The 49,340-nt window shown below is 67.3% G+C and carries 43 protein-coding genes and 4 pseudogenes (1 of these 47 only partly in view); 26 read left to right on the top strand and 21 right to left on the bottom strand.

The genetic code is table 11. The features are described from left to right. From BIV25_RS22920 to BIV25_RS22965, 10 genes are all read right to left on the bottom strand, one after another. Positions 1–947, bottom strand: the 5' portion of a protein-coding gene (locus tag BIV25_RS22920; protein ID WP_071374256.1) for an ATP-grasp domain-containing protein. The gene continues 331 nt to the left of window position 1, outside the view; only the first 947 of its 1,278 coding nucleotides appear in the window; its start codon is at positions 945–947; its stop codon lies beyond the left edge, outside the window. Positions 948–1,007: 60 nt separating this feature from the next. Continuing rightward, a complete protein-coding gene (locus BIV25_RS22925) occupies positions 1,008–2,219 on the bottom strand; it encodes an MFS transporter (RefSeq protein WP_079176831.1) in 1,212 nt (403 codons plus the stop codon). A gap of 250 nt (positions 2,220–2,469) precedes the next feature. Next, positions 2,470–3,780 (bottom strand): acetyl-CoA carboxylase biotin carboxylase subunit family protein, encoded by a 1,311-nt coding sequence (locus BIV25_RS22930; protein ID WP_071374257.1) that lies wholly within the window; start codon positions 3,778–3,780, stop codon positions 2,470–2,472. Positions 3,781–3,838: 58 nt separating this feature from the next. After that, complete coding sequence (locus tag BIV25_RS22935) at positions 3,839–4,804, bottom strand: aspartyl/asparaginyl beta-hydroxylase domain-containing protein (protein WP_218158478.1); 966 nt, start codon at positions 4,802–4,804, stop codon at positions 3,839–3,841. An 83-nt stretch (positions 4,805–4,887) separates the two neighbouring features. Beyond that, positions 4,888–6,690: an asparagine synthase (glutamine-hydrolyzing) gene (gene asnB / locus BIV25_RS22940; RefSeq protein ID WP_079176832.1), complete on the bottom strand. Its 1,803-nt coding sequence runs from the start codon at positions 6,688–6,690 to the stop codon at positions 4,888–4,890. A gap of 3 nt (positions 6,691–6,693) precedes the next feature. Then, positions 6,694–7,797 (bottom strand): CoF synthetase, encoded by a 1,104-nt coding sequence (locus tag BIV25_RS22945; protein ID WP_143076694.1) that lies wholly within the window; start codon positions 7,795–7,797, stop codon positions 6,694–6,696. 205 nt (positions 7,798–8,002) lie between these two features. After that, positions 8,003–9,010, bottom strand: a complete 1,008-nt coding sequence (gene sbnB, locus BIV25_RS52060; RefSeq protein ID WP_071374260.1) for a 2,3-diaminopropionate biosynthesis protein SbnB — start codon at positions 9,008–9,010, stop codon at positions 8,003–8,005. A 75-nt stretch (positions 9,011–9,085) separates the two neighbouring features. Further along, positions 9,086–10,066: a 2,3-diaminopropionate biosynthesis protein SbnA gene (sbnA, locus tag BIV25_RS52065; protein ID WP_071374261.1), complete on the bottom strand. Its 981-nt coding sequence runs from the start codon at positions 10,064–10,066 to the stop codon at positions 9,086–9,088. Then, positions 10,063–11,472, bottom strand: coding sequence for a M20/M25/M40 family metallo-hydrolase (locus BIV25_RS22960; protein WP_071374262.1), 1,410 nt, complete (start codon positions 11,470–11,472; stop codon positions 10,063–10,065). Before BIV25_RS22960 ends, sbnA begins: the two co-directional genes overlap by 4 nt. Positions 11,473–11,532: 60 nt before the next feature. Next, the gene (locus tag BIV25_RS22965; RefSeq protein WP_143076695.1) at positions 11,533–11,814 is read right to left on the bottom strand and encodes a hypothetical protein; all 282 of its coding nucleotides are present in this window, start codon (positions 11,812–11,814) and stop codon (positions 11,533–11,535) included. 864 nt (positions 11,815–12,678) lie between these two features. Between BIV25_RS22965 and BIV25_RS22970 the strand changes: the two genes are divergently transcribed. After that, a complete protein-coding gene (locus tag BIV25_RS22970) occupies positions 12,679–13,242 on the top strand; it encodes a TetR/AcrR family transcriptional regulator (protein WP_071374264.1) in 564 nt (187 codons plus the stop codon). 175 nt (positions 13,243–13,417) lie between these two features. Here BIV25_RS22970 and BIV25_RS22975 read toward each other — a convergent pair whose 3' ends face one another. Next, positions 13,418–14,053, bottom strand: coding sequence for a ScbR family autoregulator-binding transcription factor (locus BIV25_RS22975; RefSeq protein ID WP_071374265.1), 636 nt, complete (start codon positions 14,051–14,053; stop codon positions 13,418–13,420). 446 nt (positions 14,054–14,499) lie between these two features. Here BIV25_RS22975 and BIV25_RS22980 point away from each other — a divergent pair, with 446 nt between their 5' ends. The 3 genes from BIV25_RS22980 (at position 14,500) to BIV25_RS54505 (ending at position 17,063) form a co-directional block, all read left to right on the top strand. Further along, complete coding sequence (locus tag BIV25_RS22980; RefSeq protein ID WP_071374266.1) at positions 14,500–15,423, top strand: ScbA/BarX family gamma-butyrolactone biosynthesis protein; 924 nt, start codon at positions 14,500–14,502, stop codon at positions 15,421–15,423. Positions 15,424–15,447: 24 nt separating this feature from the next. Further along, positions 15,448–16,377 carry an NAD(P)-dependent oxidoreductase gene (locus tag BIV25_RS22985; RefSeq protein WP_071374267.1) on the top strand — a complete coding sequence of 310 codons (930 nt, stop codon included), beginning with the start codon at positions 15,448–15,450 and terminating at the stop codon, positions 16,375–16,377. 398 nt (positions 16,378–16,775) lie between these two features. After that, positions 16,776–17,063, top strand: coding sequence for a transposase (locus tag BIV25_RS54505; RefSeq protein WP_371273056.1), 288 nt, complete (start codon positions 16,776–16,778; stop codon positions 17,061–17,063). Between the two features lie 336 nt (positions 17,064–17,399). On the opposite strand, the pseudogene BIV25_RS53100 reads toward BIV25_RS54505, so the two are convergent. Further along, positions 17,400–17,915, bottom strand: a pseudogene (locus tag BIV25_RS53100) (transposase); the annotation flags it as partial. Positions 17,916–17,976: 61 nt separating this feature from the next. Here BIV25_RS53100 and BIV25_RS22990 point away from each other — a divergent pair. From BIV25_RS22990 to BIV25_RS23010, 6 genes are all read left to right on the top strand, one after another. Further along, positions 17,977–18,321 (top strand): transposase, encoded by a 345-nt coding sequence (locus tag BIV25_RS22990; protein ID WP_256256011.1) that lies wholly within the window; start codon positions 17,977–17,979, stop codon positions 18,319–18,321. A gap of 510 nt (positions 18,322–18,831) precedes the next feature. Further along, complete coding sequence (locus tag BIV25_RS22995) at positions 18,832–19,830, top strand: hypothetical protein (protein WP_079176835.1); 999 nt, start codon at positions 18,832–18,834, stop codon at positions 19,828–19,830. 38 nt (positions 19,831–19,868) lie between these two features. After that, positions 19,869–20,102 (top strand): hypothetical protein, encoded by a 234-nt coding sequence (locus BIV25_RS47505; RefSeq protein WP_256256012.1) that lies wholly within the window; start codon positions 19,869–19,871, stop codon positions 20,100–20,102. Between the two features lie 175 nt (positions 20,103–20,277). Then, positions 20,278–22,326, top strand: coding sequence for an AAA family ATPase (locus BIV25_RS23000; protein WP_256256013.1), 2,049 nt, complete (start codon positions 20,278–20,280; stop codon positions 22,324–22,326). Then, on the top strand, positions 22,319–23,575 hold the full coding sequence (locus tag BIV25_RS23005; RefSeq protein ID WP_071374268.1) for an McrC family protein: 1,257 nt from the start codon (positions 22,319–22,321) through the stop codon (positions 23,573–23,575). Before BIV25_RS23000 ends, BIV25_RS23005 begins: the two co-directional genes overlap by 8 nt. 202 nt (positions 23,576–23,777) lie before the next feature. Continuing rightward, positions 23,778–24,086 (top strand): hypothetical protein, encoded by a 309-nt coding sequence (locus BIV25_RS23010; protein WP_071374269.1) that lies wholly within the window; start codon positions 23,778–23,780, stop codon positions 24,084–24,086. Here the strand turns inward: BIV25_RS23010 and BIV25_RS47510 are convergent. Further along, a pseudogene (locus BIV25_RS47510) lies at positions 24,027–24,239 on the bottom strand (transposase); the annotation flags it as partial. The gene BIV25_RS23010 and the pseudogene BIV25_RS47510 overlap by 60 nt on opposite strands. A gap of 269 nt (positions 24,240–24,508) precedes the next feature. Between BIV25_RS47510 and BIV25_RS23015 the strand changes: the two are divergent. From BIV25_RS23015 to BIV25_RS23025, 3 genes are all read left to right on the top strand, one after another. After that, complete coding sequence (locus tag BIV25_RS23015; RefSeq protein WP_071374270.1) at positions 24,509–25,183, top strand: SMI1/KNR4 family protein; 675 nt, start codon at positions 24,509–24,511, stop codon at positions 25,181–25,183. Between the two features lie 369 nt (positions 25,184–25,552). After that, entirely contained in the window at positions 25,553–27,574 is a 2,022-nt protein-coding gene (locus BIV25_RS49495) for an ATP-dependent endonuclease (RefSeq protein ID WP_071374271.1), read from the top strand. Then, on the top strand, positions 27,567–29,039 hold the full coding sequence (locus BIV25_RS23025; protein WP_071374272.1) for a UvrD-helicase domain-containing protein: 1,473 nt from the start codon (positions 27,567–27,569) through the stop codon (positions 29,037–29,039). Before BIV25_RS49495 ends, BIV25_RS23025 begins: the two co-directional genes overlap by 8 nt. 445 nt (positions 29,040–29,484) lie before the next feature. Here BIV25_RS23025 and BIV25_RS23030 read toward each other — a convergent pair whose 3' ends face one another. Then, positions 29,485–29,865, bottom strand: coding sequence for a hypothetical protein (locus tag BIV25_RS23030; protein WP_143076696.1), 381 nt, complete (start codon positions 29,863–29,865; stop codon positions 29,485–29,487). Between the two features lie 1,133 nt (positions 29,866–30,998). On the opposite strand from BIV25_RS23030, the gene BIV25_RS23040 reads away from it, so the two are divergent. The 6 genes from BIV25_RS23040 (at position 30,999) to BIV25_RS23065 (ending at position 39,247) form a co-directional block, all read left to right on the top strand. Beyond that, positions 30,999–31,925 carry a tyrosine-type recombinase/integrase gene (locus BIV25_RS23040; RefSeq protein ID WP_256256014.1) on the top strand — a complete coding sequence of 309 codons (927 nt, stop codon included), beginning with the start codon at positions 30,999–31,001 and terminating at the stop codon, positions 31,923–31,925. Beyond that, the gene (locus BIV25_RS23045) at positions 31,925–33,325 is read left to right on the top strand and encodes a tyrosine-type recombinase/integrase (RefSeq protein WP_256256015.1); all 1,401 of its coding nucleotides are present in this window, start codon (positions 31,925–31,927) and stop codon (positions 33,323–33,325) included. The genes BIV25_RS23040 and BIV25_RS23045 overlap by 1 nt, the downstream gene beginning before the upstream one ends. 90 nt (positions 33,326–33,415) lie before the next feature. Then, positions 33,416–34,882, top strand: coding sequence for a site-specific integrase (locus BIV25_RS23050; RefSeq protein ID WP_071374276.1), 1,467 nt, complete (start codon positions 33,416–33,418; stop codon positions 34,880–34,882). Then, entirely contained in the window at positions 34,882–36,600 is a 1,719-nt protein-coding gene (locus BIV25_RS23055; RefSeq protein WP_071374277.1) for a hypothetical protein, read from the top strand. The genes BIV25_RS23050 and BIV25_RS23055 overlap by 1 nt, the downstream gene beginning before the upstream one ends. Next, on the top strand, positions 36,597–38,789 hold the full coding sequence (locus tag BIV25_RS23060) for a hypothetical protein (protein ID WP_071374278.1): 2,193 nt from the start codon (positions 36,597–36,599) through the stop codon (positions 38,787–38,789). The genes BIV25_RS23055 and BIV25_RS23060 overlap by 4 nt, the downstream gene beginning before the upstream one ends. Then, entirely contained in the window at positions 38,786–39,247 is a 462-nt protein-coding gene (locus BIV25_RS23065; protein ID WP_071374279.1) for a hypothetical protein, read from the top strand. Before BIV25_RS23060 ends, BIV25_RS23065 begins: the two co-directional genes overlap by 4 nt. 38 nt (positions 39,248–39,285) lie before the next feature. Here BIV25_RS23065 and BIV25_RS23070 read toward each other — a convergent pair whose 3' ends face one another. Next, positions 39,286–39,918: a bifunctional 2-polyprenyl-6-hydroxyphenol methylase/3-demethylubiquinol 3-O-methyltransferase UbiG gene (locus BIV25_RS23070; RefSeq protein ID WP_071374310.1), complete on the bottom strand. Its 633-nt coding sequence runs from the start codon at positions 39,916–39,918 to the stop codon at positions 39,286–39,288. A gap of 90 nt (positions 39,919–40,008) precedes the next feature. Here BIV25_RS23070 and BIV25_RS49500 point away from each other — a divergent pair, with 90 nt between their 5' ends. The 4 genes from BIV25_RS49500 to istB all read left to right on the top strand — a co-directional run bounded on the left by BIV25_RS49500 (position 40,009) and on the right by istB (position 43,053). After that, positions 40,009–40,557: a tyrosine-type recombinase/integrase gene (locus BIV25_RS49500; RefSeq protein WP_256256016.1), complete on the top strand. Its 549-nt coding sequence runs from the start codon at positions 40,009–40,011 to the stop codon at positions 40,555–40,557. A gap of 78 nt (positions 40,558–40,635) precedes the next feature. Beyond that, complete coding sequence (locus tag BIV25_RS23080; RefSeq protein WP_256256017.1) at positions 40,636–41,178, top strand: SMI1/KNR4 family protein; 543 nt, start codon at positions 40,636–40,638, stop codon at positions 41,176–41,178. A 118-nt stretch (positions 41,179–41,296) separates the two neighbouring features. Beyond that, entirely contained in the window at positions 41,297–42,307 is a 1,011-nt protein-coding gene (locus BIV25_RS23085) for a hypothetical protein (RefSeq protein WP_256256018.1), read from the top strand. Then, positions 42,304–43,053, top strand: a complete 750-nt coding sequence (istB, locus tag BIV25_RS23090) for an IS21-like element helper ATPase IstB (RefSeq protein WP_305729329.1) — start codon at positions 42,304–42,306, stop codon at positions 43,051–43,053. Before BIV25_RS23085 ends, istB begins: the two co-directional genes overlap by 4 nt. On the opposite strand, the gene BIV25_RS50440 is transcribed toward istB, so the two are convergent. From BIV25_RS50440 to BIV25_RS23110, 4 genes are read right to left on the bottom strand one after another with little or no spacing between them, the layout of a single operon-like run. Beyond that, positions 42,998–43,369, bottom strand: a complete 372-nt coding sequence (locus tag BIV25_RS50440; RefSeq protein WP_143076698.1) for a hypothetical protein — start codon at positions 43,367–43,369, stop codon at positions 42,998–43,000. The two genes, istB and BIV25_RS50440, sit on opposite strands and share 56 nt — an antisense overlap. A 10-nt stretch (positions 43,370–43,379) precedes the next feature. After that, positions 43,380–45,008, bottom strand: a complete 1,629-nt coding sequence (locus BIV25_RS23100) for a site-specific integrase (protein WP_071374283.1) — start codon at positions 45,006–45,008, stop codon at positions 43,380–43,382. A 15-nt stretch (positions 45,009–45,023) separates the two neighbouring features. Next, positions 45,024–45,341 (bottom strand): helix-turn-helix transcriptional regulator, encoded by a 318-nt coding sequence (locus tag BIV25_RS23105; RefSeq protein ID WP_071374284.1) that lies wholly within the window; start codon positions 45,339–45,341, stop codon positions 45,024–45,026. Continuing rightward, positions 45,338–46,402, bottom strand: a complete 1,065-nt coding sequence (locus BIV25_RS23110; protein WP_071374285.1) for a site-specific integrase — start codon at positions 46,400–46,402, stop codon at positions 45,338–45,340. Before BIV25_RS23110 ends, BIV25_RS23105 begins: the two co-directional genes overlap by 4 nt. A gap of 145 nt (positions 46,403–46,547) precedes the next feature. On the opposite strand from BIV25_RS23110, the pseudogene BIV25_RS47525 reads away from it, so the two are divergent. Further along, positions 46,548–46,697: pseudogene (locus tag BIV25_RS47525) on the top strand (ATP-binding protein); the annotation flags it as partial. 56 nt (positions 46,698–46,753) lie between these two features. Here BIV25_RS47525 and BIV25_RS23115 read toward each other — a convergent pair. Together BIV25_RS23115 and BIV25_RS50445 are read right to left on the bottom strand one after the other, a co-directional pair. Continuing rightward, positions 46,754–47,119 carry a DUF4440 domain-containing protein gene (locus BIV25_RS23115; protein ID WP_071374286.1) on the bottom strand — a complete coding sequence of 122 codons (366 nt, stop codon included), beginning with the start codon at positions 47,117–47,119 and terminating at the stop codon, positions 46,754–46,756. Between the two features lie 405 nt (positions 47,120–47,524). After that, complete coding sequence (locus BIV25_RS50445; protein WP_143076699.1) at positions 47,525–48,004, bottom strand: hypothetical protein; 480 nt, start codon at positions 48,002–48,004, stop codon at positions 47,525–47,527. 495 nt (positions 48,005–48,499) lie between these two features. Between BIV25_RS50445 and BIV25_RS47530 the strand changes: the two are divergent. Then, positions 48,500–48,937 (top strand): annotated as a pseudogene (locus BIV25_RS47530) (LacI family DNA-binding transcriptional regulator); the annotation flags it as partial. Between the two features lie 155 nt (positions 48,938–49,092). Next, a partial coding sequence (locus tag BIV25_RS23125; protein ID WP_143076700.1) for an alpha/beta hydrolase occupies positions 49,093–49,340 on the top strand: 248 nt, incomplete at its 3' end.

Here is a 49,340-nt window from a genome sequence, read left to right on the forward strand (position 1 = left end):
GAAGCCTGTACCACCCAACTGATCTGCGAGTGGCCCAGGCAGCTCTCGACAACATACGGATCGGCGCCACCCGAGATACGCGCTCCGACCTCGATCAACACGGGCCCCCTGTCCGTGAGCATGACTTCCGCATGGAAGGGACCGTTCACAAGCCCGAGTGCGCTGCATGCGTCGCCGACGTACTTGATTATCTCTGCAAAGCCCGGATCTTCTTCGCAGAAGAGGTACTGCGTGTCGTAGACATGAAATCCGTGGTTGTCGACCTTGTCGGACTGCCATGCCTCCGTAATGGAGTGACGTCCTTGGCAGGCGATACCGTTGATCACATACTCGACACCGACCAGAAACTCCTGGCACACCGCCGCATCGTTCCGGTTCCCGAACAGGTCCGTACTCCCGATGATTTCATCGAGGGCCTTATGGGCTTCCGCACGCGAGTGGCACACGAACACGCATTCCGTCGCGGCGCTGAGCAGCGGCTTGACCACGACGGGATATGCGTCATGTGAGGTCAGCCAGGTGTCAAGCCCCTCGGCATCGGTGACGCGAGCCTGCTTGATGCTCGCCACGCCCGCCTGTCGGAGCTGCTCCTGCATGTCGAACTTGTCGCGTCGCGCCATGGACAGTGCTGCGTGATTGCGAAATGGCAGGTCCAAGCTGTCTGCCAGTTGATCGGCAAGGAGTACTCCACCCTCACTCCCCGCCAGCACAATCCGTGCTGATGCCGCACGCAGAGTCTCAACCAGTGCGCTAACGTCACCGTCGTTGACCAGATGGATTTCGGCGCGGGCCGCCGCCACTTCGTTGTCGCGGGTGAAGGGGCCGATCGACCCGGACTGAACGTGAATGACCGGGTATCCAAGAGCCTGGAAGGCTGGGATCAGGTATCGGCCGCCCGAGTAGGCGTCAACAATTACTACGTGGTCTTTTTGGGTCAGCGTCGGCATGGTAACTCTCTCGTGAGGAGCGTCGGATGCACAGATGGAGCAGGGAAGGGACAGGATGTGTTACTCGGGGCGCCCGACGCGGTACCGGGTCATCAGCAGGGCGGCGACCACACCGAATCCGGCGCCGAGGAACATCACCGCGGACGGGCCGGAAGCGTCCACAACCCGCCCTCCAGCCAGCGCGCCCAGCGCGATGGAGACATTGAAGGCGCAGATGTACAGGGACGTCGCCGCCTCGGGAGCCTGGGGAGCGCTCGCGAAGACGAGGGTCTGCAGGCAGACCGGCAGCGCGGCATAGGCGATGCCCCAGACCAGCAGCAGGGCGATTGTTCCGGGGAGCCACCGGCCGTTGACCACGATGAGTACGACGGCGGTGGTGAGCAGCAGGATGCAGGTAAGTGTGGCGGTGCGCAGTGCGCGCGCCGCCGCGCCGCCCGCGAAGTTGCCGACCACGCCGGCCACCCCGTACAGAAGGAGCAGCGCACTGACCCAGCCGGACGGGGTACCCGCGTCCTGCTCCAGGAAAGGCGCGACGTACGTGTACGCGGCGAAGTGGCCGATCACCACCGCCGCTGTGACGAGGGTGGCGATACGGAGATTGCCATCCCGCAGCAGCTCGGGCAGTTCGGCCAGGCGCACCACGGCACGAGGTTCGAGGGGCGGCACGAGGAAGATCACAGCAGCGAGGATCACGACGCCGATCCCGGCGATCGCCCAGAACGCGATACGCCAGTTGGACTGACCGATGAAGGTGCCGAACGGCACGCCGACGACGGATGCGATGGAGATACCACTGAAGACGACCGCCGTGGCACGGACCGTTTGGTCCGAGGAGACGAGGCGGATGGCGATACTCGCTGCAATCGACCACATCACGCCGTGGGCGAATCCCGTCAGCAGCCGCGAGACCATCAGGACCGCGTACGACGACGACAGCGCGGTGAAGACGTTCCCGACGACAAAGACGCAGAGCACCAGAAGGAGCAGTCTGCGGCGATCAAGCCCGCGCGTCGCCACCGTGAGCACGGGTGCGAACAGGCCCGCGATAGCTCCGTACAGGGTCACCGAAAGGCCGACAGCGCCCTCGGAGGCGCCCAGGTCACGGCTCATGGCGGGGAGCAGTCCGATCGGGACCATCTCGGTGGTGGTGAAGGCGAAAACGCTCATACCTACGGCGATGACCGCGAGCCAGTTGCGCAGGGAGCCGGACGACGAGGGGAACACGGCCGGGAGGTCGGCGCCATCCGGGACGACGGCCGACTCTGCCGCCATGTCCGAACGGGAGGGGGGCGAGGGTGTCACGGGGGTTCTCCCAGATCATGTGGGGCTGGCTGAAGTGCCGCATGGCACACCGCGGTGAGCGAGCGCAGGAATCCGGTACTCGTGATCCTGCAAGGGCACGGCCGCGGCGGCCATGCCGCCGCGGCCGATCGTCTCCATGATCAGACTCCCGCCGCCGACGTCCGCCAGGTCGTCGGTCCGTCGGCCGTCACAGAGGTGTCGGCAGTGCCGGTGTCGCCGGTCAACGGAAGGCCTCTTCCGGAGCCTCGACGGGCACGGTGTGGATCGTGACGGACCGGGTCGCCCCGAGCACGGCAGCGTCCATGTCGTCGTCGAGCGGAGCGTCCAGAACGACGGAGACCGACCGGCCTTTGGAGTCGGACTGGTCACCCAGCACGTCGCCGTGGTGCCGACTCACCAGGACCGCGTGGCCCTGTGGCGGTGCCTCCTTCGGGACCGGCGGCAGGTCCGGCCACTGGCCCTGCTCACTGACCCAGTGCACGGGTACGCCGTCTGCGGTCACGTCCGCGAGGAGGCCCCGGGGGTGGTCGAGATAGACCTGCCGGGCCCGACGCTGCGGTGACGCGGTGACCGGTTCGACACCGAGCACGAGGTCCAGCAGGGCCGCATCGAGATCCATACCAGTGGCCAGCCGCCACAGGCGCGTGATGGCGTCACCAGGCGGGCGAGCGGCGGCCTCCATCAGGACCACCCGGTCATCGGCGGTCAGCCGGAACTCGGCGTGGCTCATGCCCGTGCCGAACCGGACGGACCGCAGGAACTCCTCGTTGGCCCCGAGCAACAGTCGCTCCTGGTCCGGGGTGAGGTGGGGCGCGGGCGACGTGTGGCCGGTCTCGGTGAAGAACGAGGTGCCGGATTCGTTGGTGTCCTTCGCCGTGATGCCCGCCCACAGCACACGGCCGTCACGTACCAGTGTCTCGACGGAGAACTCACGGCCTTCGATCCGCTCCTCGAGCAACAGCAGCTCATCCGTGCCGTAGTCGGGCAGGAGCGGGCGGACGGCGGACGGCTCCGTGACTGCTCTGACACCCGAACTCGACATCCGCGAGGCCGGTTTGAGCACAGCGGGGAACACCGCCCAGCCGTCCGCGGCATTGCTGCGCGTCGTGTCCAACAGGGTCCATCGCGGCGCCAGGGCAGGCGCTGCAAGACGCTGGAGCACCTTGTTGCGGCAGACCTGCGCGGCATGCGTCCCGGGGCCGGGCAGACCGAGGCTCTGGGCAAGAGCCCCGGCGGCTTCTACGAATACCTCACCGACGTTCAGCACCGCACGCACCGTGTGTTCGTGCAGCCATGGTGTGACCGCACGCAGCACCGTCTCGAGCGATGTGTCCGTTACGTGGCGAAGGTTCTCGTCCGGGATGCGGGAGAGTGGGTGTGCCGGGTCACTGCGGTGCCGGGCGAGTTCCTCGGCGGGTGTCTCGGGCCCGAACACGAACAGCGGTGTCACGCCGCGCTGTTCGGTCAGGTCCAGAAGACGCAGATGCTTGGCCAGCACGACCAGGTCGGTGATGACGACAACAGCTGTCATGGCTTCCCTCAGTCGGGGTTGCGGGACGCGAGCGCGTCGCGTCCCGCACGGTGGTGGATCAGGCGGAGAGGCGTTCGGCGGACAGGATCAGCTCGTGGACCTGGCTGCCCTCACGGGTGCGCAGGACGACCCGGGGGTCCGGCCCATCAGGAAAGACCTGGAGGGTGCGCTCCTCACTCCAGCCGGCGAAGCGGTACTCATGGTCACCGAGGTGCACCAGCGCAAAGACCCGGTCACCCGGCAGGCGCAGGACCATGCGTTCGCCGTCCTCCACAAGGGTCACCGTCTCCTGGGGCAGGTCGGCGGAGAGCGCGGTGTCGTCCTCCCACAGGTGGAACGTGGCGGGCAGGGAGAAGCGGGTGGTTCCGAGCCGTCGGCGTTCTTCGACGGTCTGCGGGCACTCCTGACGGTTGAAGAGGATCTCGCCGTCGCGGAAGTACTCCTGCCAGGTCTCGGGGAAGAGGGCCACCAGCCCCGGAGTGACCAGGACATCGATGACCAGGTGCACCCGGGCGTCGCTGCCGGTGTTCTGTACGCGGTGGGTGCGGCTGAAGTCGCCGAACCAGAACTCGCCCGGCTGCCAACGGTGCTCGACACCGTCGAGGACGAGCACGGCTTCGGGGTTGGTCACGACCGGCACGTGCAGTCGGCCGACACCCCAGCGCGGCCCGTACTTGGGGTCGCTGTGGTCGATTCCGACTGTGTCCGGGCCGAGCGCCATGAACCGGACCGCGTGCAGCGGGGCTGGGATGGAGTCCAGGATGTCGCGGACGTACGGGATGCGGTCGAGCCAGACGGTGTCGGTGAAGTCCTGCGGACCGGGACCGCCCGGGTCGGTGCGGTCGCCGTCGCCGCCGGGGCTGCGCAAGGCGAGGCAGCGCCAGTCGACGTCGGTCGCGGCACCGACGCCGTCCTCGGTGTAGACGCGCTGCTGGTCCCAGGTGTGCCCGCGCACCGAGGTGAGTTCGCGCAGCAGTCGGTCGGCGTCAAAGGCGCGCTTGAGTCGGGCTGCCTCAGCCGGCATGGGCACGGTACCCAGAAGTGATGCAGAGGATGACATGGCGGTTCCTTTGCTCGTTCACGGATTCGGACAGGAGTGCCTGGGCGTCAGGCGTAGGCAACAGCGGCCTTGTCGCGGGCCGTGCCGTTCTCTTGCAGTTGGTGCCAGCGCTCGAGCATGTAGAGCGTCCACAGCGCGTAGCTGTGCTCGGGGCGAAACTCGGAAACAGTGGAGCGCAGGGCATCCGGGTCGAAGTAGCCACGTTCCAGGGCGGCTTCGGATGTCAGGGTGTCACTGATCGTGGACCGGAGCTCCGTGCCCAGCCAACTCTCCAGGGGCACGGCCAGTTCCTGCTTGCGGCGGTCCAGGACCTGTCGGGGCAGGTAACGGGCGGCCACCCGCTTGAGCGGGGCCTTCTCCTGGCGGCCGACAAGCTTGCGGTCCGCGGGAATTCGGGTCACGAAGTCGATCAGCCGGTGGTCGAGCAGAGGGCTGCGGGGTTCGACGGAGTGCGCCATAGACATCCGGTCGATCTTTACCAACTGGGCGTCGGACAGCCAGAAACCGCTGTCGACCTGCATGGCGCGGTCCAGGTCGGGGACCGAGGGGTCGGTCCGGTCGAATCGGGCCTGCAGGTAGTTGTGCGGCTGGCGCGGCAGCTGTGCGGCGAAGTCGGCCGCGTACAGTCGACTCTTGAGCGCGTGGGGAACGCCGTCCAGCAGGACGCCCTCGTAGCGATCGGCGAGGCTCCCTCCCCCTGAGAGGTCGCGCAGCCGCTGGTATCGGCCGTAGCCGCAGAAGATCTCGTCGGATCCGTCACCGGTCAGCACCACGGTCACGTACTGCCTGGCCAACCTGTACATGCAGGAGGCCGCAATCGCGGAGGGGAAGGCGTACGGCTCCCCCATGTGGCTGAGGATGGTGTCGACGGCCTCCATCGCATCCTGCGGACCGATCTGGTACGTGTGATGCCAGGTGCCGCAGTGCTCGGCCACGGCACGAGCGTGCACTGACTCGTCGAAGGCAGCGTGCTCGAAACCGACGGAGAACGTGTGCAGGGGCCTGCCGAGCTGCTTGGTGGCCATGGCCACCACGAGGCTGGAGTCGAGCCCGCCGCTGAGCATCGCGCCGAGCGGCACCTCTGACTCCAACCGGTCCTGCACGGCCTGCTGAAGCAGCGCATCGATGCGGTCGTCGACATCGGCCTGCGGCAGGTCGGTGAGCTCGGCGGTGAAGTTGAACTGCCAGTACCTGCGACGCCGCTCGGGCCGACCCCGTTCCAGGACCAGGGTCGTCGCCGGCTCCAGTTTGCGGACCTGCCGGTAGATCGTGTGTGGCGCGGGGACCACCCGGTAACCGAGGTACTGGTCCACGGCAAGGGGGTCGATGTGCCGGCTGATGCCGGGGTGCAGCATCAGCGCGGGGAGCTCCGACGCGAACGCCACCGAATCAGCGTCCGGCTTCGCGTAGAACAGTGGCTTCTTGCCAACCCGGTCAGTGGCCAGGACGAGTCGGTCGTTACGGGTGTCGTACACGGCGATGGCGAACATGCCGTGCAGCCGCTCGACGAAGTGCTCGCCCAGTTCCTGGTAGAGATGCGGCAGTACCTGCGCGTCGCTGCCGCCCTGGACCGGGCGTCCTCGCGATGCGAGGAAGGCGCGCAGTTCCTGGTGGTTGTAGATCTCACCGTTGAGGACGCAGACGACCGTGCCATCGTCGCTGAAGACGGGCTGGGAGCCGTCGTCCAGGCCGATGACCTTCAGCCTGCACATCGCCAGGGACGCGTCCGGTGTGGTGTGGGACCCCGTCTCGTCCGGGCCTCGGTGCGCCATGGCCGCGCAGGCGGCGAGGGCGTACGAGGTGTTGGCAGAAGCATGCCCAAGAGACACTGTTCCAGCTATTCCGCACATCGGTCAGCCCTCCTTCAGGTCGAGGCGTCGCTTGGCCTGGCCCGACCGGAGCCCGTCCGGCGTGACGGCCTGCACGCGCACTGGTCCGACCAGTCCGGACGCGATCATCTGGGCGACATCGGGAGCCCGCCGGTCCACGGCCGCGCGGACCGCGACGACCTGGTCGTCATCCACCGTTTCGGCGACGACTCTGATGACCAGGCCGTCATCGTCGCCCGCCTCGAACGGGTGGCCGGGGAAGACCTCCGCCATGATCTGCGCCAAGTCGTGGTTGCTGATCCGCTCGCCGTGCTTGAAGTCGCCGGCAAGCCGCCCGTCGATGCGTTCGAACGCGAACACCTCGCGGCCCTCGTGACGGATGCGGCGCAGACCGGTGACCGCATCGCCGGTCACGTAACGCACCGCGGGGAAGTAGTCACGAGTGAAGGACGTGAGCAGGAGCGCCCCGCTGCCTTCCTGCCGGGACGGGACCAGTTCGTTCTCGGTGTGCCGGCTCAGCTCTTCGCGAGTCAGGACTTCGGGAACGATGTGGTCGTGGAAGTGGTAGAGGCCCGTCTCGGCGCACGAATAGCCGATGGCCCCCATCTCGATCGAGCCGAACACGTCCAGGACGTCCTCGGCCCGCAGGCCGAATCGTTCGGCCACGTGGGCACGCCACGCGGGGGGTGCGACATCGCCCACGACCATGATCTTCTGCGGCCGGATGTCCAGAGCGGGGCGGGCTTGGAGGAGCCGGTCAAGGATCATCGGCATGGTGAAGAAGACGTCAGGTTGCCACGCGTTGAGCTTCGCGACGTGCTCTTCCACAGGACGGGTGAAGTCGATGTCGTGAGCCTCGTAACCGAGTTCCACAAAGACACGCCGGGCCGAGGCTGCGGCATGGCCGGTACCGAGGTCCGCGACGGCCACCGCGCCGCGCGGTACCGACGCGGTGAACTTTCCGAAAAGTGCGCGACGTTGGGCGATGTACGCGTCGTCATCGGCGGTCGAGTAGAGGATGCGCTTGCGCTGTCCGCCAGAGGTGCCCGAGGTGTGGTAGGCAGAGGCATCCGGCAGCTGAGGGTGAGCGGCGGTGTAGTAGTGCGCGCTGAGCAGGTCGGTGCCCACAAGAGGAAGATCGGACAGGTCTCCGGAGCCCAGGGCTCCGCGGCTCAGCAGGAGTTCGCGGTACCAGGGGAATCGCTGAGCGTGGCCGGCCACGAGGGCGGCCAGTTCCGCACTCTGCGCGGCTCCGGAGGCCTTGAGTGCTCCAAGGGTGGTGCTGTTCGGCATAGCGGCCTTTCGTGAGACGGGGAGTAAGCGTGTGCGAGCGTCAGCTCCAGCGCTCCGTCTCACCGAAGAAGTCCGGCACCGAGACCGCGAGGCCCTTGTCGACGGCCTGCTGGTAGAGGCGCTGTCCGACGGCGAGGTCGAGGACACCGAGACCGAAGGGCGAGAAGATGCGCGGTCGGTCGGCTGCGGGGGCGACCTCGCCGCGGATCACCTGCGCGAGGGTGCCGTCGATGAAGTCGCGGTGCCCGAGCTGCTGTTCCGCCAGGTGCGGGGAGGTATTGGCCGTCAGGCAGTGGTCGACGTCGTCGAGGATGTTCTGCGCACCGGCGATGACGTCCGGGCCGAGGTCTCGCAGCGAGATGTTGAGGACGGTCTGTCCGGCAGCGAAGGCATCGGTCCGGGTCACCCAGGGCTCGGGCGCAGTCGTGGCGAAGACGACGATGTCAGCGTCAGCCGTGGCGTGTTCGAAGGAGTCCGCGCGCTCGGCACCGTATCCCAGGTCACCGATGCGCCGGGTGAGCGCATCCGCGTAGGAAGCGTTCTGGTCGTGCACGACGAAGCGGTTCACGTTCCACGACTGCGCGGCGAAGAATTCGGCAATGTTACGCGCGATGATTCCTGCGCCCACCAGACAGATTCGGTCCGCAGTACGGCCACCGGTCAGTTCCTGGGCACCCAAGACGGCAGACGCGGCGGTGCGGGCGGAGCTGATCTGGGACGCCTCCAGGCAGGCGAAGGGGTAGCCCGTCTCGTAGTCGTTGAGCAGCAGTGTGGCCGAGGCGCGTGGAATGTTGCGCTCGATGTTGCGCGGGTAACTGGCGATCCACTTGATCCCTGAGACGCCGTAGTCGCCACCGAGGTGGGCGGGCAACGCGATGATGCGGGCGTCCGGCTTCTCCGGGAAGCGCAGGAAGTAGCTGTTCGGGTTGACCGATTCGCCGTCACCGTGGGTGAGGTAGGCGGAGCGGACCGTCTCGACGATGTCGGGACGAGAGGCGTCGATGAGGGTGCGCAGGGCGGCGCCGCCCACGACATGGAAGTCGAACATGCAGAGGTTTCCCTTGTCTCGTTGCTGGTCTCAGCAAATGTGCGGGTGTGGCCTGGCGGGGACGCAGGCATCGGGTCACACGGCGACGGGACGTCTGGCGGAGTCGTCGAGGACACCAGTGCCGAACGTGTCGGCCACCCACATGTCGTCGTAGATCGTCTTGACGTAGCGGTCTCCCATGTCAGGGGAGAGCGCCACCACGCGCGAGCCTGTGGGGACTCTGTCGGCAATCGATTCCAGGGCGGCGAGCACGGATCCAGTGGAGCCGCCGAGCGCCAATCCGTGTTCACGGGCCATGCGTCGGCACATGCGTACGGCGTCGCGCTCGTCGACGAGGATCACCTCGTCCACCTGCTCGGGCTGGCACAGTTCGGGACGGCGGCTGGTGCCGAGGCCGGGGATGTGGCGTGGGCCGGGCAGGCCGCCGAAGGTGACCGATCCGGCCGTGTCCACTGCGACGATCCTCGTCCAGGGGGAGAACATTCGGAAGTGACGCGTGCAGCCCATGAGGGTGCCGGTGGTTCCGGCACCGACCAGCAGGGTGTCGACATGTCCGATGTTCTTGAGTATCGAGGTGGCAGTCCACTGCGCGTGCGCCTGCGCGTTGGCGGGGTTGGCGTACTGGTTGAGCCACACGAGGTTCGGGTCGGCCCCGGTCATCTCACGGATACGGGCGATGCGGGTGCCGAGGTAGCCGCCGTTGCGGTCCTTCTGCGTGACCTGGAGGACCTCGGCTCCCAAGGCGCGGATCAGCGCCAGACTCTGCGAGGAGATGTTCGGGTCGGTCACGCAGGTGAAGTGATATCCGCGCGAGGCGGCGATCACAGACAGGGCGATGCCGAGGCTGCCGGAGGAGGACTCGACGATCCGGCCGCCGGGCACGAGCACACCCTTGCGTTCGGCGTCCTCCACCATGCCCAGCGCGGACTTGAGCTTTACCGACCCGGCCGGGTTCATCCCTTCCAGCTTCAGGAAGAGCTGACGGTCCGGCAGGATGCCATCCAGTTCGAGGAAGACCTCGTCGGTGACGATTTCGCTGGCGTGCTGGTAGATCATCGGTCCTCCTGCAGGCCGGTCGAGGACAGACGGGGAGCGTCTTCGCCTGATCTGCTCGGGTTCGTTCGGAGGGCGGCAAGGCGGCGCAGGAAGAGGACTTCGGCATGAGCCAGAGAGGCGATCTCGCTCGGGCTCACGCTCTCGTCGATGCCGTGGATCTGCGAGGGCGGGTCCTCGACGCCACACAAGAGGATCTCTGTGTCCGGATAGAGCGTCCGGAAGACGGAACAGACGGCGATAGAGCCACCGGCCCCCACGTCGCGGGCCGGTACGCCGAAGGCATCGTGCAGGGCGTCGCGCATCTCGGCATGGGCCTGTCCCCCGGAGTCGGCGAGAAAGGACGGGCCGCTCGTGACGCGCCGGATTTCCATGTGCGCACCCCAAGGCGCCTGCCGACGCAAGTGATCGGCCAGCTCCTCATGGACTCGGGATACGTCCACACCAGGCGGGGTGCGCACACTGATCAGCGCTTTCGCCGAGGGCAGCAACGCGGGAACGGCGTCGTCAAGTTGCGGCGACTGAACGGCGAGCACAGTGATGGCGGGCCGACTCCACAGCCGGTCGGCAATGCTGCCGGTGCCGATGAGCGCGACACCGTCCAGGACGCCGGCATCGGCGCGGAGATCCGTCTCGGAGTACTCAGCGGCGGCACGGGGTCGCGCCGTCTCGCCGGCGCCGGCCCCCGGCACACAAGGTGCTCCCTGACTGTCGTGCAATGTGGCCAGGAGACGGATCAGAGCGGTCATCGCGTCGGGCACGGGCCCACCGAACTGGCCCGAGTGCAGCGTTTTGGACAGCGTGGAGAGCTCGATCTCCACTACTGCCATGCCGCGCAGAGAGGTGGTGAGGGTGGGGATGCCGGACTCGACGTTCCCCGTGTCGGCGACGACGACCACGTCCGGCGTCGACAGGTCAGGATGGGCTCGCAGCACCTTCTCAAGGCTGCCGTCGCCAGGCTCCTCACAGCCGTCGACGATGACGGCCAAGTCGACGTCCGGGTAGGGCTCATGAGGCAGGGCTTCCTGAAGCGTACGCAGCGCCGTCAGGTGCATGACGATGTTGCCTTTGCAGTCCGCGCTGCCCCGGCCGTACCAACGCCCCTCGCGTTCAGTCAGCTCGAACGGGGGTGTACGCCAAGAGGTTTCGTCCTGCGCAGAGACGACGTCGTAGTGCGCGTAAAGCACCACGGACGGTGCACCGGGTGGTCCGGGGCGGCGAGCGTACACCGTCTTGGGACCCTCATCGGTGGAGAGCAGTCGGGTCTCGGGGAAACCGGCATCCGCGAGCATGGCGGCAATCCGGTCGGCCGCACGATCGAACTGGTCCAGGGGTGAGATACCGACGACGGTGCGCAGCGCGACCAGTTCCGCGAGGTCATCGCGGGCTCTGGGCATCAGGGAGCGCACGGTCTCGACCGAACAGGGAGCAGACAAGGTTTCTCCAACATGCGGGGCAGGTGCGGATGCTCAGGTGGTGGTGGGTACCGAGGCCGGCAGCGGGGCCGGTGCGGCGGGGACCTTATGGCTGGCGTCCTGGCGTATGCGAAGTGCATCGACGAGCATGGACTCATCGTCGAGGCCGGCACGTGCCGTGTTGACCAGGTGCACAGTGGGCCGCATCAGCAACAGCCCTGCCCACCAGGCCGGAAAGGACGACACCCCGGCACCGAAGAGGCCGACGATGACCGGTGTCAGGTGGTCGGTCACAAATTTTCCCTGCTCCACGTAGAGGACCAGGAAGTCCGACACCAGATGCCGAGTCAGCTGACGGTCTGACCGCACCACAGCAGCCAAAACGCCTTGGGAAGCGCTATCAGGGGCATTCCGTTCTTGTCGAAGTCATCGTCGAAGTCGCGGATGTGTAGGGCGACTTCAGGCTTGTGCGGCCGAGAGATGGGGAGAGCGAAGCCGGACGCACGCCCGGTTTCGTCGCTGCACCCGTAGCCACTCCGGAAACCCGAAGGATGATCGGGGCGGCGCGCTCGGCACGACGTCAGTTAACAAACAGACTGGCCTGTTTGTCAATGGCCGACAGTCGGTGTCCAGGGTCACACCTTCCCAGCTCAACGGTGGTTTTGCGCTCCCGGGTCCAACCCATACGCAAGGTGACACAGTCACTTGAGTCGGGCTTTTCGATGCTTATGTGTCTACTGCTCCTCAGCTCTCCGCCCCGATCGGCTCCCCGGATGCACGCTGCAGCACCGAGGGCACGGGGTTGCATGCGACCGTGCGACCTGCGTACCGGCCCACCAGGCGAAGCCACTTGGAGGAGCCCGCCCATCACGCCGGCCGCACCGTGCGCAACGCATCGCCTGATGTGTTGCCCCGGAGGTTGAGGGGCGCACAGAAGACACTCCGCCGTGTTCGCTACGCGAGCCGAGAAGGACTCCCTCCTGGGCTTCGTCGCTCACCCTGGGCAAATTCGGGCATCTTGGGCATATTTCAAGATCCGGCAGCAAGGGCGTTCCCTAAAACCAGGCAGATCTGTATGGTTCTTCGGGTAGGCACGACGCCAGGTGCCGCCTCATCGCTCAAGCTGCCGCACTGAGAGCTGTCACAAATGATCAGGGGTTTACGATGCGAATACGGTCGCAGCCGGTCCGTGAAGCAATCGTGCGCGCCACCATGGACCTCATCGCGAACGGCCGGCTGGCCGACGCTGGTCTGGTCAACATCTGCAAAGCCGCGGGGGTGAGTAGAGGCGCGCTCTACCACCACTTCGTGTCCATCGGGGAAGTGGTTGCCGAGATCCATGCGCGGGCCCAGGACCGCGTCTTCGAACTGGCCGAACGCAGCTTCGCCAATGCCGGCGCCGACGCCCCGGCGCGATTCAGTGTCGCCCTGGGAAGAGCCCTGGCGGAGGATCGACTTGTACGCGCCGGGCTGCAACTAGCAGCAGACGGCACCGAGGCGCCTCCGCGACTGCGGGACGAGATACTCGCCCGCGTGCACGACGAAGTCCTCGCGGCAGCACGTGACCGATCCGACCGGCGGGTCCTCGCCGACCTGGCGGTGGTGGTGACCGCGGGCCTGGAGTCCCTCGGGTACGCGGACACGGCCTGGTGGAACTCCCAGAACGCTGGGCGGATTTGGGACATGGTCCTGCCGCTCTTCACGGAAGCGGAGAGGACCGTGGCCGGGCGTGAGAGGGATGCAGCGGCGGACCTGCCGCGGTAGGTATGCCGCCCGAGATGTGCCCAGTCGGATTCGATGATGCGCCCCGATTGCTTGCCAAGACCCGGATTGACGCGGCGTCGACCCGGCTCATACCAGCGCGAGACGACAACAGCTGTTGGGCACTTGAAGGAGGACCGGGGCGTGCCTCGCCGTGGACGGGAGCGCCCGGTGAGCCCTATTGGGCGCTGGTGGCCCCGCCCTCCGGTGCTGGCAGTGGGGTGACGCGCAGATGGCCGATCATGCCGGGGGCGACCAGGCCCGGCAGCAGCAGCCGCCACATCGCGGTGACACGCTCGGGGAGATCCTCCCGATCGGTGTAGACCTCGGACATCACCTGCATGCCGGTGAAGGCTCCCACGATGACAGCGGAGACTTCGTTCAGGTCAAGTCCCGGCAGGATCTCGCCGTGCTTCCCTGCCTGTTCGAGGAGCTCACGGATGGTCGCGCTCGACTGCTCGTACGGCGTGTGCACAGGTCGGGGGAACGACGTCTTTTCCACCGCCAGGCGCACGCTGGCGCGCAGGACCGGATCGCGCTGGAGTTGGCGGGCGAACGCGAAGGTCAGATCGATGATCGTCTGGATTCGGATGGGTTGGTCGGGGACGACGAGGGCTTCGCCGTGGGCCTCGAACAGTGCCATGGCGATCGACTCTTTGGAAGGAAAGTGGTGATATAGGGCACCACGGGTCAGGCCACTGCGAGCGAGGATCTCATTCGTGCTTGCGCCGTCGTAGCCATGCAGGTCGAACACCTCTGCAGCGGCCTCCAAGATCGCTCGCCGCGATCGGGTTCCGCGCTCCTGCTTCGCCATATCTGCCCCTGCCGTCGTCAAGGCCTACAGACCAGTCTGCATCATATGCCCGGCCTGGCCGGTTCCGTCGCGCACCACGGCTGGGCGATCGAACGTGAAACCCACTGAGATTGTCGAGGTCAAGGCGCCGTTCGGCATCGCACTCCCCGAGGAGTACCGCTCGTTCCTGGCGGAGGTCGGCGCTGGTGGGCCTAGTCCGGCATTCCACCTCACGTCGTTGCGCTGCAAGCTGGGGCAACAACTGCCGACGACACCCCCGAGGGGCAGGGCGGCGCGCTCGGCCGGTGCGGCGAGTCTCCCGGTCCACCACATGCAGAGACATCCGCTCACGAAAAAGTTCTTACTGTCATTCGACAGACCTGTCTGTATTTTATGGGAGGGCCGACCAGGGCTCGTTGTCGCACCCGCGACTCCTCCCCGATTACAAATCGACAGAGACGCCGCAAATGACTGTAACGACCGAATCTTCGCCGATAGTTTTTACCTCGATCGTCCCGCGCCAGTACGTACACCGTGCCGCCGTCTCCGAGGTCCTGCTCACCAGTTGGCACCCGACCGCTGCACCCCACACGTTCGTTGTGGACGCTCAGTGGCCGCGTGGGCACTCCCTGTTTGCCCAGTCAAACGGCTACCAGGATTCGATGCTCCTGGTCGAATCGGTGCGGCAAGTCGGCTCGCTCCTCGCGCACGCCGAGTTCGAGGTCGCCTTCGGTCATCAGTTCCTCATGCGATCCATATCGTTTGCTGCCACACGAGAGCTGTTCGCCGCCACACCCGCTCCCACGGAGGTCGAGCTGCACACGGTGTGCCGCGACATCGTCCGGCGCGGGAAGAACCTGGCAGGCATGCATTACGAGGTGACCGCAAAGGTCAACGGTGTGGCCCTGGCGACGGCCGGCGCGGCCTTCAACTGCACCGGCCCTACCGTCTACAAGCGGCTGCGCGGCGAGCGGCCGATGCAAACCCGCCTTCTCCCGGGCCCGGCAATCGACCCGAGGCGCGTGGGTCGCACCGACCCGCAGCACGTGGTGCTCAGCGAGGACACTGTCGGCCGCGGCAACATCTGGGAGCTGCGTGTAGACACCAGCCACCCAATCTTCTTCGACCACCCGGTCGACCACGTCCCGGGCATGGTGCTCCTGGAGGCGGCCCGCCAGGCCGCCCACGCCGCCACGGGCCTGGCCGACGCCCTCGTCCTCGACCTGGACAGCTACTTCGAGCGGTACGCCGAACTCGACGCACGCTGCGACATCGAGGCAATACCCGCCGGCGTCGACGCGGGCGGCGACGCACTGGTCGACGTGCGAGGGATCCAGTTCGACCGGACCGTCTTCACTGCACGCCTCGCGCTGCGGCCCCGCATCCGCTGACCTCCCATCGACCGGAGCACCCACATGCAACGCATCCTGATCACCGGAGCGAGTGGCTTCATCGGCAGCCACGTCTCCCGTGAAGCCGCGCGCACCGGCAGGGAGCTGACCTTGATGTCACATCGCCGGCCGCCGCAGTTGCCCCTCGACGGCCCATCCCGGGTCGTCCACGCGAACCTGGCGGACCCCACCTCACTACGGGGTCTGTGCGACGGCGTCGATGTCCTCATGCACTGCGCCTCGCAGATCGGCGGAACCCCTCAGAGCAGTCGTGCCGTCAACGCCCGCGGGACCGCCGCGCTCGTTGCCGAAGCGCAGCGCGCCGGGGTGTCCCGCATCGTGTATCTCAGTACCGCCTCCGTCTACGGGCGCGGCACCTTCCGCTGCGCCCGCCCCGAGGAACTTCTGCGCCGACCGCAATCCCCGACGTCGCAGACGCGGGCCGCAGCGGAGGACACTGTACTGGCCGCCGGTGGGATCGTCCTGCGTCCGCACCTGGTGTACGGGCGCGGCGACACCTGGGTCGTCCCCGGGCTCATCCGCTTGTTGCAGGCCATGTCCGGCACACCCACGGGCTGGAACGCCAAACTGTCCGTCATCGCCGCGACCGAACTGGCCGCACTCATCGTGGCAGTCGGCCTCAACTCGCGAGAAGAGCTGTCGACCTCCGTCTACCACGCGGCGTATCCCGCACCGGTGACGGTGTCCGCTCTGCTGCAGGCTGTCGCCGAATGCATGACCCCGCCCCCGACACTTCGGAACTTCAGCCACACCCAGACCCGTAGCCGTCTCGACGAGAACCACGAAGCCGCACACGCACTGGACATGCTGGCCACCGACCACTGGTTCGACAGTGCACCAATCTGGTCAGACTTGGGAAGATTGCCAGGTTCGCCCTGGGACACGGACTTCCCATGCCTCAAGGAGTGGTATGGGGTGCGGGCGGCTGCGTGAACCGTCGCCGCCGACGCCTGGCAATACGCAGATGAGGCGGCTCTGGCCTCCGATCCGGGGCCGCCGAAAGTGCGCGAAGCCACGCCCCAAGTGCTGGATGCACACACCAACGGAGCGTGTCTGGAAGATGGCTCGGGAGTGTCTGATTGGAAGATCATGTAAGTCCGTGACGTGACAGCCTGGCCGAGGGTTCGACCCGGGTCCTCTGGCCGGGCGGAACGACGAGTCACGGCGGACAAGATCGAGCCAGTCGAAGGGCTGGCGGAAGGCGCGTTGGTCGACGAGGTCGTCGAGCGGTTGATGGACCGCGCCGACGCCTCCGGGGCGGCCTTGCTTGGTGAGGGCGGTTGTTGACGGAGATCACCAGGGCCCTGCTGGAACGGGCCCTTGAAGCGGAGATGACCGAGCACCTCGGCTACGAGAAGCACGACCCCGCAGGTCGCGGATCGGGCAACTCACGCAGCGGGAACTCCGCGAAGACCGTGCTCACGGACGTCGGTGCGGTCACCGCGGTCGTGCCGCGGGACCGCAACGGCGACTTCGAACCGCAGATGGTGCCGAAGAACGCCCCGCGGCCATGCAGCGCCGTATCGAGTGGTCGCGTCCGACTTTCATGGAGTTGTCCGGGCTGCAGCAGTGGCTGGTCACCACGCCGCTGCCAGCCCACGGCCGTCGCTCCCCGATAGCGGCGGTGCCCCGCTACCGTTCGCAGGGTACGGCGAACGCGGTGATGACGGCGGTCACGGACTTCCTGCGCTTCGGCGCGCTTCACGGCTGGGTCCCCGCCCAGACAGCTGGCCTGCTGTCGGAGCCGAAGTTCCTGCGGTTCTCTGCCGGCCGGTTACGACGCCGGCGAGCGCGGACAGTGGCGTCAGATACAGGTGTCGGCTTTTCGTTTCCAGGTCAGCGAGCCCGGCTACGAGGACCTGTCCCCGGAGCAGATCCGCCGCATGATCGCGGATACGCCCCGGGCGCGGGACCGTTTTCTGGTCGCGCTGCTCGCCGCGACCCGGCCTGCGGATCGGGGAAGCCCTGGGCCTGCGCCAGGAGGATCTGCACTTCCTGGCCTCGTCACGCTCGCTGAGCAGGGGCAGCAGCTGGGTGACGTCGTTGCGGTTGCCGCCTGTCAGCGACACCGCTTTTGGGCCCCGTCGGGCCGCCCGCACGTGGGAGGAGTCGATCACCGCCCGCGACCAGTCCAGCTTCTTCGCCGACCGCAGCTTCTTCAGCAGTACCAGGTGCAGTTCGTCCCACACACCGGCTTCGTTCCATGCGGCCAGGCGCCGCCAGCAGGTCATGCCCGAACCGAAGCCCAGCTCCTGGGGCAGGTACTCCCACTGGATCCCGGTGTGCAGCAACAAGAGGATCCCGCACAGCGCTTGCCGGTCCGGCACTCGAGGCCGGCCTGCAGCCAGCTTCGGGCCTGGCTCGGGCAGCAACGGCTCGATCAACGACCACAGTTCATCCGAGACGATCCGCGGCCTCGGCTGGTGCTTCCCCACGGCTACACCAACGAGCAACCGGACCGACAGCCACATGATCAACAGCTTCTGTTAGGACCTCTAACCCTTCGGATCGGGCCACGCTCAGTTCCTGGACGTGCTGCACCGCTCTCACGCCGGGGTGGAAGACCGGGTACGCACCAACAAGGCGATGGGCCTGGGCAACCTGCCCTCGCAGTCGTGGGAGGTCAACCGTGGGTGGATGCTCGCTGCGAACCTCGCCGCCGATCTTGACGCGTGGTTGCGGCTGCTGGCCCTGCACGACATCGACGACCTGGCCAACGCCGAGCCGGACACCATGCGCTTCCGCCTCTACCACCTGCCCGCCCGCCTCGCCGACCACGCCCGCCGCCGCTGGCTGCGGATCGAGCGGACCTGGCCCTGGGCAACGGCGTTCACCACCTGCTGGCACCGGCTGACCACCCTGCCCGCCATCACCTGACGCCTCGCCCAGCAGTGCCGACGAGACAAGGAAAGGAGTAGACCGCACCATCTCCGGGTGACGTGGAACCCCGGCGCAGCCGCAGCGACACGCGAACACCCGCCCGCGATCACGCGGAACAAACAGGGCGAACCGACAGGTCAGTCATGCACCCACGACCGCTGAAGAATCGAGGCTAAGCAAACCTCCGCCCACCACTTGGCAGGCTTGATCAATCGAACAGGGTTCCTCTTCCGGTGATCGCTCGGTGATCGGGGCATAAGGGCAGGGCCTCCTGGCAGCTCGGGCTTGCGATCCCAATCGAGCAACACCGGGGGCCCTATATCCACGGGGTCAGGGACACGATCCGGCCAATTGCACGGCCAACTCCCCTACCCATGCCCCAAAACCTTTGAGCGAGCGAAACAGGTCGGCCTACGCTCCGACGACGGATCAATGACCTCGCCGCCCCTCGAGCACGCGGCCCGTCCCGACAGGAGTGTGTGTCCCTTGCCCTTCCCGCCTGGCGACATGGTCGCCGCCTTCGGCAGGCACCTGCACTTCCAGAGCATGGAGCAAGCTCTGCGCGAACGTCATCCCGAGCTCGCCGGACGGGTTCACTTCGACGACTCGCGAGGGCGGATGCTCCTGAAGGTAGCGCTGTCCGGTGTTCAATCGGTCGGCCTGGCGCACGTACGCATGGGACACGCCATCGTCTGGGCGGTGGTGGATCCGGTACTGGACAGCGAGCCGTCCGTCTGGCCGGTGGACACACCCGACGACGTACTCGTGGACGTCGTGCACGCCCACGCCTCATCCCATCTCACCGGGGAACCGGTCGCGTCCCCCTGGCGCTGGCACGAGAGTGAGCCATGCGAGATGACCGAACTGGCCGATCTCCTTGACGCGCGGGGCGTACGGGTCCGGCGCGTGGCCGCTGGGAACCGGTACTTCGCTTACGGACCGCGTCTGTCGCCCAAGCTCGACATCGTCGGCGAACGCAACGAATCTTTCATGGAGGCCGAGTTTTCCGAGGCGTTCGTCCGCGTCTTCCTCAAGCCCACGCTCGGCTGGCTGGTGGACCTGCACAGGCCGGAGTGGGGCGGCTGGGGCCGCGTCGAGCTCGACTGGTGCCTGAAGCGCAGGCCCACCCCCACTCCGGGCGTGCCTCGGGCGGAAGTGTCTGTGGCGGAGATCGCCGACTTGCTCTGCAAGGGGCCGGAAGCATGGGAAACGGAGCCGCCTTGGGTATCGCCACGGCTCGGTACACCGATCCCAGGGGAATTCGGATCCGCCCTGCAGGAAAGCGTCTTCGCGGACCTGCCCGTACAGAGCGACGTACCCGAGTGGGAGGGGGAGTTCACCGAGTTCGCGGACGAGCCCACAGAGAAGAAGTCGCCGGAACTCCGCCAGGGTCCGCTCACCCCGCGCGAAATCAGGGAAGCCGTCCTCCAGCAGCTCACCGCCTTGGGCTTCTCGGATCTGCTTGAGGGTGAGGCCGACATTCCGAGTCGGACGCGTTCCACATAGAGTGGCGCAGCACCACCAAAGATCTGTCGGCCTCCGAGATGCAGCGGCTGAACGGCCTAGCCGCAGCGGCCGGCGAGGACTTGCCCAAGCGCCTGATCGTCATCACGGGCGCCGGTCTCACACGGCCAGCGGCTGACTTCGCCGACAAGGCCAAGGCCTATGCTTTCCGCCTCAACCAGGCGACAGGCCGGCTGGCAGCCCTCAACTCCCGGGCTCGTGAGGCATTTCTGCCGACCGAGGCGCCTGGCGCGCGGGAGCTGGAACCCTGGTGACAGCTGGTTCGGGCGGGGAGAGGTCCGACCCCGCCGTCCCGGCGCGAGCGCCTCCCAAGTTCGCCTCGGGCTACCCGGATACAAGCATGCGGAAGGCGGATGATCCGGCATGATGACCTTCATGACGGGCCAGGTGGACTTGCGCACGGCAGCAGCGGCATTCGATCGAAGTGCCGTGGCTGCGACCGGGACAGCCGCGGAGGACGAGCGCAAGCAGGTGCTGTCGCAGTTCCCCATGGAGAAGTGGGGAACGCTGCCGCTTGCGCGCTACGCCCTGGGGCAGACCGCGCCCTCCGGGAGCGGGCCGACGTACTGCCGCCTGATGGAGTTCGGCACCCCGAACCTCGGCAGCATCAAGGGCGGCAGCGCCGCGAAACACATCATGTACCACCACAACTCCGGCGAGTGGCGGGTGGCGGCTCCGCTCCGCGGGATGGAGCCGCAGGAAGCGTGGGAAGAGCTACGCGGGCAGTTCGTGCGGGCCTTCGAGGCCGTGGCCGACGGGGACTTCGAGGCCATGGACGACCTGGAAGCACTGCGGTTCGGTCCGACGCTGGTGACCAAGTCACTGGCCACCTACTTCCCTGACCGCTTCCTGCCCGTCTACGCCGGCGAGCACCTGCGCACGTTCGTCGCTCTGCTGGGCGGTTCGGTGCAGGCCGGCGCACCCGCATGGCACATCAACCGACAGTTGCTGGAACTCGTCAGCGCCCGTGCGGAGTTCGCCGGATGGAGCGGGCTGGAAGTCATGAGCTTGCTGTACGACCGGTTCGACCCGCGTCCGCAGCAGCGCAGCATCTGGAAGATCGCTCCCGGTGAGCGCGGACGGTTGTGGGACGAGTGCCGCGACGGCGCAGTGATCCGCGTGGCGTGGGACGAGCTCGGCGACCTCGGCCAGTACCAGAGCGACGCCGAGCTGAAGCAGGCCCTCGACGCACACTGGCCGCGCAGCAGCGGCGGCAGCCTGACGACCGCCCGACGGCTGCTGGCCTTCCGGGACCTGGAGGCGGGGGACCGGGTCGTGGCCAACCGCGGGACGGACGAGGTTCTGGCCACCGGTACCGTCAGCGGGAGTTACCGCTTCGAATCTGACCACACGGAGTACCGGCACGTCGTCCCGGTGTCCTGGGACGCGTCCCACGCGCGGAAACTGTCGCAGCCACAGCACGGCTGGCGGTCCACGTTCGCCAAGGTCCAGCCGACACTCTTCGCGAGAATCACCGCGGGCGTCACCGAGTCGGGCTCGGAGTCCGCGGAGCTGTACGCCGGGGGCTCCGTCACGCTGCCCGAGGATGTAGCCGGTGTACTTGAGGCGCTGGAACGCAAAGGCCAGGTGATCCTGCACGGGCCTCCCGGCACCGGCAAGACCCGGCTCGCGCTCGGTGCCGCCCTCGCCCTCGCCGGCCGGGCGGACGCGCTCAACTCGGCGCCGGACCGTCGAGCCGCGGCCCAGGCCGAGACGCTCCGGGACGGCCGCATCCACATGGTGACCTTCCACCCCTCCTACGGGTACGAGGACTTCGTGGAGGGCTTCAAGCCGGACCTGGGCGCCACGGGCCCCGGCCTGACCCTGGCCCTCACCGACGGCGTGTTCCCCACCCTGTGCACCCACGCCTCCGCTCGCCCGGACGAGACATTTCTGCTGATCATCGACGAGATCAACCGGGGCGACCTGCCGCGCATCTTCGGCGAGTTGGTCACCCTGCTCGAACTCGACAAACGGGGCCTGCCCCTCGCCCTGTCCGTCAGCAGGCGTACCTTCTCCGTGCCGCCGAACGTGCGGATCATCGGCACCATGAACACGGCGGACCGCAGCATCAGCCACCTCGACGCCGCTGTACGCCGCCGCTTCGCCTTCCTCCCGGTCGGCCCCGACCCGGACGCCGTGTTCGGCACGGTAGGCCCTCTGGACCTGGCACAGTTCTTGGAGTCCCTCAACACCCGCATCGCCCGTCACCTGGACGCCGATCACCAGATAGGGCACGCCTACCTTCTGCGCGACGGCGAGCCGATCGCCACCGAGGACGCTCTGGCGGCCGTCTTCCACCACGAAGTGATCCCGCTCCTGGAGGACTACTGCCTCGGCCGCGCCGACCTGCTGCACCGCATCTTCGGCAGCCTCGTCGACACGGACACCGGACGTCCCGCGCTGATGTCGCCGCAGGACCTCGCCGCTGCGCTCGCGACCGAGTTCACCAGCGGCACGCCGGGCCCCGATGCCTGACCGCACCGAGGTCCGGCTCGCGGAGTACGGATCCGCCTCGCTGGAGGCCGGGCAGCTCACGCCCCGGGACGTCGAGCGTCTGCGGGCCCTCCAACTGCGTGGCCGCCTCACCCTCGACCAGGTCCCGGCCGGATGGCGGCTGAAGGCCGACGCGACCGTCGGCGTCCTCGTGCTCGACCGCCTCCGCCTGGTCATCGAGCCCAAGTTCGCCATCCCGGGCGAGCAGCTCATGAGCTGGCTCGCCTACGCCCTCGGCGCGCCCGCACCGCTCCCCGCCACGGCGCGGCGCTGGCACACCGGCCCGGGAGGCTACGCCGACCTCGTGGCCGCTGCCCTGCTGGGGCAGTGCGAGCAACTGGTACGGGAGGGGCTGCGCAGAGACTACGTACCGCGGCAGAGCGTGGAACCGGTCCTGCGGGGACGCCTGGACGTCGCAGCCCAGGTGTCCCGCCGCTACGGGCAACTCGACCGGCTGCACGTCCGTACCTTCGACCGGGAGGCGGACATCTGGGACAACCGAGTGCTTGGGACCGCGCTACGGGTGGCCCGCACCCTGGCCACGCATCCCGGCCTGGCCCGCGACCTCTATGCCATCGCCGACGCGTTCCCGCAGGCCCCGACCCCCGACGCCGCCCTGCGCGCCCTGAACCGCACCCGGTACACACGCCTGAACGCCCGCTACCACGCTGCCCACACCTGGGCCCGCCTGCTCCTGCGCGGTGGAGGCGTGGCCGACCTCCTCACCGACCAGGGCACCACAGCCGACGGACTCCTACTGGCCATGCCCGCCCTCTGGGAAGCCGTCGTCCGGCGCCTGGCCACCGAGGCCGCCGCCCCGCAGGACGGGCACGCCGTCCCCAGCAGCGGCGCAACGGGCATCACCGTCCGGGGCGACCTCGGCAGCACCTCGACCTTCCGGCCGGACGTCCTGCTCAGCCTCCCCGGACGGGACTCTGCGGTGCGCACATGGCTACCGGTGGACGCCAAGTACAAGCGCTACGACCGCTACGGCGTCGGCGCCGGCGACATCCACCAGCTCCTCACCTACAGCGCCGGCTACACCCCGAGTACCCATCCGCGCGCCGTGATCGTCCACCCCCGTCTCGGCAGGCACACGCACCGAGTCCTGCAGATCAGTGGACCGCGGGGCACGCTCGGAAACATCCACGTCCTCGGTATCGACACCGAAGCAGCGCCACAGCAGGCAGCCATGTGGATCAGGGGAGCACTGCCCTGGACCGACTGGTGATCGTCGCTCTCCCACCGCAACAGGCACCGACGCCACTCGACAGCACAGGGGGCGGCGCCGCAGGCCGCACTGGCGGCCGCGTCTCGGCCGGGGGTGCGCCCGGCGGATTGGTCTCTTTGAGGCCTTTGCTGAAGTAAGAGGTTGTCTCAGTTGGCGTGCGGGATGAGTACCCATACTCAGGTGCGTCCGAGGATGGGGCGGCATGCTGGCGGACATGCAGCGTCCTTCGGTGTGGTTGGATCTCGGGCTCGCGATCGTGCTTCTTCCGGTGTCGGCCATGCTTATCGTCTGGCTCGGGATGCATGTGATGTTCTCGGGTGATGACTTCGGATCCTCCGGTATGCGCACTGCCCAAGCCGGGCGGCGCGGGGCATGGGTCTGCGGTTGCGCAGCGGTTGTGGCTGGTGGCGGTTTGATGGGCCTGCGGTTGTGGATCGCCGGGTCCGTTCACCTATTCGTTCTCGGTGCGGCGGCTGTTCTGTTCGCCGGCGTTGCTGCTCAGAATGGTTGATTCCAGCAGTCGCCAGTAGCAGATCAGAGCGCTGGCGAGGCCGACGAACGCGAGGAAGTGCTCGGCCTTGCGCTCGTAGCGGCGGTGCAGGCGGCGGCAGCCGCCCAGCCACGACAGCCTGCGTTCAATGACCCAGCGGTGCCGACCGAGGCGGCCTATTGCGGTGTGTCGCAGTGGGATAAACCTTCTCTCTGAACCGCCCGCCGTAGAAGTTGGTCTTGAGCATCCCGTCGGACGAGGCCATGCGGGTGGCGGCTAGAGATCTTTAACGGCTGAGGTTAGTGCTATCTGGCCATCGCCGACACTTCCTTCAGTTGGCCGGTGTGCGTGATGTACCGAGGGGCTTGGGGCGCCGGGCTGTTGCCGCGGTACAGAGTGGGGCCCGCTCCTCGGGCGTCGGTGGCGGCACGTACGGTCTGCGCATGACTGATCAGTGGTGGGCGGGCGTACGCCAGCGAGTTGAGGGGGCCGGTGCAGGCCCTGCGGCCAGCAAGGTTTTCGGTGCACTGGGGCACAAGTGGGTCGTGGAGGATCCGCTTACCCAGGGCGAGCTTGCCGAAGTCGAGGCTCAGATAGGCGTGCAGCTGCCGGAGGAATACCGGGCCTTCCTGCTCCACGTGGGCGCGGGCGGCGCAGGTCCCGCGTATGGCCTGTTCCCGGTTCGGCGCGTGCAGGGCCGTTGGCGATGGGAGGGCGACGGCGCAGACCTGGCTGACCTGTCGAGGCTTGCCGAGCCGTTTCCTGACCAAGGTCCGGACCCGGAGCTACTCAACGATGCTCTTGCCCAACGTCCCGAGGAAGAGGACTTCGACGACATTGAGGATTTCGACGACGCCATCGAAGCGTGGGACGAGCGGTGGGAGGCCGTCATGTTCGCCCCGGAGCGCACCGCAGGCGCGATCGTGATCTCCCACCTGGGCTGCGCCCAAAGAGAGTGGCTGATCATCAACGGCAGCCACCGCGGCACGATCTGGTCCGATTGCCGGGTAGACGACGTCGACCTCGCCCCACTCCTCAACGACGACGGTATGCCGGTGACGTTCGCCCGCTGGTATACCAACTGGCTGGAGAAAGCCGAGCTCATAGCCCTGTCGTAGGTCATCGCCCTGTGCTGCTGAGCGTTGTAGTTGGCCCAAAGGAGGGGCCGTTAACTTGACACACCCCGCTGGATCTGCAGGACAGTCGCCGCTCCGGCAACGGATCGATCCTTGCGCATAGTGATCACCTCGCCGAGCCGAAGGGGCAGCTACCACGAGGGGTCGAGAGGGGCGAGGCGCACCGAAAATCGTCCACTCGGTTCCAGCAGGGTATGAATTCCGCCCAAGGCCGGGCGACATCGAGGGGGGCCGATTGGCCGGTCGGGGTTCAATTGCCGATGCTGCACATCGGCAGAAGGACACCGCTTGTCAGTGTGCGGGGCGATGATAGGACGGTCGGGTGGGACCGCAGAGTGGGGAGCGACACGCGTGCATCTGAGTCGGGTGGAAGTCAAGGGGCTGCGCGCGAGCGCCGAGTCGGAGATCGTCTGCGATCTTCCCGGCCGGTTCAGTGTCCTGATCGGCGCGAACGGGGTCGGGAAGACCACCGTCACTGATGCTCTCTACTTGGCCCATCCCAGTCGTTTCCCCAGCCTGCCGCGCCCGAGCGCGACCGCGCTGGGCAGCGGCGAACGTAGTATCACGGTCCAATACACCTTGGACGCCGATCTGCACACCGAAGGAGCCCTGGGGCGGCAGATCCACGCCATCCATCACGGTTCGCCCGGCACTGTCGCGCAGCGCTGGAGCACAAACTTGACCCGGAGTCTGGGCAGCGTCCAGGCGCAGGCAGGCCAGCGCCTGGGGCCACTGGACACGCTCGACCCCTTCAAGCTCCTGTACCTGCCAGCGTGGCGTCATCCGCTGGACGAGCTCGCCCGGCGTGAGGTCCGCATCCTGATCGAGTTGCTGCGCGCGCAGCAGGAACGCCTGGACGGACGCCGCAGTTTGGTATCGCTGCGGGCGCGGGCCTCTCAACTCCTCGAGGGCTTGGCCAAGGACGGCATCATCGAGGCCGTTGAGGAGCGTATCGGCGCACACCTCTCGGCGATGTCGGCGGGCGTGAGTCGGCAGTGGCCCTATGTCCGGGGGCAGGTCATCGACGATACCTATTTGGCACGTGTCCTGGAGCTGATGCTTGCCGTGATTGAGGGGCGGGGCCAGGCACGCCCACTGGAGGTCTCCGGCTTGGGCTACGTCAACCTCCTCCACATCGCCGTCACGCTGGCGGCAATCCCCGACCCAGCCAAGCGCGCCACAGGTATGCCCAGCCCGGGTATGGGGGGCACGCCCGACCCCGATGACATAGAGGAGGCTGCGCGCCAGGCTAACGAGCAGCTCGTGCAGGCGCAGGCCGAGGCCGAATCCGCAGAGGACTCCTTTTTCCCGCCAGATCCTTTCCACGCCACCGTGGTCATTGAGGAGCCCGAGGCCCACCTGCACCCGCAGCTTCAGCACGCCCTAGTTCGCTACCTGCGCGGCGTTACCGCTCGACGCCCAGAATTGCAGATCGTCCTGTCCAGCCACGCCACCGACGTCATAACGTCCTGCAGCCCAGAGCAGATCGTCGTGTTGCGTCGAACTAGCGACGGACGCCGGTTCTGCCGTCCCATCGCCACCTTGCCGATGGCCGAGCGCGACAAGACTCTGCGCATGACGCGGCTCCATCTGGACACTAGCCGCTCGGCCGCCTTGTTCGCTGAGCGTCTGGTCCTGGTCGAGGGCGTCACCGAGGTAGCGGTACTGCGCGAGTTCGCCCGTGCTTGGGCCGCCCAGGACGCGGACAAGCAAGCGTTCGTCGAGGCCCTGAGCATCGTGCCCATGGGCACCAAAGTCGGAGCGTGGGCGGTGCGGCTGCTGGCGACCAAGGACGCGGAGCTGTGCACCAAGATCGCCGTCCTGCGCGACAGCGACCTGGACTTTGATGCTGTCCCCACCGACCCGCCTTGGATCACCGCTCACGACCCCGACATTGCCCGGGCTTTTGTCAGTCACCCCACGCTCGAGCCGGCCATCACCGCAGGCAACGAGAAGCTGATCGCCGACGCCCTGGATGACCTGTCCCTGCCCGTACCAGAGCCACTGGATCCCGAGTCAGTCCACGCCCTGTTTCGCAGCGCTCGCAAGGCCAAGGACGGCAACGACGCCACGCGCGCCGGCGCGGGGGCGAAGCGCAAGGCGGAGTTCGCACTCGCACTCGCCCAGCAACTTGCCGCCGCCAATGAAGCAAAGATCCACCCGGTCGTCCCAGACCACCTGCAGGCGATGTTCGACTTCCTGTACCCGATACCACCTGCCACCAGCGGGCCGGACGACCACCCCCAGCCGAGTGAGGACGACAGGGACGTACCGGATGCGTTCAACGACTTGGGCGATGCGCTGCCTCCTACTGCTAACCCCGGGTTTAGTCCGGCACCCGATGTCACCAGTTGGGGCAAGCCCCGTGGCTGAGGCTGCCCTGGACCGGCTGACCCGCGAACAGCTCATCGCCGCTGGCACACCCCTCCCACGCCTCTACATCGAAGCCGCCCCCGGTTCCGGAAAGACCACCGTGTCCGCATACCGCTTCGGCGTGCAGCGCTTCACCCTGGCCAGCGACCCGCGCGCGGTGGTCGCGGTCAGCTTCACCCGCTCCGCCACTGCGGAACTGCGCGCACGCGTCCGTGAAACCTGGGGCCGCGCCGCGATCAACCCACCGCACCGCATCGTCACCCTCGACACCGTCGTCTATGACCTGCTCGCCCATCTCCTGCACACCAATACCCTCCACTGGCCGGGCGGCCACACCGACCTTGAGGTCCTGGATACCTGGAAGGCCCACTACCCGACCCGCTACACGGCCCGGGAACCGGTCGTCGAACTCGAAGGCCGCCAGATCGTCACTGCCTATACCTATCGCCACGCCAAGGGCAACCACCTTGCCCAGCCCGACTTTGACACCGCTGTGAACAACGGCCAATGCACCCACGACAACGTCCGTGCGATCCTCGAACAGGCCCTGGGCGATCCGGACGTAACCGACTGTCTGATTGACTACTTCGCTGCCACCACCCGCGCTCTAATCGTCGACGAGATCTTCGACGCCAACAGTCTCGACCTGGCTGTAGTCGAACTCGCCGCCCAAGCCGGGCTGGACGTCACCGTCGTCGGTGACCCCTGGCAGGCCCTGTACGGCTTCCGAGGCGCCCGTCCCGACCTCGTACCCACCCTCATCGAGCGCGCCGAGATGGCAACCCTCCAGCTGACCGCATCCTTCCGCTGGCGCACACCCGACCAAGAGCACCTGGCCACGGCCCTGCGTCGAAGCGAACCCACCACGGTACCCAGCGCCGCGCTGGACGGCGTTGATGTTGTCCTAGCCCGCGAATGGAAACCCCTGTGGAATACGCACCCCCGCGTACTGCCCCTCGCATTCCGCTCCGCCAGCGGCAACACGCAAGAGGCCGCCTCCACCCTGCTGCTCAACCGGCTCACCCGCAGCGCCTTCGGCGAGCACGCCACCTACGCGGCCGACGCCGCCGCCACGCTACGCCTGGACGATGAAGCTTGCGCCCGACTGGAACCCCGCCTGGACGCGATTCTCGCGCGGCTCGCCGACAGCGACGACCTTCCTACGACGCTCGCGGACCTCACGGCCGCAATCGCCACCGAGTCACCTGCCAAGATCCCCCGGAGACATCGCGACCACATTGATCGCCTCCAACAACTACGCACCCGCCTCCTCCGCCCCTTCGGCGACCTCGTACTCGGCCTGACCACTCATCAGGCCAAGGGGCGCGAGTGGGACACAGTCGCTGTGCGACTCGAGGACAGCGATACCCGGTCCCTACGCCACGGCCTGGACCGGGCCAACGAAGACCACCGCAAGCTCTACGTGGCACTCACCCGCGCTCGCCGCCGATCACTCGCCGTGTGACGTGGGAGTCGCGGGTGTACGAGATGGGCGGCTGCACGGTGCGCCGCGCCGTTCTCAACGGCCGGTGGCTCCGAAGCCGCGCCGGAGGCTAACTGCGACCAAAACTGCAACCACGGAACAACGAAGGACCCGGCCGCAGTGCGGCCGGGTCCTTCGTTTGCCCTGGTGGGCGGCGGCGGAGGATACGAGATGCGAACTCGTGAGGAGTTGCCCCCAATACGCTTTCCAGGTCTGTTGGTGCCTCGTGGAGCGGCGTGCAGGGGCGTTCAACTGCGTTCATGGTTGACTGGTCGTCCGATGCGGGGACGGCTTGAGGTCTCGCCTGTACGGCGGTGAACGGGGCTGAATGCGACGGAAATTGAGACGACGGCAGCCAGGTTGCTTGGGGCCCGCCTCGTCGGCACCGGACGCGGGCCCCATCATCAACCTGCGGCGCTTGCTCCGGCTATTCGGCGGTGTGGCTCTGCTGCCGAATGAGCGCTCGCCACGTCTCCGTGGCTGACAGCGTGACGGCGCCGATCCAATCTGGATCGTCAGGGTCGTCCCAGACCGCCGAATCCTTGAGGACCTCGGGGATCTCCGCGCGGGGTATCGGCGGGCCGTATGTCGCGCCTGCCTGCCCATCCGGTGCGGTCCAAGGTTCGAGGCGATGGACGTGTACCCAGCCGCGATCGACGAGGCCGAGCACAATGTGCGGAAGATCGACAGCGTGGCCGTGTTCGTCTTTGGCGCTCGTCGCGTAAGCGAGGATGCCCGACGCCTCGCTGGCGCAGACCATCAGATCACGCTCCACCGAAGTGAGTGCTGCCCATGGTGAATCAGCCATGCGGAGAGGATGTCATGTGGACCGGTGGGGAGGCTGCGGCCGCCGGCACGCGGCATCTCAGCTTGGGAAGTTGGGAAGCTCCGATCACTGACGGTCGGCTCAAGCTCCGGCCTGGGAGAACGTTCGGCCGTGGTCGTCCGGGCTGGGCCGCCTTCACCGTGGCTCCCCGCTACTCCCCGCTCGTTCTGGTGCGGTAGTGGTGCAGAAGATCGTGTCCCGCGACGTGGTGTAGGGGATTGGCTTTATTCACGAGTCGTGACGGCGGTTGTACACGGGTTTGGAAGGCGCCCGTTTCCACGGTCGGGTGATGTTCACGAGTTTTGAAGGCAGTGGGGGACTTGCCAGGACAGCATCGGGGTGCTCCTGGTGAAAGGTCCTGGTCATGCCGCAGATGTCGAAGGTCGAGCTGTACGCGGCGATCCGGCGGGACCACCGGGCCGGGGTGACGATGCGGGAGCTGGAGCGCAAGTACAACGTCGCCTGGCGGACGGTGCGCAAGGCTTTGGACTCGGCCTGGCCTGAGCAGCGCAAGCCGCTGCCGCCGCGGCCGTCGGCGCTGGACCCGTACAAGGCAGTGATCGACGGGATCTTGCGGGCGGACCTGGACGCGCCGCGCAAGCAGCGGCACACGGTCACCCGGATCTTCCACCGGCTGGTCGAGGAGCACGGCGCGGCCGTGAACTATCCGATGGTCAGGCGCTATGTCGCCGACCGGAAGCCGCAGATCGCGGTGGAGGCGGGCAAGGCACCCATCGAGGCGTTCGTCCCGCAGACCCATCCGCCCGGCATGGAGGCCGAGGTCGACTTCGGCGACGTGGCCGTGCGGCTCGCCGGCGAGATGGTGACCTGCTACCTGTTCTCCTTCCGCCTGTCGTATTCGGGCAAGGCCGTCCACCGCGTGTTCGCCTCCGCCGGCCAGGAAGCCTTCTTCGAGGGCCACGTGCACGCGCTGCGGGTGCTGGGCGGTTATGTGGGTGACAACTCTTCCGCAATCTCGTGTTCCCGGTCAGGATGGTCGCTCCCGTCGAGGAGCTCGGATGGCCTGGCAGCCGCAGTTGGTACGACGCGTCGATGCCGCGGGAAACCCCACGGCATCACTCGGGCACGCCCTGGTCGACGACTACCTGGAGTTCGTGGCGGCACGCTGCCGGCCGAACACTCTGCTGGCCACCGCCTACGACCTGAAGGTCTTCTTCTCGGTGGTACCCAAGGAGCCGGCCGACGTCGTCACCGGGGACGTCTTCGCGTTCATCACCGCGCAGAAGAGGCCGCGGCGGGGAGCGAAGGTCGTCCGGCTCGAAGACGGTGAGGCAGGACTCTCGGCTCGGACCATCAAGCGCCGCCTCGCCAGCATCTCCGGGCTGTTCGGCTACCTCATGACCCGCGACGACCTGGCCATTGATCGCAACCCGGTGCCGACGGGGCTGGCCAACCGCCGCCGCAGCGGCAACCGGGGGGCACCGCTCCTGCGCACGCCCCGAACCCTCCCGCGCGTCCTCGGACCGACTGAGGTCGAAGCGGTGCTCGGTGCAGTGAACACCGCGCGGGATAGGGCCATGGTCCTCGCGATGCTGCTCGGCGGGCTTCGCCGCTGCGAGGTCCTCGGCTTGCGGCTGGGTGACCTGTCACCGGGTGAGCGTCGGGTCTTCATCAGCGAGGGCAAGGGCGGCCACCAGCGCTTGATACCCGTCTCCGCTCAGTTCTTCAGCGCGGTCGGCGACTATCTGGACCGCGAGCGTCCACCCGTCGACCACGATCGGCTGTTCGTGGTGCTGCGCGGGCCCACCCGCGGCCGACCGTTCTCCGCCGATGGTCTGGACGAGATTCTTGACGGCGTCCGGAAGCGAACCGGACTACCGAGGCTGACCTGTCATCAGCTCCGCCATACCTGCCTGACCCGGCTGCGGGAGGCGGGCATGGCACTGGAGGCGGTACAGGCCCAGGCTGGACACCGCTCCATCGAATCAACTCGGATCTACATACACCTGGCGAACAGCTGGCTCGTCGAGCAGTACCTGCAGGCGAGTGCCGCCATCGACGCCGATCGGACGGAGTCCTGATGCGCCGGGCCCGCGCCGCGGCCCTGCCGATCGTGCGCCCGGACCTGGTCGAGTTCTACCTCGCTCACCGGGCCGCGCAGGGCATGAACATCGATCACAAGGTTCGCTGGGGAGCCCGCGCTCTGCTCGCCGCGGTGCCCGACCTGAGCGACTTCTGCGACCTGCCGCTGGAACGCCAGCTTGCCTTCAACCACGAGAGCCACCGATTCATCAGCTGGCTCTCGGTCACCGGACGTCTGCAACCCGGGGCGGACTACCTGGTCGCCCGACGCCCACGACTGGGCATCGTACTTGCTCGCACGGAGCCGGAACTGCACCTGAGGTTCATGGAGACGGCCCGGTTCCTCGGTTTTCGCGACGCGCTGGCCATGACCCAGTTCAACCTGCTGGGCCACTTCGTAGCCCTGTTCGGCAAGCGGCCACACGAGCTGCAGCAGACCGACTGGGACGAGGGACGCCGCCTGCTGCTGGAGGCTGCCCGCCGCATCCCCAACCGTGGGGTCAAGGCCCTGTCGACCGCCCTGTTCAACTTGGAAGCGACGCTCTTCCACTGCGAGTTGACTGACCAGCTCCCGCGTCGTCGCTCGCCGGACCGGGCCGACATACGGGCCCGGGAGTGGTCCCGGGTCCCGGCCGGAATGGCGCACACGATGCAGCACTACCTGCGGCATATAGCCGGAACAATGCGGCCGGGCACCGTGAAGAACGCCGAGCTGACGCTGCGGGAGTTCGCCCTCCTGGTCGCCGCCGAAGACACGGACGTCACCTGCGTCGCCGCACTCAAGCGGAGGCACGTCGAACGCTACCGGCAGTGGCCGCTGGAGCGGCCGGCCGCCCGCGGAGGACCGCTGCACCGGCACACCGTCCGCGACCGCCTCAGCAAACTCCGCGGCTTCTTCCGCCGCCTGGATGAGTGGGACGCCGCCGACCGGCCGCCCCGCCAGCTGATCTTCGACAGCGACTTCCCGATCGCGGACGAACCACTGCCCCGGTTCTTGGACGACGCCGCGGCCGCCAAACTACTGGCAGCCGCCCGCAAGGACCCCGATCCGTTCGCCCGGCTGGCCATCGAGATCCTCGCCCGCACCGGGATGCGCCGCAGCGAGATGCTCGGCCTCACCATCGACGCGGTCGTGCAGATCGGATCCGCCTACTGGCTCCGCGTCCCGGTCGGCAAGATGCACACCGACCGCTACGTCCCCCTGCATCCGCAGCTCAAGACGCTACTGGACGACTGGCTGCTGCACCGGCCCGAGGGCCTGCGCTCAAACCTGTTGTTCACCGACCACGGCCGCCCTGTCAACGCCTCCCGCATCGAGGCCGCGGTCCGCAAGGCCGCCCAGCAGGCGGGACTCGGCCGGGTCACTCCACACCAGCTCAGACATATTGTCTCCGCTTAGTTTCTGTGTGGCGATTGGCTCCAACTAGGCCGGTGGCCTGGGTGTTTGGGCTTTGCGCTGAGCCGTGTGGTGTTTCTACTGTCAGTGCCCATGATCTTGAGTTTCTTCTCGTCCAGGGGCTGGGAGTCCTGGGACATCGAGCATCGGCCGCTGATCCCCGAGAGGATGCCCGTGCTCGTCGACGGCGACCTGTGCTTCGAGGACGGTCCGGCTGCGCCGCGTCCGGCGGCGGTGGTGAACCGGTGGTTGCGTGAGCTTCCGGCCAGCGGGGCGCCGGCGCCGAGCTCGTGGGAGAACTACGCGCGGGTGGTCAAGGAGTGGATGGAGTTCCTGGCCGAGCATGGGGTGGGGTTGTTCGACTCGCGGGTACGGCTGAAGGCTGCGTTGAGCCGGTACGCCGAGCATCGGGCGGCGGGTCCGTTGAAGGCCCGGTTCGCGGCGACGACGTGGGGCCAGCACATGAGCATCCTGTCGCTGTTCTACCGGTGGGCGATGCACGAGGAGTACGCGACGGCCGAGCCGTTCACCTACCGCGCTGCGCGGGCACTGTTCGCCGGGACCGGGCGGGAGGGGAAGGTGAATCTGGCGGTTCGCCGCACCCCGAAGCCGCACGTGACGATCAAGTACCTGGAGCCGGACTTCACCGAGCTGTTCCGCAAGGGGCTGCGCGGGCTGGCACCGGACAGCGCGCAGGACACCGGCTTCCACGGCCGCGAGATGACTCGCAACGCCGCGATCGGTGATCTCGCGCTGGCCACCGGACTGCGGCTGCAGGAGTTCACCTACCTGCTGCCCTGGGAGATCCCCGCACTGCCGCCTGAGCCGACCACGGTGCCGATCCCGTTCCCGGTGCCGGCCGGGATCACCAAGGGCAGGAAGTTCCGCACCACCTGGGTCTCTTACGAGGCCCTCGCCGGTGTCCATGACTATCTGGAGCTGGACCGGGCAGCCACGGCGGAGGGCTCAGGCTGGCGGCCGCCACGGAGGTGGGGCGAGCCGCTGACAGTGACCGAACCGGGGGTGAGAAGTGGGCGGGTCAACGGAGTGCGCCGGTCCTGGGACTCCCTGTCCCCAGCCGAGCGGCGCCGTCTGATCGCCCCGGATGGGGGTTCGTGCCTCCTCGCGGTGAAGAACGGCGGCGGCCCGTTCACTGCCTGGGCCACGGTCTTCGAGCGCACATCCGACCGGATCCGAGCCCGCTTCGAGCCCCGGTTCCCGCACGTTCACGCCCACCGACTCCGCCACTCGTTCTCGATCAGGACTCTCGAATACCTGGTCACCGGCCACTACCGGCAGGCAGCGAAGCTCGTGAGGGACACCGACGCGGATGCCGCGCTGGTCTTCTATCTCTCCAAGGCCGACCCGCTGCTGATCCTGCGAGACCTTTTAGGGCATAGCACCGTACTCGTGACGGAAAAGTACCTCCGTCGCCTGGATACCACCCGCATCTACCGGGAGGCATACGAGGGCGCCGGGGCAGCAGCCGGGCTGACCAACGATACGGCGGCCGAACAAGAAGCTGCCGCCGAGTTCCACGACGATCGCGAGGACGCCTGATGCCGACGCAGCTCATCGACGAACCGCTCGGCATCACCTGCGTGTTCAGCGACGGCGGTCGGGCCGAGTACTCCCTGGACGGGCTGCCCAACCCGAGCCTGGCCCGGGATCTGGCCATCGGGCTGGTGGACTTGATCCACCCCCATGGCACCGCGGACTCGGACGGCACGGTCAACTTCTATGTCCAGGCTCTGCGGAGCATGGTCCGCACTCTCGCCGATGGCGGCTTCACCGGTGGTGCCGCCCAGCTGCGGCGGGGCCAGATGGCCGAGTTCTGGATGGCCAGCCCGACCAGGCTGGAGGCCCTGACCCGCAGCATGCTGGAGGGCTTCGCCCAGACCGGCGGCACCCTCGGCGAGGGGGTACTGGACCTTGCATCCGGCCGGCACTTCAACATCCAGCCCTACCGTCATGCCTTGCCGCCCTACCCTGAAGAGGAATGGCAGCGGCTGACCGCGGTCTGCCGCACTCTGGTCGACGAGTCGTACGCAGCCCATCGGCAGGCCCTTGCTGCGGCCGCCCGCGGAAGGCACCCGGGCTCGGGAGGCTGGTCGGCCGAGAATGTGCGGTGGCTGCTGGCCCGGCTCGGTCCGGTGACCACCGCAAAGTTCGGCGAGGAACTCGGCTGCACCGAGGGAGCGATCTGGCAGCGGGGCGGATTCCTGCAGGCCAACGCCGATCTCTTCCCCACGCACAACGCTCTGATCGCCTACCGGCTGCTGTTCGGCATCTACTCCGGCATCGTCCCCGACGGCATTGACGACCTGGTCACCGACGACATCGACTGGGCGGGAGACACCACGATCCTTCTCTCCTACGTCAAGGGCCGCACGGCGGCGGAGAGCCTGACCCTGCCCCGCCGGGCCGTGCGCCTGCTGGAGCAGTGGCTGGCGCACTCGGCCCTGCTGCGGAGCTTCACCGGGCCCGAGGACCGGCGGCGCCTGTGGTTGGCCCTCAGCCGCCCGGGACAGTTCACCGTCGTCACAGGCTCCGGTGCACGGGCGGCCATCCAGCGGTGGGTGGTGCGTCACCAGGTGCTCACGCAGGACGGCCGTCCGATGAAGATCCACCGATCGCGGATCCGCACCACTCACCAAGCGATGCGCGACAAGAGCACCTGGACGGGCAGCGGACGGGCAACCATCGACCCGAACCACACCCCGGCGATCGAGGGCGACCACTACCTGACTGCTGTGACACCGTCCCAGCAGCGCGGAGTCGAGACGGTCATCGAGGACGCACAGCACGACATGCTGCGGCGGTCGCACCCGCCGACGGTGATCACGCAGGAGGACGCGGTCGCGCTGGTCTCGGACTATCCGCAACTGATGGCGGCCATGAATTTGGACGATGCGGCACTTGCCGAACTCGTGGGCGGGCAGCGGGATGTGTTCACGGCCGCCTGCGGAGACCAGTTGTCCGGGCTGCACGGGCCGAAGGGCAAGCCGTGTCCGGCCCGTCCCTGGGTCTGTCTGCTCTGCCCGCTCGCGGTGTTCGCCCCACGGCACGCGGCGAACCTCCTGCGACTCAAGGCGTTCTTCTCCCGGCAGTGGCAGCAGATGCCCGCCGCCCAGTTCATGGCCGTCTTCGGCCCCTATGCGGCCCGGATCCAGCAGGTCCTGAACCGCTTCGATGCGGCCGTCCTGGCGACGGCGACCGCTCAGGTCGCCGACCGCGATGACGAACTGCCTCTGCGTCCCGAGGAGATGACCGCGTGACCACCGCTGCTTCCTATGCCTTCGGCGGACGGTCCGCCGTCTTCGCGGACGCCGACGTCTGCCGGGAAGCCGGCCTCAGCCTGCCTGATACCGTTCGCCGCCCGCTCTTCGAAGACGATGCGTGGGATTTCACCGAGGTCGTCGGTCTGCCGGTCCACATGGCCCTGTCCCTGCGGCACTTCGACTTCGCGGCCATCACCGACCTCCACTGGCGGCTGGTCGCCAAAGAACTGATCCTGGCCCTGCTTGCTCCGCGGCATCCGGCGGTCGCCCTGCTGCCCCGCGCCTACCGGACCGCTCTGCATCTCACCAGTTGCGCCGGCCGACTGGACGAACTCGTCAAGTTCCTGACCTGGCTGGGCGGCGAAGGCGTGACCAGCCTCGCCGTGATCGACACCCAGATCTGCGAGGCATACCTCAGCTATCGCCGCTATGTGACGGATGAGCATGGAACCGTCATCGGCGAGCAGAGCCCGGGGACCCGGCGGCGGGCCGCGCAGGTCGTCGTCGACCTGGTCAGCTACCGCGAACTCTTCACTGCCGACCGCGTTCCTGCAGATCTGCGGCCGTGGGGCGGAGCCACCGCCACCGCGGTCGCTGAGATGCCCAGCGGCCGGATGGAGAACAAGACCCGTCCCGTCGAGGACGCCATCCTGCAACCGATGCTCGCTGCCGCCCTCTACCTGGTCTCCACGCTCGGCCCGCATGCCGTCGGACTCGCCGGACAGGTGCGTGAGGCGGACCGGACCACGTCCAACAAGGCCAGAGGGCTCCGGCACGACACACGCATCCCCCTGACAGAATTCACCGACCTTCTCGCCGAGTACAGGCGAACGTGCACACCCCTGCCGATGCTGGCCGACCACCACGTCGCCGACCGGCTCGTCGATGGCTGGTCTCCCGATGATCCGCTCCTGTCAGTGGCCACCGGAGTACTGGCCCGCCAGGCCGGAGCCCGCCAGTTCTGGACACGGTGGATGCGCTCCCTGCGCGGCCCGTTGGAAGCCGCGGTCGCAGAGGTCGGGGTGAAGGAGGTCTTCGGCCGGGACGCCGCCGAGATCACCACAGCGGACGCATCGTCCACACTGGCCTGGACCACACCGCTGCACCGGCTTCAGGCCGTCGCCTTGGTCGGGATCGTCCGCACCGCCGCGGTGATCGTCCTGGCCACGGTCTCAGGAATGCGGGCGAGCGAGCTAATGGAGCTGCGGATCGGGTGCCGACGGATGTCCGAGGAACCGGCCTCCGGTCTGCACCGCTACCGGCTCACCAGCAAGGTGGTCAAAGGCCAGCCGCTCGGCGGCACCGACGACGAATGGGTCGTCATCGAGCCGGTCTATCGCGCCGTCGAACTCGCCGAGAACCTGCACGATGCCCCAGAGGACGGGGCCCTGCTCTTCGGCCGGTTCGCCTTCACAGTCCGATACCGGTGGTTCAGGAACTGGGTGAGCTCACCGGCAGGACAACGACTCGGCCTCGCCCCGATCCCCGAGGGACAGGTCAACTTGCGGATGCTCAGGCGGACTTTGGCCCTTGAAATGGCCTACCGGCCCGGTGGCGTGCTGGCCTCCAAGATCCACATGAAGCATATTGCTGTCGCCACAACAGAAGGGTATGCCTCGCGCCCCGGCGGGGCCCAGGCCGAGCTGTTGTCCGAGGTCAACAAACACGAGAGCGACCGGAACCTCGATTTGGTCCTGACCGAGTTCCGAAACTACCAGCAGGGCATCCTGCCCGCCGGCCCAGGAGCCCGCAGCCTCACCGAGTTCTTCGCCAGCATCGACGAGAAGCTCGACGCAACGGCAGCAACGGCACCCAAGACACAGCGAAGTGACCGCGACGTGCTGAACCTCCTGACCAAACGCGCCAAGGTCCTTCACCTTGGGCCTGCGAACTACTGCTGGTTCACCGACCCGTCCCGGGCACTCTGCCTCAAGCTGGCTGGCACCCCGACGGCAGACCGTCCGCTGGTCGGGATGTGTGACTCCGCCCGTTGCCCGCAGGCCACCCATCACCCTTGTCACCGGCCCGTCTGGGCCGAGCACGCCGAACGCACCGGGACCTTCCTCGGCCAGCTCGGCACCACACGCAAGACCGAACGCACCCGGCTCCAGGCCGATTACGAGCGGGCCCTCCGCGTCGTCGCCGAGATCGACGCCGCCAGCACCAAGGACGAGGAGTCCGGATGAGAATCTCCGCAGCCCAGCGGACCGAGAACGAGAACTGCATCCGGGCCGCCATGGATCGGCTCCTTCGCGGCGAGATCCCGCCCGGCGGGAAGTGCGACATCAAGACCCTCGCCCGCGAAGCGGGCGTCGACCGCACCGCGTTCTACGGCACCCGCCCCTACGCTCACCTCCGCGTCGAGTTCGAACGCCGCCTGAACGCCATGCACGAGGCCGGCGAGATCCCCGATCCTCGCGAGGCCCAGATCGCCCGGCTCAAAGTAGAGAACGCCAAGCTCCGGGAACGGCTCGCCAAGTCCGAGCAGACGGTCGACGAACTCACCGACTTCCGCAGCCAGGCCCTGGCCCGGCTCGCCGCCCAGCACGAAGAGATCGTCCGGCTCCGCGAAGCCGCCGTCGGAACGACCCAACTCAGGCGCCTTCCCGCACCGCGAACCACCGTGATCGGAAGCTGCAGTTGAGACGGGCGGAGCAGAGGGAGAAGCCCACACGGACGCCGTCAGCCGTTATTACGGAAGACGAGCAGATAGCGCCAGAAGAGGAGCCTGCGGATGCTGCATCCGGGCAGCAGGACCGCGGCCTCCCGACGGATCTGGAGCAAGGGCATGACCGGCTGCCTCACCGGCGCCTTCACCCGTTCGCGACCAGTCGCAGCAGAGACAGGGCGAAGCTTGTCCCTCACGGCGACGGCCAGCCTGGCGACGGCGTTGACGGGCACGGCTGCCAGGCTCCAAGCCCAGTCGAGCCGGGTCTTCTCCGGATAGCAGCCCAAGATCACGAGGACGCCGCCGGGCGCGAGCGCGTCACGCAACGCGGCGACGGCGTCGAACGGCATGTGATGGATGCTGGCCAGGCACGAGATGAAGTCGTAGTGCCCCTTCGAAAGTTCGACTTCGGTGACGTCCGCGTGCTGGAAGTGCGGGCTCCGATCACCGGCTATCCGCCCCGACAGCGCGCGGGCCTCCGCGATGGCCTCCTCCGACGGATCGATCGCATCGACCTCCATGCCCAGGTCAGCGAGCCGCCGCGCGAACTGGCCTGTCCCGCAACCGACATCCAGTGCCACACCGCAGTTCCGCGGCACATGGCGCAACAACAGACGGTGATAGTGGTCGTTGTGATCAAAGGGCATGGTCCGACCCTGCCACAGAGGACGCCCTCCGCCCTTGCCTTCCACTACCAAGACCTCCGCAGTGAACTGCGTCACACCAGTGGGGCCGGAATGCAACACACGCCGCTGTCATCGTCGCGAACGCGGCGCCGACAGCGGACCTGCTCAATGGCAACACGCACTCGACCGCACACGGCCTCTGCGGACACAAGCCACTCTCTGGCCACCCAGGCGATCAACCGAGGCATGTCCCTGGAGGCCATCGCCGCACTTCTTGGACACCGGTCGCTGTCCATGACCCGTGTTTACGCGCGGATCGCCGACCGGACCGTCGCCGACGAGTACTTCGCTGTCTCGGAGAAGGTCGAGGCACTCTACGACGCCCCGCGCCAGCTGCCGGCCGATGCCGAGGGCACGGAGATGGCCAAGCTTCGGCGGGAGATGCACCGCCGGATGCTCGGCAACGGCTACTGCGCTCGCCCCGTCGAGATGGACTGCCACTTCGAATCGATCTGCGAGTCCTGCACGTTCTTCGTCACCACGATCGAGTTCCGGCCCACCCTCGAACGCCAGCGAGACGACGCGGCGGCCAAGGGACAGGTCGCTCGCGAGCAGATCTTCGACGGACTCCTCAGCCGACTTGAGGAACAGGCTGGCTGATGCCTTCTTCCAGGCGGCCACCGATAGCTACCCCTCCGTTCAACCGCCCGGTCGATCCAGCTAGGTTTGCCACGTCCAATGACGGCGATCAAGCAGGTGAGACGCATGGCAGGACATGATGAGTTGCAGCAGCTGCTCGGCGCACCGGCACCACGTCAGCCCTCGCCAGAAGATTGGGCCGAGGTTGAGAACTACATTGGCTCGCCGCTTCCCAGCGACTTCAAGGCTTTCCTGGACACCTATGGCGCCGGGGTGATTTCCGAGGAACTCGTGGTCTTCCATCCTCGGGGGTCCAGTCCGCTGCTGGAGCGCATGCGCAGCATCCACGAGAGATTCGCCGCACGGCGCGAGCGTGGACCGGACGACTTCCCGCACCCGTTCCACCCCGAGCCCGGCGGCCTGATCTCCTGGGGCTACGACTACGGCGGCGACGAGCACTTCTTCTTGCCCTGCCACCCGGATCCGGACCGTTGGAAGATCGTCACCATGGCCCACGAGGAGGGATGCGAGACCTTCGACGGCCCGTTCGCCGACTTCATCGTGGCGTTTATGGAACGACTCGAGTTCATGGACGAAGACGGCAACATCCGCCCTGCCACCCCAAGCTTCGAATCCTGCTGATCGATCGACTCTCCAGACCGCGGCCTGGTCCCCTCGGGGTTGACATCGAGACCCGCATATTAGAGGGGTCCCTCGGGGTCGGGTCCGCTACGACAACCTCAAGGCCGCCGTCGCCCAGGTGCTGGGTCTGAGCCGGGCGAGGGTGGAGACCGACCGGTGGATCGCCTTCAGATCGCACTTCGGCATCGAGAGCTTCTACTGCCGCCCCGGCATCGACGGGGCCCACGAGAAGGGCGGCGTCGAGGGGCAGATCGGCTACTTCCGGCGCAACCACTTCACCCCGGTGCCCGAGGTCGCCTCGCTGGCGGAGCTGAACGAGTTGGTCGAGCAGTGGGATCTGCACGACGGCCGGCGCCGGATCGGCTCCCGGCTGCAGACCATCGACGAGTACTTCGCCGTCGAGCAGCCGCTGCTGGTGCCGTTGCCGGAGGAGCCGTTCGAGACGGGGCGGGTGTTCACCCCCAGGGTCGACCGCTACAGCCAGATCGCCGTCCGCACCAACCGCTACTCGGTGCCCGTCCGTCTGATCGGCAAACGGGTCCGCGTCGTGCTGCACGCCTCCCACCTGGTGGTTTACGACCAGAACGTGGAAGTGGCTCGGCACGAGCGGCTGATCGCCAAGGGCGGCTGCCGCCTGGAGCTGGACCACTACCTGGAAGCCCTGATCCGCAAGCCGGGCGCCTTCCCCGGCGCCACCGCCCTCGAACAGGCCCGCTCCGCAGGCAGGTTCACTCCGGTCCACGACGCCTGGTGGGCCCAGGCCCGGAAGGTCCACGGCGAGAGGGACGGCACCCGGGCCCTGATCGAGGTACTGCTGCTGGGCCGACACATCCCGCACGAGTACTTGGTCGCCGGGCTGGCAACCGCTCTGCGGGCCGGGGCTCTGACTGCGGATGCGGTCGCCCTGGAGGCCCGCAAGGCCGCCCAGCCCGAGGACGAACCAACTGTTCCTGGCCCGTCGAGCACCGGTCCGGGGCAGTCGGCAGGGACCGTGACGTTTCTGCACGAGTGGAAGTTGGCTCATCTTCCGCCGGACACCAGGCCCCTGCCCTCGGTGACCCCTTATGACCAGTTGCTCCGAAGCCGTCGCGCCAGCGGCGGTGACCGCCGAGAGGGAGAAGCCCAGTGACCCTGCCCCGCCAGCGAGGTTTGACCGAGCAGGCCGCCACCACCGCCATCGACACCGCCTGCCGCCTGCTGCGGCTGCCGTCGATCCGCAAGGAGTTCCCCGACATCGCCGACCGGGCGATGAAGGACCAGATGACCTACCGCGGCTTCCTCGCCGAACTGCTGATGGCCGAGTGCGACGACCGGGCCCGCCGCCGCTCGGAACGGCGGATCAAGGCGGCAGGCTTCCCACGGGAGAAGTCACTGCGGACCTTCGACTTCGACGCCAACCCCAACATCGACGCGGCCACCGTCAACACGCTCGCCAGCTGCGAATGGATCAAGAAGGGGCAGCCTCTCTGCCTGATCGGCGACTCCGGCACCGGCAAGTCCCACATGCTCATCGCCCTGGGCACCGAGGCCGCGATGCAGGGCTACCGAGTGCGCTACACCCTGGCGACAAAGCTGGTCAACGAACTGGTCGAGGCCGCCGACGAGAAGCAGCTCAGCAAGACCATCGCCCGCTACGGACGCGTCGATCTTTTGTGCATCGATGAGCTGGGCTACATGGAACTGGACCGGCACGGCGCCGAACTGCTGTTCCAGGTGCTGACCGAGCGCGAGGAGAAGAACAGCGTCGCCATCGCCTCCAACGAGTCGTTCGGCAAAGCGCACATGTTCCGGCGAACTCGTGCCAGGCGGCGCCGAAACATCACGGGTTCATCTTGCGGAAGTCCTGGTACTCGTCACAGACGATGCCTTGGTTGACCCAGCGTTGGGGGTCTGCGGAGAGGTCACGCTCGGCAAGGTGCAAGGCGTCCTCAGAGGTGGGCAGGACCGCGATCTTCCGTCCCCACGTCTCCTCCTCGGGGTCCAGGGGCGGGAACTCGGTGATGTCGAGGAAGTTGTCGGTGCCGACGTCTTCGACATCACTCACATAGATCGTCACGCCGGAAGGGCCGGGGCTGAGGGCGATCCAGCGAAGCCCTTGTCGACCGTCGCATTCGACCCTGCCGAGGAACTGCTCGATCTGCTGTCCGCGCCGGAGGGCAGCGAGGGCGAATGAGGGGTTGAGGTGCCGCATGCAAGTTCCTCTACTGGTGCTGGTCGGGCAGGCGTCCTGGGTCGATGTGATCAGCAAGGTAGATGAGGGTGGCCTGTGGGTCCATGCCGAAAGCGGCAGCGACGAGCTTGGGGTCCATGGTGTTCACCAGGTCGACGAGTCGGGTGCTGCGGATCATCCGGGGCGGGTATCCGCAGTCGTCAAGGACGTGGGAGACATAGGCAGTTGAGGCCGGGCTCCGCCCGGCCTTGGTTCCTTTGGTGACCATCACATGCGGGTTGGCCGTCGGCCACTTCGCGCGGTGGTTCAAGCAGCGTTCCAGCACGGTCCAGGAGGCTGGATCCAGCGGGACGGGATGGGGCCGCTTGCCGAGCCGGACAGTCTGGGTCGCTGCGTCGATGTCGGTGATCTTCAATGTCCGAACCTCCGTGCTGGAGGCTCCATGCAGCAGAGCGAGCATGCCGAGCAGAGCCTCGTGCGGGTGAACCTGATCGTCGGTCGTCCATCGGCGGAAGAGCTCGCGCTGCTGGTCGAGGGTGAGGGTGCGGCCGCGGAAGCCGTTGCGTTCCTTCACGACCAGAGTGCGGGTCGGGTCGATCAGCACGATGTGCTGGGAGCGGGCGAAGCGGAAGAACTGCCGCAGCACCACCAGTCGGCGCTTGCGGGCCCTGGGCGAGGTGGCCAGGAAGGCTTCAATGTCGTGCACGTCGACCAGGGCCCAGTCGTTCTTGCCGCGGTGCTCGGTGAGGAAGCGGGCAAGGTCCCGCAGGATCGACAGGGCGGTTTCCAGGGTGTGGTCGCTGCGGGGGCGAGTACCGGCCCGGCGGGCCCGGTCTTGGGCCCGCATGCGGGAGGCGTCGAAGGCGGCAACGGCTGGCCTGAGCGGCCCGGGGACGGCATCGATGCGGCGCTTGCGTCGCCCTGCGGCGAGCCGCTCGGCCTGATCGGTCGGCAGGGCCAGGCCGCGATGGCTGAAGAAGTCCTCAAGCGCGTGGGCGAAGGTGCCCATCGATCGCCCTGGTCGTCGGGACCGTTCCAGAAGTGCCTGGGGCGAGTTGGAGTGCTCGTCCTGCAAGAGGCGGCCGAGGCTGGTGATCAGGCCGCAGGCCCGGGAGACGCAGAAACGGGCCGCGACATGCCCGACAAAGTCGTCCAGCCACGCCGGGGGGCTGGCGAGTTGGTCGCGGAGGTGTTCGCCGCGGATGAAGGGGCGGCCGGGATGTTTCTGCCAGCAGGCTGAGCACAGGCCCAGGCCGGCATGCCGTCGCAGTTGCCCGCACTCGCGGCAGGTCCGCGGGGGCTGCTTGTCCTGCCGGGGCCGGGAGCAATGACCGCACCAGCCGGTCTCCTCGCGGAGATATCCGCGCTTGCCGCAGCGAGGGCAGGGCTGCTGGTCGGCGAGCCGCTCGGCCTTTCGCCGGCAGGCTCCGCAGAGCCGGTTGTGGGCGGCACGGACGGATTGGCCGCACTGGTCGCAGACGCGCGAGCAGGTGATGCACCGGCCGGTGTCCTCCTGGAGGACCCGGTCCTTGCCGCAGGACCCGCACACCGCCTTTGCTGCCTCTTCTTTCATCCGGCGCCAGCACCGGCAGCAGTGTTGGCGGTCGCGATAGCCGACCGGCCCGCCGCAGGTGACGCAGTCCCGTTGTTTCTTGCTCATGGAGACGTCCGCAGGTCACAGAGGCGGCATCGACCGGCCCCGGGCGGAGCCTGCGGCCTTCGGGAGGTCGGCGGCGGGCCGTGGCGGAGCAGCAGGCCGCTCGACGGGGGTGGTGTCGATCTCGATCAGGTCGTTGGGGGTGCACTCCAGTGCGGTGCACAACGCGGCCAGGGTGGTCATCTTCACCTGCGAGGGTTCCTTGGTGAACAGCGCGGACACCGACGCCGAGGAGAGCTCCAGGCCGGCCTTCTCGGCCAGCAGCCGCCGCAGCTCGGTCCCGGTCCACACCTCGCGCTGGGCGGCGGCCATCCGCAGCCTCCATCGGATCTTCATGCTGTGGTGTCCTTCCCGGCCAGCTCGGCCAGAGTGCCGGCGACCGCCCGCTGATAGGCGTCCTCGATGAACGTGGCGGAGGGCCGGACATAACGCATGGTTGAACTGACCGTCCAGTGACCGAGCATTTGCTGGATCGCCACCAGGTCGACGCCGCGTTCGTAGTTGTGGGTCGCGCAGGCTCTGCGCAGGGCATGCGGGCTGAACCGCTCCGAGGCCGGCCGCCCTTCGAGTTCCATGAGATAGCGCAGCCGGTTGCGGATCGTTCCGCGATGCAGGGCTCCGCCGGACTCGTCGGCGAACAGCACTGGCGAATCGGGGAACTTGGGGCGCACGTCGTCCAGGAACCATCGCAGCACCAGGTCCAGGCCATCGAGCATGGGCACCCAGCGGGGCCGGGGCCCGGAGGTGTGAGCCCCTTTGCCGAAGCGGACGTGGAGCTTGCCGAACGGGCCGCGGCTGAAGTGCACATCCGGCTTGTCCAGCAGCGATGCCTCCTCCGAGCGGAGCCCGGCGTGATAGAGGGTCCGGAACATCGCATAGTCCCGGGCGGCGGGCCCGTACTTCCTCGCGGTCGCGATCCGTTGCTTCATGAAGTCGAAGAACTCCGCTACCCGTTCTGGTGTCGGCGGCGGCACCAGGGCCGGGGAGTCGTCGCCGACGTGCCGGGAGGCGTTGAACTCGTCGACCGGGCAGACCAGCCGGACACCGAAGGCTGCCTCGATCTCGGTGGCTTTGCGGGCCTGCAGGAATCGGTGGAACCCCTTGAAGATCTGCACGTACTCGCGCCGGGTGGACGTCGACCGGCCCTTCACCGCGAGGTCACCGACCACCCGGTCGATGTCTTCCGGCGTCACCTCCCACGCGGGTCGGCCCAGGGCCGTGAGGGTTCGCTCCAGCAGGCCGATGTCGTTGTCGATGGTCACCGGGCTGAACCCGCGAGCCCGCCACGAGGCGACGAACGCGTCGACGCATGCGGTCTGGAACTGCCACGGGTCCGTCGCCAGCGGTTCCTGCGGGACGGCCCCGCCCGCGATGACCTGGAGTCTGGCCTCGGCCACCGGCACACCTTCCTCGCACCTGAACGGTCAAGGCAGCACCTGGAAAGCCAGGGCACCACCGCGAGAACCAACGAGGACTGCAGGAACGGGATACGGGCAGGTGGCAGCAGCAACTCTTGTGAGGGAACAAGTGCCAGCCCCAGATGGCTGGACCAAGACCTTCACCGACCCCCGCCTCTGCGCGGCCATCGTCGACCGACTCACCTTCAACGGCACCATCATCGAGACCGGCACCGACTCCTACCGCCTCGCCACCACCCGCGCCCGGGCCGAAGCGCCGGCCACGGCCAGCTGACCCGGGCCACAGCTGGCTAGCCGACCGCCGCCTTCGCGGGCGGCGGTTCCACACGCTCAGCTGGCCAAAGTGCCCTGGTGAAAATACATCCGCCAGCCCGTCTCCGTCAGACGCCACAGAGAGCTTCGCCATACCCGGCGGCCCTGGTTGTCGGCGAAGTACGTCAGATGAACGACGCCCGGAGCAACGACGCCCCCGGACATTTCGCTGACCTTGACAGGAGACTCCGGGGACACCGAGCCGCCGCTCGTCACCGTGAGGATCGACTCCACATCCCACCAACGTCCAGAAGCCCCGATCTCGGTGAACTCCGGATCCAAAAGCTCCAGGACACGAGCTGGGAAGGCCCGCACCTCGGGGTCGAGAAGCCGCATCTCCCCATCGATGGCCGCTTGCACGGCCAGCTCGCTCTCATCCGTCATGCGGGAACCCTACGGACGCCCTCTTCCAAGGCATAGCGAATTGTTCACCCGGCACCACGACGGCACCCGGCGCCGTCAAAACTCGTGAACATCTCTCGACGTGGTGATCACGAACTGCCTCCGGAACTCATGCACAAGTGCTGCCCCTCAACATGACCGAAGCCAGGGGATCAAGTACTACGCATTCCGGTTCGAGACCGAAGACGAACCACGTGTAGGCGGCAGCCCACGAAGCCTGCCGGTAACGCGAGTTGAACACCCGAGCGTGCGGAGCCACCGCCCCTGGCCTGCGAATTACGGCGCCTTGATCCCCTACACCACTTGGCGGGACGCCATCGGTGCAGAACTCCGCCGATCAGGGCGTGATCACCTTCCATGGCACCGCGATGTCAGGTGAAGACTGATTTAGCGTTCTGTTTTTTGAAGCTTGCTCACGGACGCTCTCGCCACCTCTTGGAGCAGGTTGGGGTAATAAGCGTCATGTGCGAATACCGTGATGGTGAGCGACACTGTGCCCACTCGCACCAGGCCAAGGGTCAGGCATTCACTCAGTCTGCTGGAAATCAGACCGGCACGGGTAACGGTGGAATCGTCGCCCATCACCGGCAGTGTCAGGGGGGCCAAGTTCATGCGCTGTGTACCATCTGTGAGATGGGGGCATCCCTTGGCGGAACTGCGAGTTTCGTTGATGACCCGCTGCGCATCGGCCGATGAGGCATGGCCGACCAACGAGACCCTGACGAGCATCGTTCCGGCGGTCGTGTTGGCAGTGAAGGCCCTACCCAGCTCGGAAGAGGGATGGTAGGAGTCAGCGGACGCGTTGGAAGCGTTCAGGAATTCCGTGCAGACCGGCCCTCCGGAGCTCGCTGTGAGCTTTCGGCTCATGATCCCGGTGCTGTCCCGGGCCGTGTCAGCTCGCAGTCCCGGAACGTCTGCGGCGGTTATCGCGGCAGCTTTGAGTTGGTTCCCCGTCATCGGCGCCTCACTCGCCACCGAAGGCGAAGCGGCACCTGTTGGTGAGCCGGTGAGGTTGATATTTGACTGCGCCGACCGCCTTGCGGCAGTTGGCGCAGGACTTTGGTGTGCCTGGGCCGTTCCGCTGCCACTGCTGCACGCCGACACCGGGACAATGCCCAGCGAGAGAACTGCTGCGCATGCAACGCGTCTAGCCTTGAGATCCACGGCCCCAACCCCTGGGTCATCAGTTCGATCAGCGCAGGCAGTGTAGCGGCCGTGACTCCTCAGTCCAGGGCACAGGATGCCGGCCGGTGCCCGTGGCACGTCATGCCGCCGGACGTTGTTGCCCCTGACAGGTCAAAAGGCGGCGGCGTGGGTCGGATCGCCGTCCCTCTCGGGCCGGTCGGCCGGAGGCCGCTCAGCGACGACGACTTCGTCGCCGTGGTCCTCAAGGGGTGCACGGGCATGTGTTGGGGCGAAATCGTCGGCCTGGAGAGGGAATTCGCCCGCCCCGGCTCCATCCGCGTCGAGTGGAAGCTGTACGAACTCGACACGGGCGAGCTGGTGCGCTGCCCGCCCAAAGATGACAGCTACCGCACTATCCACGTGATGGACTGGCTGTCAGCCCTGGTCTCCAACCACATCGCCCGCACGAAGCCGACACCCTGCCCGTGCCACGGCAAGACCTACGTCTTCCGGGGCCAGGGCACGGCTCGTACCGGTGGCCACCAAAGCGCGTAGCTCGTCGACGTCGCACGCCGTGCCGAAGTCTCCACGGGCACGGTGTCCAACGTCCTCAACCACCCCGAGCGTGTCGCCGAAGCCAAGCGGGTCAAGGTGAAGCAGGCCATCGCCGACCTAACGAGGTTGTGAGCGAAACCAGGGGGAGGTGTCCTGGCCGAAGTTCTACGTCCCCGGTGCCCACGCAGGACCTGCGATGAGGGATGGGGGTGGTGTATGGAGGACGGGTGGTTACTCTCGTCTCTCCATCGATCTTGATTGCAGGGGAGCAGGCTGTGCGTAACGCTGTTGTGACGCCCGAGGGTGACCAGATCCGCTGGGTGGAGTTGCCGGGGCAGGAGCCTTCCCGCGTCTACGTGCATGGTCTGGGTGCCACATCGCCTGCCTACTTCGCGGAGGTCGCGGCCCACCCGTTGCTGGCTGGCCGCCGTTCGTTGCTGATCGACTTGCTCGGTCACGGCCTCAGCGACCGGCCGACCGATTTCGACTACTCCCTGGAAGCGCATGCTGATGCCCTCGCGAA

This window comes from Streptomyces sp. MUSC 14 (assembly GCF_001866675.1).
Lineage (GTDB): Bacteria > Actinomycetota > Actinomycetes > Streptomycetales > Streptomycetaceae > Streptomyces.

Bases quoted from the DNA above. Each gene is read 5' to 3' on its own strand.
- BIV25_RS22925 (WP_079176831.1), bottom strand. From the start codon at position 2,219: ATGGCGGCAGAGTCGGCCGTCGTCCCGGATGGCGCCGACCTCCCGGCC.
- BIV25_RS22930 (WP_071374257.1), bottom strand. From the start codon at position 3,780: ATGACAGCTGTTGTCGTCATCACCGACCTGGTCGTGCTGGCCAAGCAT.
- BIV25_RS22935 (WP_218158478.1), bottom strand. From the start codon at position 4,804: ATGCCGGCTGAGGCAGCCCGACTCAAGCGCGCCTTTGACGCCGACCGA.
- asnB (WP_079176832.1), bottom strand. From the start codon at position 6,690: ATGTGCGGAATAGCTGGAACAGTGTCTCTTGGGCATGCTTCTGCCAAC.
- sbnB (WP_071374260.1), bottom strand. From the start codon at position 9,010: ATGTTCGACTTCCATGTCGTGGGCGGCGCCGCCCTGCGCACCCTCATC.
- sbnA (WP_071374261.1), bottom strand. From the start codon at position 10,066: ATGATCTACCAGCACGCCAGCGAAATCGTCACCGACGAGGTCTTCCTC.
- BIV25_RS22975 (WP_071374265.1), bottom strand. From the start codon at position 14,053: ATGGCGAAGCAGGAGCGCGGAACCCGATCGCGGCGAGCGATCTTGGAG.
- BIV25_RS22980 (WP_071374266.1), top strand. From the start codon at position 14,500: ATGACTGTAACGACCGAATCTTCGCCGATAGTTTTTACCTCGATCGTC.
- BIV25_RS22985 (WP_071374267.1), top strand. From the start codon at position 15,448: ATGCAACGCATCCTGATCACCGGAGCGAGTGGCTTCATCGGCAGCCAC.
- BIV25_RS54505 (WP_371273056.1), top strand. From the start codon at position 16,776: ATGACCGAGCACCTCGGCTACGAGAAGCACGACCCCGCAGGTCGCGGA.
- BIV25_RS22995 (WP_079176835.1), top strand. From the start codon at position 18,832: ATGGTCGCCGCCTTCGGCAGGCACCTGCACTTCCAGAGCATGGAGCAA.
- BIV25_RS47505 (WP_256256012.1), top strand. From the start codon at position 19,869: ATGCAGCGGCTGAACGGCCTAGCCGCAGCGGCCGGCGAGGACTTGCCC.
- BIV25_RS23005 (WP_071374268.1), top strand. From the start codon at position 22,319: ATGCCTGACCGCACCGAGGTCCGGCTCGCGGAGTACGGATCCGCCTCG.
- BIV25_RS23010 (WP_071374269.1), top strand. From the start codon at position 23,778: ATGCTGGCGGACATGCAGCGTCCTTCGGTGTGGTTGGATCTCGGGCTC.
- BIV25_RS23015 (WP_071374270.1), top strand. From the start codon at position 24,509: ATGACTGATCAGTGGTGGGCGGGCGTACGCCAGCGAGTTGAGGGGGCC.
- BIV25_RS23030 (WP_143076696.1), bottom strand. From the start codon at position 29,865: ATGGCTGATTCACCATGGGCAGCACTCACTTCGGTGGAGCGTGATCTG.
- BIV25_RS23045 (WP_256256015.1), top strand. From the start codon at position 31,925: ATGCGCCGGGCCCGCGCCGCGGCCCTGCCGATCGTGCGCCCGGACCTG.
- BIV25_RS23050 (WP_071374276.1), top strand. From the start codon at position 33,416: ATGATCTTGAGTTTCTTCTCGTCCAGGGGCTGGGAGTCCTGGGACATC.
- BIV25_RS23055 (WP_071374277.1), top strand. From the start codon at position 34,882: ATGCCGACGCAGCTCATCGACGAACCGCTCGGCATCACCTGCGTGTTC.
- BIV25_RS23065 (WP_071374279.1), top strand. From the start codon at position 38,786: ATGAGAATCTCCGCAGCCCAGCGGACCGAGAACGAGAACTGCATCCGG.
- BIV25_RS23070 (WP_071374310.1), bottom strand. From the start codon at position 39,918: ATGCCCTTTGATCACAACGACCACTATCACCGTCTGTTGTTGCGCCAT.
- BIV25_RS49500 (WP_256256016.1), top strand. From the start codon at position 40,009: ATGCAACACACGCCGCTGTCATCGTCGCGAACGCGGCGCCGACAGCGG.
- BIV25_RS23080 (WP_256256017.1), top strand. From the start codon at position 40,636: ATGACGGCGATCAAGCAGGTGAGACGCATGGCAGGACATGATGAGTTG.
- BIV25_RS50440 (WP_143076698.1), bottom strand. From the start codon at position 43,369: ATGCGGCACCTCAACCCCTCATTCGCCCTCGCTGCCCTCCGGCGCGGA.
- BIV25_RS23100 (WP_071374283.1), bottom strand. From the start codon at position 45,008: ATGAGCAAGAAACAACGGGACTGCGTCACCTGCGGCGGGCCGGTCGGC.
- BIV25_RS23105 (WP_071374284.1), bottom strand. From the start codon at position 45,341: ATGAAGATCCGATGGAGGCTGCGGATGGCCGCCGCCCAGCGCGAGGTG.
- BIV25_RS23115 (WP_071374286.1), bottom strand. From the start codon at position 47,119: ATGACGGATGAGAGCGAGCTGGCCGTGCAAGCGGCCATCGATGGGGAG.
- BIV25_RS50445 (WP_143076699.1), bottom strand. From the start codon at position 48,004: ATGAGCCGAAAGCTCACAGCGAGCTCCGGAGGGCCGGTCTGCACGGAA.